Genomic DNA, 57671 nt, shown 5'->3' on the forward strand with positions numbered 1-57671 from the left:
ATGTACCATAATCTCACCTCGAAAAATTTTTTTATTTTTTTAGATATTTTGATTATGGACATAAAAAATAGTCTCTATTCACGCAAATACTTTAAAATACCAACAAAGAAGCAAAACAATATTGTAGGGTAAATTAAGATTACTATAGAGGTATAGATCTAATAGATAATAAAAAAGCATTAATCATGCTTTTTTATGATAAATTTAAAAATAAAATATAAATAGTGTAACTAAAATAATTAATTTATTAATCTTAAGTGAAAAAATTTTCTAGTTTAGAATTAATGTTGCAATTTGTGATATACTTAAAAAGGAGAATTATAATAATAGGGAGTAGTATATGGAAAAGTTTATTTTAGATAGAATTGAAAATGATCTTTATGTTTTAGAAACAGAAGATGGAAAAACTATAGATGTATCTAAAAACCAAATTAAAACAACTGCTAAAGAAGGAGATGTTTTAATTAAAAAAGGTGACGGGTACTACTTTGATAAAGTTAAAACTAAAGAAAGACAAAATGAAATAGAGCAGCTTATGGAAGGGATGTGGAATGATTGATTAGAATTAATGAAGCATATAAAGGTAGATATTTATGGAATTAGGATCTAGAAGTGAGAGAAATAAAAACAAAGTTAAAAAGAAAAATCCGCTTTTAGATTGGGGTATACCGATAGTATGCGCAGTAATACTTGGACTTTTAATTAAAAAGTTTTTAATATTCCCAGTATATATACCTAGTTCGTCTATGGAACCTACTTTAAATGTAGGAGATAGACTTTTAGTTACTAGAGTTTATAATCCAGATAACCTTAAAACAGGTGATATAGTTGTATTTGACTCTGATGAACTTGGAAAAACTCTTATAAAAAGGCTTATAGGACTTCCAGGCGATAAGATAGAGATAAATGCAGGTAAGGTATATGTAAATGGAAAAGAAATAAACCAAGATTACGTAAAATATCCAAAGGAAAGTTATGCAGAATTTGTAGTTCCAGAAGGAAAATATTTCTTCTTAGGAGATAATAGAGCAAACTCATATGACTCAAGGTATTGGAAAAACCCTTATATAGATGCTGATAAAATTCAAGGAAAAGCTCAAGTTAGGATTTATCCTTTTAGCCAGATTGGGTTTTTAAACCAAAACTAAAATAACTATAGGAAGAGGTGGAAAGATGGCTTCAAACAAAAATAACTTAAAAGATAACTTAAACAATAAGTTTAACAATATGAATAATGGTTCTAAAAGAAACAAAACAGGGATTATTTATTTCATAATTGCAGTAGCTATAATTTTTTCTTTTAATTACTTAAGAAATAACGCGATGAATAAAGAAATAGGCTACAACCAATTTTTAGAGATGCTTCAAAACAAAGAGTTTTCAAAAGTAGTAGTAACTCAAGAAAACTTAATTGCAACTCCAAAGGATACTAGTTCAGAAAAAGGGAAAACTTTATATACAGCGAATTTAGGAGACCCTAATTTAATACAAGAATTAAAAAATTCAAAAATTTATTTTACAGGTCAAAATCCTACTAGATCGCCTATATTAGAATCATTACTTATAAATGGTGTAATGCTTCTAGTAATGTTTTTAATTTGGAGATTATTATTCTCAAAAATGGCAGGAAAAATGGGCGGAGGCGTTATGTCTATGGGCAAAAACAACGCTAAAGTTTATATGGAAGATGAAATAGGAGTAACTTTTAAAGACGTTGCAGGTCAAGAAGAAGCAAAAGAATCTTTAGAAGAGGTTATTGATTACTTAAATAACCCTAGAAAATACTCAGAAATAGGAGCAAAATTACCTAAAGGAGCTCTACTTGTAGGACCTCCAGGAACAGGTAAAACTCTTCTTGCAAAAGCTGTTGCAGGAGAAGCTAAAGTACCATTTTTCTCAATTTCAGGTTCAAGCTTCGTTGAGATGTTTGTTGGTGCTGGTGCTAAGAGAGTTAGGGAATTATTTAAAGATGCTCAAGAAAAAGCACCTTGTATTATCTTTATAGATGAGATCGATGCAGTAGGTAAAAGTAGAGATAGCCAGCTTCAAAGTAACGATGAAAGAGAACAAACTCTAAACCAACTTCTAGCTGAGATGGACGGATTTGACTCTAATAAAGCTATAGTTATTTTAGCTGCTACAAATAGACCAGAGATATTAGATAAAGCACTACTTAGACCAGGTAGATTTGATAGAAGAGTTATAGTAGATAGACCTGACCTTCCAGGAAGAGAAGCTATACTTAAAGTTCACTCAAAAGATGTTAAGCTTGCAGAAGATGTAAACTTAGAAGAAATAGCAAAAAGTACACCAGGTGCTGTAGGGGCTGACCTTGCAAACATAATGAATGAAGGTGCACTTAGAGCTGTAAGAGAAGGAAGAAAAGAAGTTTCTCAAGAAGATTTAAGAGAAGCTGTTGAAGATATAATTGCAGGTAAAGAAAAGAAAGATAGAATACTTTCTAAAAAGGAACAAAATGCAGTTGCTTACCACGAGGTAGGGCACGCACTAGTTGCAGCTTTACTTGATGGAACAGACCCAGTTCACAAAATCACTATAGTTCCTAGAACTATGGGAGCTTTAGGATATACTATGCAATTACCAGAAGAGGAAAAATACTTAGTATCTAAAGAAGAGCTTATGAACCAAATTGCAGTTATGCTTGGAGGAAGAAGTGCAGAAGAAGAGGTATTTAAACAAATGTCTACTGGTGCTTCAAACGATATAGAAAGAGCAACACAAACTGCAAGAAGTATAGTAACTATGTATGGTATGACAGATGAGTTTGATATGATGGCTCTAGAGTCAATCCAAAACAGATATTTAGATGGAAGAGCAGTTAGAAACTGTAGTGAAGAAACTTCAACTAGAGTTGATATGGCAGTACTTGAAATAATAAGAACTTGCCACAAAAAAGCTAGAACTATCTTAAAAGATAATAGAGATCTTTTAGATAAAATAACTTCATACCTTCTAGAAAATGAAACTATTTACGGTGAAGAATTTATGGATATAGTATATGAAAAATATCCTGAATTAAAAGAGAAGGATGAAAAAGTTAAAAAAGAAAGAGAAAAAGCTAGAGAAAGAAAGAAAGCTATCTTAGAAGAAAAGAAAAAAGCCGAAGAAGACTTAAAAGCTAGAATAAAAGCTCAAGAGGAAGAAGAAAAGAAAAAGGCTGAAGAAGAAGCTAAGACAATAGCTAGTACAGAAGAAAAAGAACACGCACTTGAAATCGCGAAGAAAAATTTAGAAGAGCTAGATAGAGAGGGCGACGATAAAGGTTCAGATGAAGACGAACCATTTAAACTAATGGACGACGATTCAAATAAAGGATAAGAAGGAGATTAGAGTGAGTAAAGATTTAGATTTCCTAATGGAAGAAAAGCACTTAAACGAAACATTAAACATATTAAACGAAGAGATATTAAACTATCTTGGAAAAAGAAAATACATTACAGACTATATAGTAGATTATAGAAAAAAGGTTATTGAAGAATATCGAGATGATGAGGATAAGGTGCTTGACTACTTTGACCACGAAGCTTACGTAAAAGAGGAAGCTTTTAAAACTATAGATAGAAAACTAAAGGAATATACTGCTCTTAAAGAATCACCTTATTTCGGTAAAGTAACATTTACTGAAGGAGAAGAAAATATTGCAGAGGAGCTTTATATAGGAAGATTTGGCTTAACTAAAGAACAAAGCTTTGAGCCAGTCATAGTTGACTGGCGTGCTCCTATTGCATCTTTATTTTATAAAGGTAGTTTAGGTGAATCTACTTACAAATCACCTGTTGGGGACATAAATGCAACTATACTTGGAAGAAGACAACTTATAGTTAAAAATGGTTCTTTAAAAGGTATATTTGATTCTGCAATAGATGTTAAAGATGAAATACTTCAAATGGTTTTAACATCAAACTCTGGAGAAAAGCTTAAAGATATAGTTATGACTATACAAGAAGAGCAAGATGAAATAATTAGAGCACCAAAAGATAAGGCGGTTGTAGTTAACGGAGTTGCAGGTTCAGGTAAAACAACTATAGCACTTCATAGAGTTTCATATCTTTTATATAATTACAGAAAACAATTTGGAGATAAGATATTAATCCTTGGACCAAACGATGTATTTATGGATTATATAGCACAAGTTCTACCTTCGCTTGGAGAAGACGGAATAGAAAGTATGACTTTTGAAAGTTTTGCAGCTAAAGAAATAGGTTTAAAAGAAGATTTCACAGAGTTTTCTCACTACATAGAAGAAGCTATGAAAGGTAACGAGGAAGCTTTAGATGAATATAAAGAAAAGAATTCAAAAGAATTCTTAGAAAAGTTAGACGCATCTATAGAAGATATGAGTTTAAATTACTTCAAAATTAAGCCTGTTACTTTCTTTAATGAAGAAATTTTATCAAAAGAAGAAATAGAAGAATTATTTAATAAGCATTACGCTTATATGCCTTTATTTAGAAGAAGTGAAAAGATTAAAAGAATCATAATTTCTAAAATAAAAGATAAGAGAGATGAAGCTGTAAGAATGCTAAATAGCTCTATCTTAAAAAAATTAGAATCACTTCCTAAAGACGAAGTTATATTTGAAAAGAATAATTTAGATTTCCATAGAAGATTAAGAATTAGAGAAATAATAAGAGAAGTTATGAATGCTAGAGAAGAACTTAATAGCTGGATAGATACAGAGAATGTTGTAACTATCTACAAAAGAATAACTGATTCAGAAAAGTTAACCTTTATGGATTTAGCTGGAATACTTTATCTAATGATTAAGCTTCAAGGTAAAAAGACTTCAAAAGAATATAAGCATATAGTAATAGATGAAGCTCAAGATTACAGCTACATTCAATTTAAAGTGTTAAGAGAACTTACAGATTGTAATAGTTACACAATAGTTGGAGATAGCAATCAAAGACTTATAGAAACTAGTGACGTTCCAGCTATGCTTAACTTAAACGAAGTATTTAATGATAAATTATTAAGTTTCTCATTAAATAAAAGTTATAGATCAACTCAACAAATTATGGAATACGCAAGTAACTTCCTAAATGAAGATAGAATAATTCCTTTAGTTAGAAACGGTGAAGCTGTCTTAGAAGAAGAAGTTAAAGGAAAAGAAGAACTTGTAGACACTATAGTTAACTTAATAGAAGATTATGAAGAAGACGGACTTACAAGTATCGCTGTAGTAACTAAAAACAAAAAAGATCTTAAAGAAATTTCACACCTTCTAAAAGGAAAAGTAAAAATACTTACTTTTGATAGAAATGATATTTTATATAAAGGTGGAAAAGTTTTAGTTCCTGCATACTATGCAAAAGGTCTTGAGTTTGATGGAGTTATAATAGTAGAAGATGAATTAGAAACTCCAAACCTAGTTAAATATATTATGTGTACTAGAGCACTTCACAGATTATCAGTAATTAAAAAAGAAGATTAATTTAAAATTAACAGGGTTTTGCACAAAATGTTTAGTGCAAAACCCTGTTTTTATTTTATATAAAACTTTTTAAAATTAGTCACCTAAAATTTGTGATGCAGAAATTATATTTTGTTCTAAATAATCTAAAGGTAAATCATTACTATATATTATAGAATCTTCATCTAAATTTATGTCTATAATAAGTCTTTCAATTCTATTTATCTTAATACCTAAAGAGTCTAGCTTTCCAAGGATTTTTCTATTATAAGACTTTTGATCTTCAATCATATAATTTCTCCTTTATATAATTATAGTGTTATAAATTCAATATTTATTTAAAGTGTATAAAGTTTATTAGATTTACTTTATTAGGATAAGATTAAGAGCGGTTTTAGGGTTATAAAATATGCTACAGTTAAATTATATCTGTAGCATATTTTGCATTATTTATAAGATTCGAATTTTGAAACTATTTTACTATAGTAATCATTAACAAGGTTGAAATCCATATTAGAAACATAGAATTTTTCAAGTTCGTCGTGTATAAGTTTTGCTTTAGTTATTAATGATAAACCTTTATTTAAAAGAATATCTAATTCAATTTTATTAAATTCTATTTCATCATTTAATGATTTTAGCATAGTCTTATCGCAGAAATCTTCCATGTTATAAACAGTACCATCTAAGTCAACCTTAGATAACTCATTTCTACTAAAGACACCAACTCCAAGTTCAGGAATAACTATATGCTCTAATTTAGAAGGGATTAATGGATTATGGAAGTATTCAACATTATAACCATAAGTTTGAGATAATCTTCCTAAATTTCTTAAGACAGTATTTTTATAAAGACCAGGTTCACCTTTTATAATATATTTAGTAGGAACGCTCTCAGCTATATTTTTAGTGTAAGATACAATTCCATTTGGAGTAAAAGCTGTAGCAAATAAATGACGTTCTTTTCCTAAAGAAGATATTTTAGCTATAGGTAAAATCATATTTTTAAGAGACTCTGTAAATTTATCTATAGAATTTTCATCTAAAGTAAGTTCGTTTAGATGTATCCAATCCTCATAAAGATGTTTGCAAGCACCAAAGTAAGTATATGCACGTTTAAAACAATCGCCTATTTCTGACGCGTATCCCATAATTTCTTTCTTATTTTTAGATATAGATTCTGAATCTAATCCGTCAGCTAAGTTAACTACATTATCAACAGCACCAGGATTTATAGGGTCAACTATGTGAGGTGCAGTTCCATCTACTATTGCAACGTTTAAGCCTTTAACAAGAACTCCATCTAAAGATTGATCGTCAGATGAACAATGAAATAATTCAACATCATATCCTTCTGTTAAAAAGTGAAAGCCTACCTTTTTCATTAGAGAAGATTTTCCAGTACCAGGTCCACCTTTTAAACAAACTATTCTATTTGCTTCCTCTTGAGATATTAAATTATCAAATAAATTATAGAAACCTTTTGATGTATTTCCACCTAGGAATAAATCACGTTTTTTAGCATTATTCAAAATATCAACTCCTAACATATTTGGGTTTTTGGATAATACATTATATAAGTAGGCCTATATTTTGGTGATAAAAAGAATGTGAAATAATTGTGTATAAGAGTTGTTAATAGTTTACATATGCATAAAAATAAATAAAAAATAAAAAAATATACAAAATACTTGCATAAAAATATAAATATAGTGTATAATTATGCTAAGTTAAAAATGAATCAATAAGTAATAAATAAGACGGGGGTTTTAAAATATGAAAAAAGGATTATTAAAAAAAATAATGGGAATCGCACTTGTTGGAGTTATGGCTTTTAGTTTAGTAGCTTGTGGAAGTAGTGAAAGTACTGGGAGTAAAGAAGATAAGAATATGCTTCAATCTATAAAAGATAAGGGCGAATTAGTAGTTGGGCTAAGTGCTGATTATGCACCTTACGAATTTCATGCGATGATAGACGGAAAAGACACAGTAGTAGGATTTGATGTTGATTTAGCTAAAGAGATAGCTAAAGACTTAGGGGTTAAGCTTACTATAAAAGAGATGGAATTTAATTCACTTTTAGGGGCACTTCCAGCAGGACAAGTTGATATGATAATTTCAGGGATGAATCCAGACCCTGAGAGAGCAAAGAGAGTAGATTTTTCTGATATTTACTACACAGCTCAGCATGCAGTTCTTGCAAATTCTCAAAATGCAGAGAAATTTAAAACTGTAGATGATTTAAAAGATAAAAAAGTTGGGGCACAACTTGGATCAACTCAAGCTGATATAACAAATGAAGTAATAAAAGCAAAAGATCCTAAATTTTTAGCAGATGTAAATAGTTTAATTTTAGAATTAAAGGGTGGAAAAATCGATGCTCTAGTTACAGAAAAACCAGTTGCAGAGATGGCTGTAAAATCTAGCGATAATTTAAAATCAACTAATATAACTTTTAATGACGAAAGCGGCGGAAATGCTGTAGCAGTTAAAAAGAACGAGCCGGAATTAGTAGCAGAAGTTAATAAAACTATCAAGAAGTTAAAAGATAGTGGAAAACTTGATGAATATATAGTAAGTGCTACTGAATTATCATCAAAACAAATAAAGAAATAAATAGTTTTAATATATAAATTTAAAGATAATTTAAAAGGATAGGGTGTTTTATAACTTTATAAAGCATCCTATGTATTTAAATTGAAAGGGGCTAGGACGTATGGGCTATAAATTTGACTTCTCCTTTTTACCTCAATTCTTTGGGGTATTTGTAGATGGAGCAAAAATGACATTAATAATTTCTCTTATATCAGTCTTTGTAGGAACACTACTTGGTGCTTTATTATACTTTTTAAGAGAATCTAACTTTGGAATTGGAAAATTCAAACCATTAAAAATAATCGCAACTGTTTATATTGAAATAATTAGAGGAACACCTATAATTCTCCAAATATACTTAGCATATACAGGGACAGCATTATTTTTTGGTATAGATATAGGGGTAGTTGAGGCTGCAGTTATTGCAATTTCTTTAAATTCAGCAGCGTATGTAGCTGAAATTATAAGATCTGGTGTAGAAGCTGTTGATAAAGGGCAGATGGAAGCTGCAAGAAGTTTAGGGATGAACAGAGGACAAGCTATGAGACTTGTTATCTTACCACAAGCTGTAAAAAATATTTTACCTGCTGTAGGTAATGAGTTTGTAGCAGTTATAAAAGAATCATCTATAGCTTCAGTAATCGGAGTTGGGGAGCTTATGTTTAAATCAAAGATAGTAACAGGGGCTACATACCTTCAACTTGAACCACTAATAGTTATAGCAGGATTTTATTTTGTAATGACTTTCTCTTTAGGAAGACTTATGGGGTATCTTGAAAGGAGGATGAAAGCTAGTGATATGCGTTAAGAATTTAGAAAAATCATTTGGAAAACATAAAGTATTAAAAGGTATTGATGAAAACATAGAAAAAGGTGAAGTTGTAGTTGTTATAGGACCTTCAGGGTCAGGTAAATCAACATTTTTAAGATGCTTAAACCTTTTAGAAACACCAACTAGTGGGGATATAATTTTTGAGGGACAAAATATCGTAGATAAAAGCGTAAATATAAATAAGATAAGAGAAAAGATGGGAATGGTATTTCAGCAGTTTAATCTTTTTCCACATAAAACAGTATTAGAAAATTTAACGATGGCTCAAATAAAGGTTAAAGGGAACGGGAAAGAAGAATCTATAAAAAAGGCAGAAGAATTATTAGATAGAGTTGGACTTTTAGAAAAGAAAAATGCATATCCAAATTCTTTATCAGGAGGGCAAAAGCAAAGAATAGCTATAGCAAGAGCTCTTGCTATGGACCCAGATGTTATGCTTTTTGATGAACCAACATCTGCACTTGACCCAGAGATGGTTGGGGAAGTATTAAATGTTATGAAATCTTTAGCAAAAGAAGGAATGACTATGATAATAGTTACTCACGAGATGGGCTTTGCAAAAGAAGTTGGAGATAGGATTTTATTTATGGATGAAGGTGTAATAGTTGAGGAAGGGACTCCAGAGGAAGTCTTCGATAATCCTAAAAATGAAAGAACAGAAAGCTTTTTATCTAAAGTTTTATAGAAAATAAAAAGATTGTGAAATTTAAATTTCACAATCTTTTTTGATTTATAGTAAACTATAAAATTAAAGTTATAATAGATTATTTAAGTTAACATTAAAATAAGGTTCTCAAATCAAAAAAGAAAGGCAATTAGATAGCGTGGCAAAGCCACTTTATTTGATGTAGATACTATGCCAACGCCACTTTTCTTTGGTATTCAGTAAAGTGCAAAATTAAAGTTATAATGAATTTTACCAGTTTGCAATTATATTAAGTATCCAAACTATTGCTACAAAGAACATTAAAACTACGCTTACTATAGTTATAGGTAAGTTTTTAGAGCCTTTAGATTCAAGAAGTATATTAATTTCATTTTGTGATAATGAATGATACTTAGCCTTAGTTTTATCTATAGTTTTAATAACATTTTTAATATATAAATTGTTAGAAACAGCACCTAAAGATATACATAGGACTGGATAAATTAAAAAAGTATATTCTTTTAAAAATATGATAGATAAAATAATTGTAGCTATAAATAAAAGTGCATAAACATATAACTTTCTATAGATAAGCCAAAAACAGCTAAAGATACAAGATGAATTATTCCAATATAAAAAGTTATTATCTTTTTCATACAAAGCCCACTTATCTATATAATACTTATCTAGGTTAAGGTAACTTTTAATATTACATTCATCTATAGTGTAGCTATCATCTAATTTTTCAAAATTAGAACTATTAAAATCTAGTTTGTTAGATTCCTCAAATTCGTTTGAATTAAAGAAAGATTTTCTTTTTTCAGAGTTATTACAATATGGATTATTGCAAAATCCATTTGAATTAAGTTCACTTCCACATTCAGAACAATACATAAAACCCTCCTTAAAGATAAAATTTAATCCTCACATTATAATTATAGCAAAAAATGGCAATTCAGCGTAAAGAAAAAAGCCCTAAATTTAGAGCTTTTTTTTAAATGTATTCGTGGTCTATAGTAATTATGCAATTATATAATGGATGAATTTTTTTAACTTCATTTTTGATAGTTGTTTTTAATTCTGATTCTGTCATTACATGTTTTAAAAACTTGGAATTAACTACTATATCAAATATAAGATTCTTTTCATCTCCTTCACCTACTAATCTAAAATCGTGCATTGATTTTATTAGAGGGTTATAATCTACTATCTTTTGAACCTCTTTATAAGCTTCTTTAATTTCATCTGTTGAAAGGCAGATAGGATCCATATGAATTACTAAGTAAATATTTAAAGCTTTAGATATATCACGTTCTGCTTTATCAATTATATTATGAATTTCCATAACATCTATATTACTAGGTATTTCGGCGTGTACAGAAGCCATACATCTACCAGGACCGTAGTTATGAACTACTAAATCATGAAGACCAGTTATATGATCATATGATAAAAGCATTTCTTTAATATCTTTAACTAATTCAGGGTCTGGTGCTTCTCCAAGTAAAGGGTCTATAGTTTCTTTAACTAAAGTTATACCAGAATAAACTATAAATAGTGCAACTAAAATACCTATATAACCATCTATAGGGAATGTAGTAAATTTTGATGCAAGGAATGATATAGCAACACATGAAGAGGTAAATACATCACCTAAAGCATCAGTTGCAGCAGCTTTTAAAGCTGATGAGTTAATTGTAGTTCCTATAAATTTATTAAAACCAGATAACCAAAACTTTAAGAAGATTGAAATTAAAAGTAATATAAATGGTACTATTTGAAATTCTATTACTTCTGGGTTTAAAATCCTCTCAAAAGAAGCTTTAATAAATTGTAATCCTACGATTATAACCATAAAAGATACTACTAAGGCTGATAAGTATTCTATACGTCCGTGACCAAAAGGATGCTTTTCGTCTGCTGGCATATTTGATAATTTAAAGCCTATTATAGTTACTATTGAAGATGCTGCATCGCTTAAGTTATTAAAAGCATCTGCCATTACAGCTATACTTGAAATTAAAACTCCAACAGAAAGCTTTATGGCAAATAAAATTAAATTTATAATAATTCCTATAACTCCGCCAAGCTGACCGTAAGCATTTCTTACGGTTCTATCTTTTATGTTTTCACTATTTTTTACGAATTTATTTACTAAAAAATTTGAAATCATTTATCGAACTCTCCTAATTTTATTTATTATTTCTATTGTATATTAAGGGTAAATATTAATCAAATTAAATGGAAAAATATAACTTATATGGAACTCTGTATGATATAATAAAAATAGCTTACATTTTTAGTTTATATGAGAGGAGAAATTGAGTATTATGAGGATAAATAACATAGAAGTTAATCATAATTTCATAGATATTAATTATACTAAGGGATTTGATATAAAGATAAATTATATTGTTTTACATAGTATATTAGAAGAAGAATTTTACTCAATAGATGATTATGTAAATTATGTATCAAAAAATGATAAAGCTAAAGAGTCAGTTCATTATGTTGTTTCAGATAAAGAAATAATAAATTTACTTAGTGATAATAAAAGAGCCTTACATGTTAAAGGAAGTAGAGTGCGGGAAATTTCTAATTCAACTTCGATAGGGATAAGCTTTATACTTAGAGATTATATGAATCCTTCTGATGTTTTTGATAATATAGTGAAACTAGTTAGAGCTTTAATTAATAAGTATAAAATAGATTTAAAGAATGTTGTTAGGCATAGTGATATTTCAGATTGCACTTGCCCTTTAGAATTAAAAGAAGACTTTATATGGCATAAGTTTAAGCTTAAAATTTCAGGGATTAATAATTTAGATAATCCTGTAGGTAAAGCTAAAATAAATAGTGTTATCTCTAAGATAAAAGTTAAAGAAAGTGGTATAAATGATTCAAATATAGTAGGTTATATAAATAGAGACGAAGAGGTTTATATTTATGAAGAAGGGGAATGCCATTATAAAACTATAGTAGAAAATGGAAGGAAGATGGTATTTGGATTTGTTTCTAAGGATTTTTTAGAATATAAAAATCTATCTTTAGAAGAGCTTTTGGAAGAGGAATTAGAAATTCGAAAGCTTTCTGAATTAGAGGAGCAATTTAACGAAGCTATTGAATTTACAGAATGTAAAGAAAAGTCTATAAAAGCTAAAGAAATAGAAGAAAATATAGTTAATAAAGAAGGTGTAATACACGGCGCTAATATTAACATACAAGTTAGAAAGGGTCCAGATTTAAATGAATTTGTTTTAGCTTACCTTTTAAATGGAACTAAGATTAAAGTAATTGAAGATAGGGATAGTTGGTGCAAGATAGAATATGATGCTATGTTTGATAAAAGATGTGGTTTTATAGAAAAGGAATATATTAAATTTGATTAACTGGCTTTTTTAGTAACTTTTCACTATTTATTAATTTTAATTATTACCTTTAAATGTGGTAAAATATAAGAAAAACATTAGAGAAAATCCTAGGAGGGATAAATTATGGAAAAGAAATTAGCAAATGAACTAGTTGATTTTATATATGCGAGTCCAACTCAATATCACGCAGCTAGTACAGTTAAAGAGATGTTAGATAAAGAAGGATTCGTTGAGTTATTTGAAAAAGATTCATGGAACCTAAAATCAGGTGAAAAATATTACTTAAAGAAAAATGATTCAGCAGTTATAGCTTTTGAAGTTGGAACTGGAAGCGTTATAGAAGATGGGTTTAGACTTATCGGAGCTCACACTGATGCGCCAGGTTTTAGAATTAAACCAAACGCAGAGATGAAAGTTGAAGACAAATATGTAAGATTAAATACTGAGGTTTATGGAGGACCAATTTTAAGCACTTGGTTTGATAGACCTTTAGGTATTGCAGGTAGAGTTTCATTAAGAGGAGAATCACCACTTAAGCCAGAAATAAAATTAGTAAATATAAATAAACCTGTATTAATAATTCCAAATATAGCTATCCATATGAATAGAAGTGTAAATGAAGGTTATGCTTTTAATAAGCAAAAGGATACTTTACCTTTAGTTGGATTTGTTAATGAAGAATTAGAAAAGAAAGGTTATTTAATGAGCCTTTTAGTAGAAGAATTAGGGGTAAATTCAGAAGATATATTAGACTTTGATTTATTCTTATATGAATATAATAAAGGTTGCGTAATGGGAATCAATGAAGAATTAATTTCTACTGGAAGATTAGATGATCAATGGATGGTGTTTGCAGGAATTAAAGCTCTTTTAGATAGTGAAAAGATTAAAGCTACTAAAGTTATGGTTTGCATAGATAATGAGGAAATAGGAAGTTTAACTGCACAAGGAGCTAACTCAAATCTTTTAAGAAGATTTTTAGAAAGAGTTGTAATAGCACTTGGTGGAAATACTGAAGATTTCTTTAGAGCTTTAGCTAACTCAGTTATGATTTCAGCAGATTTAGCTCACGCAGTTCACCCGAACTTACCTGAAAAACATGATCCTACAAACAGACCAAAACTTGGTATGGGACCTGTAATTAAAATTGCAGCTTCAGGAAGTTATTCAACTGATAGTGTTGCTTCAGCAATATTTATGGAAGTTTGCAAAAGAGCAGAAGTTCCAGTTCAAAAGTTTGTTAATAGATCAGACGTTAAAGGGGGAACTACTATAGGACCAATGTCAGCAGCGGATTTAGGAATTCCAGTTGTTGATATGGGAGCTCCTCTTTTAGGAATGCACTCAGTAAGAGAGTTAGCTTCAGTAAAAGATAACTTCTATACAGTTAAGGCATTTACTGAATTCTATAACATTAAATAAGTAAACTTAAGGCGTATTAAAAATTTAATACGCCTTTTTTTATTTGAAAAAAGTACAAAGGTGAAATTATTATTTTTAGTAGTAATATTCTAATTATGTGGTAATAAATGGGAATAGTAACCTAAGTAATAAAGAAAAAAATAAAAATTAAAAAAACTATAACATTGTTACGAGATATTATTGGTACAAGGGATTTTCGCTATATAGGGTTAAATTTTTGATGTTTTGGACAAGTAAAAATTATTAAGACATGCTCTAGAAAATAAATGAAGATAGACAAGTAGATTAATTAAGTACAAGATATTAAAATAGAGTTATATCAGGGCTAATTTATAACAAAAATTAAATAACTTTTACACAAAAAATAGAGCTTATTAAATTAGATAAAATAGTATGTTTTTCATAGGATCCTTCGTAAATATAAACAAACCAATTTAAATAAACTTGCAAATATTTTGTTGCAACGCTTCTAAATTTTCTAAGCCATCTTCTTAAATTCAATATAAAATTAGAACAATTACTAAGCAAAATTTCACTTTCTTCTTTGGAGATTTCGACTTCTTTCTTTTTATGAAGAGAATAGTTTAATCTTTTTGATACAAGGTAAGAGAATCTATCTTTTCCTGGTAAAAAGTAAGTATTAAATATAGGATTAAACTCATTTAATAAATTAGCTATAGATTCTTTTGTAGGGCTCATAGAATCAAAGGATATCTTAGCTAGAGAGTAATTATTTTTGTTAATAGTTGTAGCTACAAAGATATTTTTTCTTCTAGAAATAGTGCAAACAGGAGGTACCTTTTGCCCCTTAAAGTTTTCTAAAAATTTAGTATGTCTCATAGCTGTAACTATATGAGTTCTTCTAGAATCAGTATAAGTTTCTATATGCTTAAGTATTTTATGTCTCCATCTAAAAGAAGTCTCTATACAAATATTTAGTCTATCTGAGCAATCTCTTATAGTAGCACCAGATAGCATAAGGCGAGTGTATTTATCCCAAAGTTCTACACTCTTTCTAGTGTTATGCCAGATGAGTCCAGTTCCTTCATTAAAAGTCTTAAGACAATCCTTACATTGATACCTTTGGACGCATCTATATTTACCGTATTTAATAAAGTGTTTTGAATTGCAATGGGGACAAGTAGATGTATGTACCATAATTTCACCTCGAAAAATTCTGTAATTTTTAGTTATTTTGATTATGGACATAAAAAAGTGCCTTTATTCAGGTAAATAGATTAAAATACCAACAAAGAAGCAAAACAATGTTGTAGTGGAGTAGAATATATTATAATTTTTATATGAAGGTGCATAAAGTATCTATTTATTCAAATAACTTCTAAATGTTATAATATATAGGGGCTGTAAAAGAGTAGTAAAAATTATTCATTACAGGAGGAGACGTTTATGAGAAGAGAATTTATTGAGGTATTAAATAAGGAATTAGTTCCAGCAGAAGGGTGTACAGAACCAATAGCAGTAGCATTAGCTGTAGCAAAAAGTCTTGAAATACTTGAAGGAAAGCTAGAATCTATAGAAATTTCATTAAGCACAAATGTTATAAAAAATGCACTAGGGGTTGGAATACCAGGTACAGGTAAAGTAGGAATCAATATAGCTGTTGCACTTGGAGCAATAATAAGAGATAGTAAAAGGGAGTTAGAAATTTTATCAGGGTTTAGCAGCGATGATTTAGAAAATGCAAATGAGATATTAAATAAGTCAATTATAAAAATTAAACAAAAAAATACCGAAGAAAAGCTATATATAGAAGTTTGTTCTAAGACTAATAAAGAAATGTCTAAAGTTATAGTTATAGGGGATCATACAAACTTTGTTCTAATTGAGAAAAATGGAGAAATACTACTTAAAAAAGAAGAAAAAATAGGTAAAGAATCTAAAGAAGAGGTTGAGCTTTCTTTAGAAGACATATATAATTTTTCAAGGGAAGTTCCTTTTGAAGATATAAAATTTCTACTTAAAAGTGTAGAAATGAACAGAAAAGTATCTGATGAAGGACTAAATGGCAAGTATGGGTTACAAGTCGGAAGTAAGATGATACAAAAAGAAAAGCATAATCTTTTTACAAATAATATAGCTGAAAGAATTATAGCAGTTACAGCCGCTGCATCAGATGCAAGAATGGATGGATGTACAATGCCTATAATGACAACAGCAGGCTCAGGAAACCAAGGAATAGTTTGTTCAATGCCGGTAGCAGAAGTTTGTGAAATTTTAGGAAAATCTGATGAAGAAAAAGCAAGAGCATTAGCTATATCAAATCTTGTAACTATACATATAAAAAAATATATGGGAAGATTATCACCTCTTTGTGGAGCTGGAATTGCAGGGTCAACTGGAGCTTCATGCGGGATAACATATCTTTTAGGTGGAGATTTAAAAAATATACGATTTGCAGTTAATAATATGATTTCAGATGTTGCTGGAATGATTTGTGACGGTGCAAAGAGTACGTGTGCTTTAAAGATTGCAACAGGCGTTAATGCTGCGCTACAATGTGCAAATCTAGCTATGAATGGAATTACACCTAGTTCAAAAGACGGTATAATAAATGATGATGTTGAAAAAACAATAAAAAGTATAGAAAAGTTAGTTAAAGATGGACTAACAAATGCAGATAATACTATATTAGATATTATGTTATCTAAGTAGAGTTTTAGGAGGAATTTTTAAGTTTGAAGAGTTTAGATTGGGTAAAAAGTAAATTGCAGAATAAATATATATTTATTCTGACAATATTTATTTTATCGAGGATATTTATATGGTTAGTTGGGGCTGTATATAATGTTTTTGATGGAAGTGATCAAAGTATTTGGGATTTATTATTTAGATGGGATTCACCTTGGTATAAGGGAATAATAGTAGATGGATATATGGATTCTCCTCAAGGTATGACAGGTAACAATGCTGCAAACTGGGCGTTTTTCCCGCTGTATCCTATGATAGTTAAAGTGTTTTATATGATGACTAATATTAGAGTAGAAATATTAGGGTCAGTAATTTCTAGCATAATAATACTTATTGCAAGTTTTGTTATTTATGATTATTGTGTAGAGATTAAAAATGAGAAATGTGCAAAAATAGCAATGATACTACTTTTTGTAGGGCCATACTCATTTTATACAGCAACTTTATATACAGAGTCATTATATATTTTATTTACTATATTATTTTTCTATTTTTTAAAAAAAGACAAATGGATTTTAGCAGGTATTTGTGGAGGGCTTGTTTCAGCTACTAGAGTTACTGGTGCAATACTAGTTTTCCCTATGATGATAATGTTCTTAAGACCTGTATTTGAAAGAAAAGAAAAATTCTTAGATGCAGTAAAGAGATTTTTCTTAGATGGAAAGTATCTATTATCATTTTTACTTGTTCCATCAGGAATATTTGCATATATGGTTTATCTATATAACAAAGTAGGAGATCCATTTGCATTTAAAAATATTCAAATAGCTTGGGGAAGAGAAAATAGCAACCCTATAGATGTTTTAATCGGGGGATTTGTTACTTACGATGGAAAGATAAATTCTCCATTTTGGATTTATTTAGGGGTCTGGGCTATATTTGGAATAGTTATATCTTTATATATGTTTAAAAAGAAAAAGTTTGAAGAAGGAATATTTTCACTTATAACAATAATAATTCCGATGTTATCAAGTCTTCAATCAATACCTAGATATGTTATGGGGAATGTTTTAGTTATAATATTCTCAAGTTTATTTATAGAAGAACATTTTAAAAAATCGAGATGGATAGTTTTAGGATTGCTTATAATATACAACGCCGTATTATTGTGGCTTTGGTTTAATGGAAATCCTATTATGCCTTAAGGAGGAATACTATGAAAAAGAAAAATGTAATCTGTTATAGTATATCTATATTATTAATAGTTTCCTATTTTGCTATATTAGGATTAAACTTTAAAATTAAAGCGCCAATAGAGTACAAGCTATATTATATTAAAAAAGAAATTGCAGGCTGGCCTGGATATGGCGGAATGGAAATAGACTTTAATACTAAAAAATACTTTAATGAAGATGCTTTTAACGGTAAGGATATTTATCAAGCTGTAAATAAAGGAATGATGAAAGACGAGTTAGGTAAAAAAATCCACGACGTTGGTGAAGTTTACTTTACAGTTCCTAAAGATTATACAGGAAGTAAAATTAAAGTTAGAGTTAATATGAAAGGTTTAGAAGACGATAATACAGTTTCTGTAACTTTAAACGATCAAGAGTTAACTACTGTTAAAACTGGAAGAGAATATAAAGATTATGATTTTGTAATAGATGAATCAATGTTAAATAGTGATAAAAACATTATAAGGTTCACACCTACAAAACACACTAATTTAAAATCAATAGAATTTTTAAAAGATTAAATAAAAAGCAGACAAGCCGTAGCGGTTTGTCTGCTTTTTTATATATTGAATTATAGAAAAATTAAAAGCTTTATTGGAGTTAAAGGGCTTAAATAAATTTTTAAAAGCAGATTCAGTTTGGTGAAAGTTTAAATATCGTTTAATTGAGTTTCTTGAGTTCTAAATGATTAAATTTTTTAAAATACGCTTTCAATTAAAACTATAATTCTATAGTAATATCTTGATTATGGACAAAAATTTCTATTTATATACAAGCTTTAGAAAATTAATTCATAAATTTTCTTCTTTTGTGAAAACTAAAAAAAAGAAGACTTTCAAAAGGAGTAGATAATTGTGAAGAAAACAGAAGTATACAAAAGTAGAAATTATGTTTTAAAAGACTTAAAAGAAAGTTTCTATAAGATAAATAGGAATTATAGATATATTAAAAAACTATCAGTTGACGGAGAAGAGATAATAGGTTCAGGGGAATGGCTTTTAGATAATATATATCTTATAGAAAAAGAATATAAGGCAATCAAATTTAATATGCCAATAGAATATTTTGAAAGCTTACCTAAAAAAAATAATTCAAACTCTAAAACTCCTAGGGTGTTATGTTTTGCAAACGAATTTATAAATAAAGAAAATTTAAAAATAAGCAAAGAAGAAGTTATAAAATATCTTTTAAGTTGTGAGAAAAATCTAAATATGGGAGAGATTTGGGCATTTCCTATAATGCTTAGGATCGGAGTTATTAAAAGGCTCGCTAAAATTACAGAAAATCTTAGATTGATTCAAGAAAATAAGTTTAACGGAAAAAGACTTGCCTACAAACTTATAAAAAACAAAGAAGATAAAGAAAAAATAATAGAAATTCTAAAAAATAAAGAAGGTAAAAAAGAGATATTTTATAGTGAGTTTTATAAAGCATTAAAAGATAACTCTTACGGAGATAAAGAGATTATTGATGTTTTAAAGAGTACTTTAAAAAGAAATGATAACGATATGGAACTTCTAAAAGCTAAGTTTTTAGATGGCAATTTAGAAGAAGAAATCGGACACTCAATAATGTCTTTAAGAGAAATAGAGAGTATAGATTGGACTTATGTGTTTGAAAAAACGTCAGTAATAGAAAAGATTTTATTAAAAGACCCTGATGACACTTATGGTTTAATGGATTTTAAATCTAAAGAATACTACAGGCACAAAATAGAAGATTTAGCAAAAGAATTTAGTATAACTGAAAAAGCAGTAGCAGAAAAATCCTTATTTTTAGCAAAGAGAGCTAAAGAAGAAGGGAAAAGATTATATAAATCTCATGTAGGTTATTACATAGTAGATGAGGGAATAGGAGAATTATCAGAAAGTATATCTAAAGCGTCAGTAAAAAAAGATACTATGAGCCCTAAAAAGTTTTGGGCTTTAAATATTGTAGGGACTTTATTTATAGTTTTTCTTACGCTTTTAATAAGTAACTTATTTAAAGTTAATTACACAAAGCTTCAATATTTAATAGCAGGTCTTATAATTTTAATTCCGGCTAGTGAAATAGTAGTTGCACTTATTAATTACGTAACTTCTAAAAAGGTTAAAGTTAGGCATATACCGAAAATTGATTTAAAAAATATATCTATAAAAGATAGAACAGTAGTAATAGTTCCAACTATGATTAACACTAAAAAGAAAATAGATTCTTTAATAAGTAAATTAGAAGTAGCTTACCTTGGAAACAAGGAAGATAACTTATATTTTGCAATACTTGCAGATTTCTCAGATAGCAAAGAGGCTACCTTAGAAAAAGACGGTAAGTTAAACGAATATGCCCTTTTAAAAACTAAAAAATTAAATCAAAAATACAAAAAAGATAAAGATATCTTCTTCTTTTTAAATCGAAAGAGAAAGTTTAATAAAAGTGAAGGAGTTTTTATGGGTTGGGAAAGAAAAAGAGGTAAGATAATGGAATTTATCACTCTTCTTAGAGAACCAGAAACTCTAACTTCATTTAATGTAATTAGCACTTCTTTAGAAGAGGTTAGAAAATCTAAATACATAATAACTTTAGATACTGATACATTTATAAAAAGAGATACTTGTAAAAAACTTATAGGAAGTATGAAACACACTTTAAACAAAGCATTTTTAAAAGATAAAAAAGTAGTAAGAGGCTATGGAATCTTGCAACCTAAAGTTAGTATATCTCTTGAAAGTATGAATAAAAGCAGATTCTCTAAAATCTTTGGAGGAGAAGGTGGGGTAGACGGTTACTCTACAGCTTACTCAGACACTTATCAAGACCTATTTAAAGAAGGTTCTTTTACAGGTAAGGGAATTATTGATATCGACGTTTTTTATAAAGTTTTAGATATGAAAATAGAAGAAAATAAAGTTTTAAGTCACGATCTTTTAGAAGGCTGCTTTGTTAGGTGTGGTTTAGTTTCTGATGCAGAACTCATAGACGATTATCCTAGCACGTACCTTAGCAGTTCTAAAAGGTTAGAAAGATGGGTAAGGGGAGATTGGCAGCTTATAGGTTGGTTATTTAAAAGTGATTTATCAGCACTTTCAAAGTGGAAAATTTTCGATAACCTAAGAAGGAGTCTTTTAGCACCTTCTATATTAATCGGATTATTTATTACAGTATTTTACTTAAGAGGTGGGAAGGCAGTTACCATACTTTTGTTTTTAGCGCTTATAACACCGCTTCTATTTTCAATTACTGATTTTGTTGTAACTCCTAAAAACAAATTAAACGGAACATTCAAGAAAACAGAAGAAATACTTTTAATAATAAGTTTTATTCCTTACCAAAGCTTAATTATGTTTTTAGCTATAGTAAGAGCTATTTATAGAATGGCAATTAGCAAGAAACATTTACTTATGTGGCAAACAGCAGAAGATATAGAAAATAACATAAAAAATACTTTAAAAGGCTACTATTTAAAAATGTGGATTTCACCTCTTTTAGGTGTAATATTTTTCGCCTTAGGTCTAACAACTTCACCTCTACTTTCTATTTTGATTGGAGCTATATCTATTTTGTGGATAGTAGCACCTTATATAGCTTTTAAAATAAGTAAACCAATTGAAAAAGAAGAGATAGAAATCTCTAAAGAGGAAGAAAGCTATTTAAGAAATATTTCAAGGAGAACTTGGGCTTACTACGAAGACTTCGTAAATAGTGAAAACAACTACTTAGCACCAGATAACTATCAAGAGGAGCCTTTTAAAGGAGTAGCTTATAGAACTTCCCCTACAAATATCGGAATGGGACTTATAAGTAATATAGTGTCGTATGATTTAGGCTATATAACTATAGGAGAAGTTATAGATAGGTTAGAACTTATCTTAAGCAATATGAAAACTTTAGAAAAATATAAAGGACATTATTACAACTGGTATGATACTAGGACAAAAGAACCCTTAACTCCTAGATATATTTCAACTGTAGATAGTGGAAATCTTTTAGGGTATATGTGGATAATAAAAGACTTTTTAGAAAAATCTTTAGATTACAAACTTATAAGAAAAAATGAACTAACTAGCATTAAAGATATCTACAAAATATTAAAAATAGAAGAAAAAGACTTTTTAGATAGCTCTAAAGGATATAACATAAAATCCTATATAAACACTTTAAAAGAAGAATTAAATAGCTTAGAATTATTAGATTTTGAAGAAGACAAAGAAAAGGAATACTGGCTTAAAAAATGCAAAGCTGAAATAAAGAAAAAGATAGGATATTTCGAATTTTGCTATGATGGAGTAAAGAAATTATTTAAAAGTGAGTGGGATAAAAACCCTCCTTCAATTAACGAAATTGAAAAACATATGGCAGTACTTTATAACTCTTCAGGAGAAGAATATAAAGATACTATTATGCTTATGTCAGAAAAGATTATAACTTTTAAAAATAGAATTTTAAATTTAATAAACGAATTAAAAGAAGATATGGATAATATGAAATTTGATTTCCTATATAAAAAAGAGAGAGGTTTGTTTTCTATAGGATATAACTTAGAAGAAGACTCTTTAGGGAATTCATATTATGACCTTTTAGCATCAGAATCGAGAATAGCTTCATTTTTAACTATAGCTAGAAGTGAAATAGATGAAAAACATTGGTTTAAACTAGGTAGGGCTATGACTAATTCTTACGGAATAAAGAGTTTAGTTTCTTGGAGTGGAACTATGTTTGAATACTTTATGCCAGCTCTTATTATGAAAAATTTCGAAGGAACACTTTTAGATATAACATACAAATCAGTTATAAAGGCTCAAAGAAGATTTGCAAAAGATAAAAGGATTCCTTTTGGAATATCAGAGTCAGCATACTTTGGATTTGATGTAGGAGAAAACTACCAATACAAAGCTTTTGGAATTCCGGGTATAGGTCTTAAAAGAGGGCTTGAAAACGAACTAGTAATTTCCCCTTATTCAAGCATTATGACATTATCTTATGACTTCAAAAACTCTTATTCTAACTTAAAACTTTTAGAAGAAATAGGAGCTCTTAAAAGATATGGATTTATTGAAGCTATAGATTATACGCCAAACAGAGTTAATAAATACTTAAACGAAGATATTGTACACAAAGAAATAGATAAAAAGGAAAGAGGAATAAGAAAAGGTGGAAGAAAGGTTAATTGTTATATGGTTCACCATTTAGGGATGTCTTTTTTAGCTTTAGATAATATTTTAAATAAAAATATTATGCAAAAGAGGTTCCATAGTATTCCTGAAGTTAAAGCGACTGAAACTATCTTAAAAGAAAAAGTTCCAAAAGTAATAACTTTTGAAAGAGAAGAAGAATTTATTCCAAAAAGAGATGTACTTATAAGGGAAGAATTCGAACATAGAATATTTAAAGGGGCTAAGAGGGAAAATCCAGAAGTTAATATTTTATCGAATGGCATATTTAGTACTATGGTAACTTTAACTGGTAGTGGGTATTCTAAGAAAAATGATGACTTGTTATACAGGTGGATAGGAGATAGCACAACTGACGATAGCGGATCTTTTATCTACATCAAAAACTTAAACTCTAACGAGTTTTGGAGTGCAACTTACGAGCCTTGTAAGAAGGAAAACGATGATTATCTAGTAGATTTTTCTATAGATAGTTCTAAGTTTTTAAAAAGCGAAGGTTCTATAAAAAGTGAATTAGAAATAGTTGTTTCTCCTGAAGATAATCTAGAAATAAGAAAATTAAAAATAAAAAATACAAGTGAGAAATCTAGAGAGGTTGAACTTACAAGTTATATGGAAGTAACTCTTACAAGTTTAGCATCTGATACGGCTCACCCTAGTTTTTCAAATCTATTTATAGAAACAGAATATGATGACTCAAATAAAATTCTAATAGGTAAAAGAAGAGCTAGAGTTAAAAATGGAAAGGTACCATATATTTTCCACAAACTAATATCAGAAGAAGAGACTGATATTAGTTACGAAACTTCAAGGCTAAACTTTATAGGAAGAAATAGAAGTTTAAAAGAACCAGAAGCCTTAGATAATGATAACAGTTTAAAAAACACTGTTGGTATAGTTTTAGATCCTATATTGAGTTTAAGAAGCAGGGTTTCACTTAAAGGAAATGAAGAAAAAACAATTTATTTTATTACTGGTATCGCACTTTCTAAAGAAGAAGTTTTAGAGTTAAGTTCTAAATACTCTTTAGACCTAAAACTAGAGAGTACTTTTAACATTTACAACAAATCTATGCAATTAGAACTAAAAGCCTTAGCTATAACTTCAAAGATGGCAAACATCTATCAAAGATTAGCATCATATATTCTTTTCTTAAATGATGGAAGAAGAGATAGAGAAAAATTTATAGAAAATATAAGTAAGCACCAACAAGACCTTTGGGCATTTGGTATTTCAGGAGATTTAAATATTATAATGCTAGAAGTAGATTCAGAAGAGGATCTTGATGACGTTAGAGTTTTAGTTAAAATGCATTATTACTTCAAACTAAAAGGGCTTAAAGTAGACTTAATAATTTATAATAACGAAGAAGCAAGCTATGAAGAGCCTATGCAAAAGGCGATTCTTCAAGCTATTCACCTTCTTAGAACTGACGACGTATTAAATAAACAAGGAGGAATATATCTTCACAACAAATCTACTATGGGAGAAGATATTAGAGACTTCTTAGTTGGAATTTCATCTCTTTACATCAAAAGTAAAAAAGGAAGCGTTTTAAACCAATTAGAAGATAGAATAATAGAAGGAGAAACTTTAAGAAGGCACAAAGAACTTGGAGAAATAAAACCTTTAAAAAATAGATTAAACGAAGAATCTATAAAAGAGGCTAAAGATTTTAATTCAGTAAGATTAAATAACAACTTACAATTTGAGTTTGGAGAAGAAATAGATTTTAAAGAAGAGGACTTAGACTTTTTTAACGGCTACGGAGGCTTTAGTAAAAAAGATGGAAGCTACGTTATAAAGCTAAAGGACTTTAAAAATACTCCAGCACCTTGGATAAATGTTATTTCAAATAAGGAATTTGGTTTTCATATTTCAGAAGTAGGTTCAGCTCACACTTGGTGTAAAAACAGCAGAGAAAATAAGATTACTCCTTGGAACAACGACCCTGTAAAAGACAAACTTTTTGAAGCATTATATATAAGAAACGACGACGATTTTAAGTTTTCTTCAATAACTCCAGAACCAGTTAGAGATGGTGGAGAATACATTATAAATCACGGCTTTGGTTACTCTTCATTTAAACATAGGATGGGTGAGATAGATGGAGAGTTAATAACCTTTGTTCCAACTAAAGAAAAGCTTAAAATTAATAAAATAAAACTTAAAAATAACTCATCTAAAACTAAAAAGTTATCAATCCTTTATTATTTAGAATTAGTACTTGGTGTAACGCCTAGAGACACAGCTCGTTTTATAACTACCTACAACAAAAAAGATTATGTTTACGGGCAAAACAAATACTCTAAATACTTTGGGGAAGATAAGGCTTACCTTACAGCTACGGGCGGAGAGTCTATTACTTTTAGTTGTGATAGGAGAGAATTTATTGGAGTTTCAAATGATATATATTCTCCTAGTGCCTTAAATAAAAACATATTAGAAGGGACTTCTGGAAGTATATATGATCCTTGTTTAAGTTTGAATTTAAAAGTAACACTAGAACCTTTTGAGACTAAAGAATTAGTAATTCTTTTAGGAGAAGAAGAAAGTGAAGATTTAATAGAAGAAAAGATAGAAAAATATAAAATTATAGAAAATTCCTACAATGAATTAGAGAAAGTAAAAGAATATTGGAGTAATTTCCTAGGAAATATTAGAGTAAAAACTAGAGATAAGTCGATGGATTACCTTTTAAACGGGTGGCTACTTTACCAAAACTATAGCTGCAGGTATTTAGCTAGAACTGCATTTTATCAATCAGGAGGAGCTTATGGTTTTAGAGATCAGCTTCAAGATTCACTTTCTTTAGGACTTATAGACTCAAGGATTACTAAAGAGCAAATCCTTAAAAATGCTAGTAGGCAATACTTAGAAGGAGATGTTCAGCACTGGTGGCACCCTGTTATAAATAGTGGTATAAGAACTAGATTTTCTGATGATTTACTTTGGATGCCTTATGCAGTAGTTGAATATATAAATATGACAGGAGATTACAGTATATTAGAAGAAAAGGCACCTTATTTAGAAGATGCTCCTTTAAATGAAGGTGAGGATGAAAGATATACTATAGTTAATCAATCAAACAAAGAAGGAACTATCTACGAACACTGCATTAAGGCTATAGAAAGAGGTCTTCGATTTGGAGAGCATAGCATTCCTTTAATGGGAAGTGGTGACTGGAACGACGGTATGAGTACTGTTGGAAACAAAGGAAAAGGAGAAAGCGTTTGGCTAGGATGGTTTTTATACAAAATCCTTAAGGGATTTATACCTCTATGTGAAAGAAAAGATGATTTAGAAAGATCAGAAAAATACTTAAAGGATTCAGATTTTGTACTTAAAAACCTTGAAAAGAATGCCTGGGATGGAGGCTGGTATAGAAGGGCTTACTTTGACGACGGAACTCCTTTAGGTTCTAGAGAAAACGGGGAATGCAAAATAGATTCTCTAGCTCAAAGCTGGTCTATCATATCAGAAGGCGGAAAAAGGGAGAGAACTATTGAAGCTATGGAAGCTGTAGATAGAAACTTAGTTGATAAAGACTTAGGTCTTATAAAACTTCTTTCACCTCCTTTTGAAAAGTCAAAAGAAGAACCAGGTTATATTAAAGGATATGTTGCTGGAGTTCGTGAAAACGGAGGTCAATACACTCACGCTGCAACTTGGGTTATACTAGCTTTAACAAAACTAGGTATGGGCGATAAAGCTATGGAATATTATCATATGATAAACCCTATAAACCATACTGAAACAGAGCTTGAGTGCAGAAGATACAAACTAGAACCATATGTTATGGCAGCAGATGTTTATATTAGGGAACCTCACGGCGGAAGAGGCGGTTGGAGTTGGTATACTGGAACTGCTGGTTGGATGTATAAAGTAGGACTTCAAAACATCTTAGGTTTTGATAAAGTTAAAGACGAAGGCTACTCTATAAATCCTTCTATTCCTAAAGATTGGGATGGATTCGAGATATTTATAAAAAATGAAAAAGAGGATTATTCTATAGAAGTAAGAAGAGGAAGTGCTAAAAAAATTATAATTAATGAAGAAGAAATAGAAGGAGAACTTATTCCAAGAAACCTAGGAAAAGTTAATATAAAAGTAGAATTTTAATTTAAAAGCAAGCCAAAAGAGACTAACTTTAATATAAATTAAAGAGTCTTAAAGGGCTTGCTTTTTTATTTATAAATATATTCGTTCTTATTTTAGATAAAACTTGATAATAATTTAGAAACAAATAAAGAATAAAAAGGTGATAGAATATAAAGATAACAATAAAGAGGAGACTAAAGATGAGTAAAACCTTAAATAAAAAGTTAGAGAAATACTTAACAGTCCTTTTGATTATGGGATTGTTTTTATTATTTGGGAGCAAAAATCTAATAGTTGCATTTGGGACTATTATAATAGCTGTACCATTTTATAAGGAAGATTATACTTCAAAGCCATTAGCATTTATAAATAAGATGGTATTTATCCAAGTAGCACTAGGAATAGCAGCGTATGTTTCAAATTTAAATATATACTTAAATATAATAATATCATTTGTAGTTGTGTTTTCTCTATGTTATGGATTTAGTTACGATTTTAAGCCTGCAAAAAGTTCAGGATTTGTTATGATGTATCTATTCTTATTATATTCTAATGTACCTCTTGAAGATATGCCAAAAAGACTTTTAGCGCTGGCTTTCTCAGGGCTAGTTATAATAGCTCAATATTATTATTTTACAAATCATGATTTTGAAAAGAAGATCAATTTAGAGATAAAAAAGATAGCAGAAGCTATAAAAAAAGAACTTGAAAGTATATTAGAAGGCGAAGGAGAGGACAATTCTAACATAAATATACTTATAAAAAATGCTGAGGTAGAAGTTCATGATAGATTAGAAAATTCAAAAAAAGATACTGAAAAATCTATAGAAAAGTCTATTATTCTATTTACTTTATCTAATTTAAAGCGAAATATAAAAGATGTAAAAAAAACAGATCAAAACGAATTTATAATAAGAGAAATAATATTATTTGTAGACCAGATAATATTATATTCAACTGGAGAACTTACTTTATTAAATATAAAAAATGATATTTTAAAATATAATATATTAACTAAAGACACAAAGGAAACTAAAGGGATAGATAAGTATAGATTTTATAATATATTACTTACAGTTAAAGAATTTATAAAAGCTATAGATAATAAAGAAAACTATATAAATTTGTATAATGATGATAGGGTAAAAAGATTAAAGATAAATAGAAAAAAAGTAGCAAATAAATCAATAAGATATAACTTAGCACTAAAGACTTCAATATTACTATCAATTTCAATTCTTTTAGTTGACTATTATGGGGTTTACGTAGGTAAGTGGTTACCTTTTACTATTTCAGTTTTAGTTTTACCTTTTGTTGAAGAGATAAATAAAAAGATAAAAGATAGAGTCTTTGGAACTGTTATAGGTGTAATTTCTTTTGAAATTTTATATCTAATAGGAAGAGAAAATAAGATTGTACTTTGGATAGCTTTTGCTGTAGGATTATTCTTTACATTTACTACTAAAGAATATAAAAAGCGTGCTATTTTTATAACTATTATGTCATTAAGTATGGTAGTTCTTTTAGTTCCTAGTGGTCAAAGTGATAATGTGGGAATTTATAGGTTAGTATTAAACTTTTTAGCTATAATAATAGTAGCTTTAGTTACTAATAATATTTTTCCATTTAGTGTTAAAGATGATACTATTAAAGCTATAGACAAACTTATGGAGAATAACAAAGAAGTATTAAAGGCGGTACTTAATAACTCAAAAGAAGTTAAAAATATTGATGATTTAACGCTTATGAGTAACCACTATTATAGAAGGTTAAGTTATAACAATCTACTTATTAAAAGTGAAAGCTTAAACATTCTTTTAAGTTATGAAACTGAATTCTTATCTGACGTTAAAGTTATATATAAAAATAATAAGCAAATGAAAGCATTTGATATCTATTATAAAAATGTCTCTATAATAGAGAAGAACTTTAAAGGTGAAGATATATTAGAAAAAATAAGGGAATTATTTTATAAAGAGGATAATGATAAAGAAAGATTAATAATAATTAGTATATTTAGATTATACAGAGATTTTAACTGTATAAATGAAACTGCACTAAAGATAAAAGAAGAATTAAAATAATAAAAGCCTCTTAGCGTTTTTTAATGCTAAGAGGCTTTTAAAATCTAATTAAAATTATATATTTTTTTAGTTAATAAATTTCCGTAACCTAAATCATTAAATAACTTTACGTAGTAAGTTAAATCAAAATTACTAGTTAAAACAACCGATTTATTATTCTTTAGATAAATGGTTATAATATTTTCTTTGTAGTTGAGATTGAAGTAATCTATATCAGATTTTTTAATTATCTTAAATCCTTTAATTATATATTTATCATTTATAAACACATTTAAATGCTTATAAAGTAAAAATAAAAATGAATAAGCAAATCCTACAGTATAAAACACATCAGATAATGAATTAATAATAAAAGAAATAAATATAAAAATAAAGGCAGTAGCACTTTGAAGAAAGTAGTAATAAGTCTTATTTAATTTTGGTTTTTTATTTGCGTACACATAATATGTAGTATTGTCTTTAATAAAATTATAGTAATTTACTATGTCTTTATATAAGATAAAGGCAAAAAATAAAATAAGTAGCACATAAATTATAAAAAATAAATTAAATTTCATGAAAAATCCCCCTATATTTTGAAAAAGATAGTTACTTTGTTAATTTTCTTACAAAGTCAAATGGATTAAAGTATTTTTAAAATAAACTTCTATACTAATAATTACAAAAAATCTTTAAGTAAAATCAGCGAAAAATAAGAAGTAACACAAGAAGTAAAATTTAGTATTATTAAATCCCTTTAGGAAAATAAAAGTAGTTATAATTGTAAAAAATAAATAAAGCACCATTAAAATTAAAAATTTTAAAATTATAAATAGATTAAACGTATCTCTTTATATTGAATAGAAAATTAATTGTTCATATTATAGCAATAAAATATGTATATAATGTAAATAAAAGGAGGGTGCAATTGTTAATTTAATAACGTTAGGAAAGTTATTAAAAATGTGATAATATGATTAAGGAAAATGTTTACACAAAGGGGATATTCGATGAATTTTAGAAGTATTTTAGAAGATAATCCGATAATAGCTGCAGTTAAAGATGCAAATGAATTAAAGTTAGCTTTAGAGTCAAACTCGGCTGTGATATTTGTTTTATTTGGAGATTTACTAAATATTAGAGGTATAAGCAAATCAATTAAAGAAAATGGGAAAATAGGAATCGTCCATATTGACTTAATCGATGGTTTAAGTCATAAAGATGCAGCAATAAGATTTATAAAAGAGGAAACTGAATTTGAAGGAATTATTAGCACTAGAAGCCAATCTATAAGAAGTGCTAAAAATCAAGGACTTATAGCTATACAAAGAACTTTTATTATAGACACAATCTCACTTGATAACGCAACTAAGATAGTTAATAGTGATGTTGATGCAGTTGAGATTTTACCTGGTATTATTCCAAAGGTAATAGAAAAACTTGATAGTATTTCTAGAACTCCAATTATAGCTGGAGGTCTTGTAGAAGAAAAAGAAGAAGTTATGCTTGCTTTAAGTTCAGGTGCAACTTCAGTATCTTCAACTAAGCCTGAGATTTGGGATATGTAATTTGTTAATTAATCGATAGCGACAAAAGATTAAAACAAATTTATGTTAGGGGAGTTTTTTTATGAATAAGTATATAATCGCATTAGACCAAGGAACTACAAGCTCGAGAGCTATAATTTTTGATAAGGACCAAAACATATTAGGAATAAGTCAAAAAGAGATAACTCAGTTTTATCCAAAAGAAGGATGGGTTGAACATAACCCTATGGAGATTTGGGCTAGTCAATATGGTGTTTTGCAAGAAGCTTTAGCAAAAGCAAATATAACTCAAGAAGAAATCGCAGCTATTGGTATCACAAACCAAAGGGAAACTACTATCGTTTGGGATAAAAATACTGGAGAACCTATATATAATGCTATAGTTTGGCAGTGCAGAAGAACTGCTAAAATTTGTGATGAATTAAGAGAAAAAGGTCTTGAAACTTACATAAAGAAAAGTACAGGGTTAGTTTTAGATGCTTACTTTTCAGGAACTAAGATTAAATGGATTTTAGATAATGTAGAAGGTGCAAGAGAAAAAGCAGAAAAAGGAGAGTTGCTTTTTGGAACTGTAGATACTTGGTTAACTTGGAAACTTACAAACGGTAAGGTCCACGTTACTGATGTAACTAATGCATCAAGAACTATGATTTTTAATATTGATAAGTTAGATTGGGATGAAAAACTTTTAAAAGAACTTGATATTCCAAGGTCTATGCTTCCAGAAGTTAAAAATTCTTCTGAAGTATATGGTTATACTAACCTTGGAGGAAAAGGTGGCGTTAGAGTTCCGATAGCAGGTATTGCAGGGGATCAACAAGCGGCACTATTTGGGCAAGCTTGTTTTACTAAAGGTTCTGCTAAAAACACTTATGGAACTGGGTGTTTCTTACTTATGAATACTGGAAATGAGAGAGTAGAGAGTAAAAATGGGCTTTTAACTACTATAGCTATTGGAATGAATAACGAAGTTCAATACGCTTTAGAAGGTTCTGTTTTTGTAGGTGGAGCTGTTATTCAGTGGATAAGAGATGAGCTTATGTTAGTTAGTGATTCTAGTGATACAGAATACTTTGCAAGAAAAGTTTCTGATAATGGTGGAGTTTATGTTGTACCTGCTTTTGTAGGACTTGGAGCTCCTTATTGGGATATGTATGCAAGGGGTGCTATCTTTGGATTAACTAGAGGTGCAAATAGAAATCACATAATAAGAGCAGCACTTGAATCTATAGCTTACCAATCAAAAGATGTTTTAACTTCTATGGAAGAGGATGCTGGATATAAAATTGAGCATTTAAAAGTTGATGGTGGAGCAAGTAAAAACGAATTTTTAATGCAATTCCAAGCAGATATGATAGATTCAGAAGTTACTAGACCTATAATAACAGAAACTACAGCACTAGGTGCGGCTTACTTAGCAGGTCTTGCAGTAGGATATTGGGATAGTAAAGATGATATATCAAAATCTTGGTATGTAAGTGAAACTTATAAACCAGTTATGGAAAAAGAAGAAAGAGAAAAGCTTTATAAAGGCTGGAAGAAAGCGGTTAAGAGAACTGCTCAGTGGGAAGAAGAATAAATTTTTAAGAAAATGTTTTCATTTAGTTATAGACAAGGGTTAATAATTAGTTTATAATAAAGACATAAATAAATATTAGTGTTTAAGAGAGTTAGAGTCAAGCACGTAAATTAGAGGAATCGGTTCCTCTAGTTTCTGCTTGGCTTTTTTTATTAACAAAAGCTTATGTCGCTATCGCTTAGTTAATTAATTCATGGAAATTAGGAGGAATTGTTATGGTAGATGTTGCAATTATAGGAGCAGGTGTTATAGGAGCATCTGTATTTAGGGAATTAACAAAATACAACTTAAAAGTTTTAGTTTTAGATAAGGAAAACGACGTTTCGATGGGAACTAGCAAAGCGAATTCAGCTATTGTTCACGCTGGGTATGACCCAAAGATAGGAACTCTTATGGCAAAGTACAACGTAAAAGGAAATGAAATGTTTGAAGAACTTTGCAAAGAGTTAGATGTTCCATTTAAAAGAAATGGATCATTAGTATTAGCTTATGACGAGGAAGATTTAAAAACTGTTAAAGACCTTTGTGAAAACGGTACAAAGATAGGCGTAAAAGGTTTAAGAGTTTTAAGTAAAGAAGAGGTTTTAGAAAAAGAACCAAATATTAATAAAGAAATTGCTGGAGCTTTATATGCACCAACTGGTGGAATAGTTGGACCATTTGAATATACTATAGCACTTATGGAAAACGGTAGAGATAATGGTGGAGAAGTTAGATTAAATAGCGAAGTTATAGGAATTAAAAAAGTAGATAATATATTTGAAATAAATTTAAAAGATGGTGAAACTGTAAAAGCTAAATATGTTGTTAACGCAGCTGGAGTTTATGCAGATAAAATTCACAACATGATTTGCAAAGAAGATTTTAAAATTATCCCAAGAAAAGGTGAGTACTTCGTAATGGATAAATCACAAGGGGATGTAGTAAGTCACACAATCTTCCAATGTCCATCAAAACTTGGAAAAGGTATTCTAGTTACTCCTACAGTTCACGGGAATCTTTTAGTTGGACCTAACGCAGTAGATATAGAAGACAAAGAAGAGTTAAAAACAGAAGGAGATCACTTAGATTATATAAGAGAAACTTCTATGAGAACTACAGATAAGATTAATTTTAGAGAATCTATAAGAAACTTTGCAGGTCTTCGTGCAACTCCAAGTACAGGAGATTTTATAGTAAGAGAAGATGAAGAAGTTAAAGGTTTTGTAGATGTAGCTGGAATTAAATCACCAGGGCTTTCATCAGCACCTGCAATAGCTTTAGATGTAGTTGAAATCTTAAAAAATTCAGGACTTAAAGAAGAAAAGAAAGAAAATTTCAATAAGGAAAGAAAAGAAATTAGATTTATAGAGTTAAGTCCTAGTGAAAAAGCAGAAATAATTAAAAAAGATAAAAGATACGGAAATATAATCTGTAGATGCGAAAGCATAACAGAAGGTGAAATAGTAGATTCTATAAAAAGATGTTTTGATGGAATGACTTTAGATGGAATTAAGAGAAGATGCAGACCAGGAATGGGAAGATGCCAAGGTGGTTTCTGTGGACCTAGAGTTCAAGAAATTATCGCAAGAGAATTAAACATGAACTTAGAAGATGTAAGACAAGAGAAAAACGGTTCATATATCTTATTAGGAAAGACAAAGTAGGAGGGATTTAGTATGTACGATTTAATAGTAGTAGGTGGAGGTCCAGCTGGACTTGCAGCAGCAAATGAAGCTTATGAAAACGGAGTTAGAAATATTCTTATTTTAGAAAGAGATAAAGAACTTGGAGGAATACTAAATCAATGTATCCACAACGGATTTGGACTACATACATTTAAAGAAGAACTTACAGGTCCTGAATACGCTCAAAGATTTATAAATATGTTAAAAGACACTGATGTTTCAGTTAAACTTGGAACTATGGTTTTAGATATAGAGGATTCTAATGAAACTAAAAAAGTCCACGCTATAAATCCAGAAGAAGGATATATGGTTCTAGAAGGAAAAGCTGTAGTTCTAACTATGGGTTGTAGAGAAAGAACTAGAGGGGCTATAAATATACCAGGGGATAGACCAGCTGGAGTATTTACAGCAGGAGCAGCTCAAAGATATATAAATATGGAAGGCTTTATGCCAGGGAAAAACGTATTAATATTAGGTTCAGGGGATATCGGGCTTATAATGGCTAGAAGAATGTCACTTGAAGGAGCAAAAGTTCACGGAGTTGTAGAACTTATGCCTTACTCAAACGGATTAAATAGAAATATAGTTCAATGTTTAAATGATTACGATATTCCATTATACCTATCACACACAGTAGTAGATATAATAGGAAAAGAAAGATTAGAAAAAGTAATAATCGCAGAAGTTGGACCTGACAGAAAACCTATAAAAGGGACTGAAAAAGAGTTCGACGTAGATACACTACTTCTTTCAGTAGGATTAATCCCAGAAAACGAACTTTCAAAGGGAGCTGGAATAGAAGGAGATAGAAGAACTAACGGACTTGTAGTTTCAGAAAGTATGGAAACTTCAATCCCTGGAATATTCGCAGCTGGAAACGTAGTTCACGTTCACGATTTAGTAGATTTCGTAACTCAAGAATCAAAACACGCAGGAGTTTCAGCAGCTAAATATATAAAAGGTGAATTAGTTAGAGGAGATGTTGTTGAGATTAAAAATGGTCAAAACATAAACTACACAGTACCTCAAAAATTCACAGCAGAAAATATAGATGGAAATATGACTGTTTTCATGAGAGTTAATAATATTTACCACGATAAAGAAATCGTAGTTAGAAATGGAGATAAAGTAATAGCTTCATTTAAAAGAAAACACTTAGCACCAGCTGAGATGGAAAAAATAAATTTACCTAAAAAACTTCTAGAAGGAGTAAAGGGAGAAATCGTAATATCTTTAGAATAATGAAGCAAAAAGAAATTTAACTATAAAAATAATGGTGGTGGAATAAATGATAAGAGAATTAATTTGTATAAGTTGCCCAATGGGGTGTCATTTAAAAGTAGATGTAGAAAATAAAACAGTAGAAGGAAACACTTGCAAAAGAGGAGAGATCTACGGATTAAACGAAGTTACAAACCCAGTTAGAGTTATAACTTCAACAGTTAAAGTTAATAATGGTGAACTTCCAGTAATACCAGTTAAAACTACAGGCCCAATCGGGAAAGGACTAAATATGGAATGTATGGAAGTACTTTCAAAAGTTAATATAGAAGCTCCTGTAAAAATGGGAGATATAATAATAAGTGATGTTCTAGGAACAGGCGTTGACGTTGTTGCTTCTAGGGATATTAAAGCTATCTAAATTAAAGGAAATTTCCTTAAATTATTATATAATCAATCAAGTACCTAAAAGAGTTGATAAGATTTTTCTTATCAACTTTTTTGATTTTATAATTATATATTTTATATTAGTTTATAGGTAATAGATAATAGAAAGAATCTAATAAGTAATAGATAATATGAAGAATTAAATACGTAACATATAGTAGAAAGAATCTAATGTGAAATAGATGACAAAATCCTTATAGATAAATTAGTAAAGTTAAAGATAAATTAGTAAAACTAAAAATAGAGAAATTAGGAAACCTAAAGATAGATATTGAGGCTTATAAAATAGTCTTTTAAATAGTCTTTTAAATAGTCTTTCATTTAGTATTTATATAGCCGTTTGATTAGCCTTTTATAGTATTATAAATTAAAAATTTATAAAAATAGTAAAAAACAGCATAACCAACAATTAAGCAAAACATTTCTATAGGGCAATATAAAAAACAAGTTAACTAACAGCTAAAAAGCTTGTCTTTAAGGCATATAATCATAAATTTAGCTTGTGTTAAAGAAATATTTGAGTAGAAAATTGATAGCATATATAAAAAATTAACCTACCAACAATTAAGCAAAACATTACTATAGGGTGAAAAAATTTATATCATAATAACATAAGAAGAGCTTGTTTTTAATTATATAAAAAAATAAAAATTAAGTTAGACTAAAAATAGTTTATAGTACAAAATTAACTAGTCTAAGTGAGGTATTAATTATACCAACACTAGACTATAACATTCCTATAGTAAAAGAAATAATTCTATATACTAAGCCTAATAGAGCTTGTATCTAAAGTATATATAATATCCTATTAAAGGTGGATTAAGTGTGGAAAATTAACATCATATATGAAGATTTAAAACAACCAACACTGCAGTATAACATTTCTATAGTAAAAGAAATAATTCTATATACTAAGGCTTATAGAGCTAGTACCCAAAGTATATATAATCCTATAAACTGATCTACGATTATATGTTGATTAAGTGTGGAAAATTAACAGTGTATATAAAAATTTAAAACTACCAACACCGTAGTATAACATTCCTATAGGAAAAGAGAAAAAATAAAAATACATATAGGTAGTAAAGGGGAATGCTTGTTTTAAAGCTTAAAAATCAAAAAAACCCCTAAAGAGGAGTTTTTTAAAATCTATATTAATCTTATATTTCTTTTAATTGAAGAAAAGAGTTCCAGTCCTATTTCATCTAAGGATTTATTCTTGCTCCACAAAAACCAAAGGGAAGGGCTTATAACCTCTTTGTCTTCTTCAAAGGGGATTATCTTTATATTATCTAATTTATCGTAAAAATCGTTAACTATAGCAAAAGACGGACCAAAAGATATAGCTATATTCTCATTTACACTATTCATTATTGAAATGAAATTATTAGTTTTAAATAAAATTCTAATATCAGAATCTATTTTATCTTCTGCATGACTTATAAAATTTAATAAGAATTTATCATCATATATAGCTATCCTTTCATCTTTAAGATCCTTATAAGTTATTACTTCCTTTTTTGAAAGGTTAGATTTATTGTTTACGGAACAATAAAATTTGCCTTCAGTAATATTTTTATAATTATAGTTTATATTATGATTTTTTATATTATCAGTAAAAGCAATTAATGCAAAATCACACTTTTCTTCTTTTAATTTTAGTAAGATATCATCTGTATTTCCTTCTGAAATACTAAGTTCAACAAAGGGGAACTCTCTTTCTAAATCCTGTATAGCCTTAATTAAAGGATAATTAATTCCAGGGATTGAACCTATTCTAAGCTTAAGCTTTGGGAAATTATTTTTATTTTCTGCATAGTTATAAATCTCACGCTTTTTGTCTAAAATAAATCTAGCTTTATTTATAATATATTGACCTTGGGTTGTAGGGAAAGTCCCGTTTCTTGATCTTTTAAAAAGCTCTATCCCAAGTTCGTTTTCTAAAGATTTTACGCCTTGGCTTACAGCAGAAGTTGTAAGGCTTAATTTATTTGCAGTTTTTGAAAAACTTTTCTCTTCAGATAGGGTTGTAATTATATTTAATTGTTCAAAATTCAACTTTAACACCTTCTTTAAGTTTTACTTAACTTTAAGTTTAATTAATTTAATTTTACTTAAACAGGTACCAGTTGTAAACTAAAAATATAATAAGAAACGAAAAAAGGAGATTGTGATTATGTGTACGAGTTTAACATTAACTACTAAAGATAATAAACATTTATTAGCTAGAACTATGGATTTTCCTATGGAGTTTGGGCAAAGCGTTCACTTTATACCAAGAAAGTATAAGTGGGTAAACGCTATAGATAATTCTGAAAATATAACAAAACTTGCGTTAGTTGGAATGGCTGCAATAATTGACAAACACCCAGTATTTGCAGATGGTGTAAATGAAAAAGGATTAGCTTGTGCGACTCTTTATTTACCTGGTTTTGCAAAATATGATTTAGAGAGTGGAGAAAAATTTGGCTTAGCTTCATACGATTTTGTACTTTGGATGCTTAGTAAATACTCTAATATAGAAGAAATAAAAGAAGATATTAAAAATATAACTTTTGTTGAAAAAGAATTATCTTTATTAAAGATTGCGCCGCCTTTCCACTGGATAGTTACTGATAAGAGCGGAAAAAGTATAGTTGTAGAAAAAACAGAAGAGGGGCTTGAGGTACACGATAATCCTGTAGGAGTTATGACAAATAGCCCAAACTTTAAGTGGCACTTAGAAAATCTTCGCCAATATATAGGAGTTCATCCTATGCAAAACAGCAAGATAAAACTAGGCGAATTAGAACTTTCAGCGTTCGGTCAAGGTTCTGGAACTTTAGGACTTCCTGGAGATTACACTCCACCTTCACGTTTTGTTAGAGCTGCATACTCTAGGCAAAATATATTAGATATAGAGGGGGAATTTAAAGGGATTTCAGGGGCTGTTCACGCCTTAAACTCTTGTAATATTCCAAAGGGAATAGTTATGACTACTGATAGGGGAACTGATTTTACTATTTATACTTCAGCAATGTGCACAGAAAGTGGAAAATATTATTATTCAACTTACGAAAACAGAAGATTAACTTGTATAGATTTATTTAAAGAAGATTTAGATTCAAAAGAAATTAAATCATATCATTACAAAAGGGAAGAAGATATAGAATTTTATAATTAAAAACAGGCTTGCCTTTTGCAAGCCTGTTTTTAATTAAAGCACTTATCTATTCCGTTAGCTATAGATTCTGCAATTTCGTTATGATTTTTGGGATCACTTATAAACAAATCCTCTTTAGGATTAGAAATAAATCCAAGTTCAAGTAATACAACAGGAACTTTAGACCAGTTAAAACCAGTTAAATCACTGCGAGTTACTAATCCACGGTTGTAGATTCCAGTTTTTTCAGTATAAGTATCAATAATTTTCTTTCCGTATTTAGAACTTTTTTTAGATATATCTGAATTTACATATCCTCTGATTTCAGGAACTAGCATCGATGCACCGTACGCTTTAGGAGTATCAACAGCATCACAGTGTAGTCTTATTAAAAGGTCAGCATTTGAATTATTACCGATATCAGTTCTTTCAATATTACTCATTTGATCTGAAACAGAGTCCTTAGTTAATATAACGTTGTATCCAAGGGCTTCAAGTTTATCTTTTAATTTTAAACCTACAGAAACAGTAGTCTCGTATTCTGGAGTTTTAGTTTTAACTCCGACAGAACCTGAAGTATCCTTTAGTTTCATTTCTTTTGAATCAGGAGAAATCGGTTCTTTAGAGTTTGATGACTTGTTTGAATGTCCTGGGTCTATAACTATAGTTTGCTTTTTAACTTTTTCTTCTTTAATCTTTTCTTTTTCTGTATTATTTAAATCTTCGTTTTTATTTGAAGCTTCCTTTTTGTTTGAATCTTCTTTTTTAATAGGCGGTTTTTCATTATCTTTGTTACCTTCAGAAGTAGATTCTGTTTTAGGATTTTCAGGCACGCTTGCAGTAGTAGTATTTTCCTTATTACCTGTAGGTTGTTTTGAGTTAGAACAACCTACAAATATAAAGATAGGTAAGAGTAATAATAATATTATTTTCTTCATACTATTTATTCTCTAACTTTTTAATTAAATCTACATTTGCTTTTTCGTATTCATTTAAATCACTATCATTTCCTTTAAAAGAAGGGTTTGGTTGATACCAACTCTTTGAATTGAAATAAGATTTAAATGGTTCTTGATTAAATACGTAACCGTGTCTTGCGTAAATTTCATTTCTTATAAGTGCAAGTGAGTCTTTGTTGTAGCCTGATAATTCTTCAGGTGTTATATAATCTGTATCACTGTTGTAGATTATATAGTCACCAGAATATTTATAAATATCCTTAGGGTCTTTTGATGGATTATTATTTTTAAATGAATACTTAGAATCTAATTTATCAGAACCTAAGTTAGCACCTTCAAGACCTTTTTGTATTTCGTCAAATTTAGGATAAGATTTTATTTTGTAACCATATTTTGATGCAAGTGTTAATGATTTTAATGCTGAATCATAGTTTTTTGAATCACAATCTTTATCAGCATTATTTAAGCAGATTTTAATTATAAGATTTGATTTATCTTTATCTTGTAAGTTAGATAAAGAATTTATTTCAGTTTCAAAATAAGCATCATCTTTTAAAAGGTTATAAATATCATCAATCACAGTATTGTTATAGTTATATTTTAAAGCTTTATTATAATCATATAGTTTCTCAGAAGTTGAATGTTCCTCTGCTGCTGAATTTAAGTAATGATTATAAAGTAAGTCATCTTTTGAGAAAAATAAGAAAGTACCAAGACCTATAATTAAAAGAATTATAGGAACAGCTATAAATAAAGCTTTTTTCTTAGATTTCTTTTTAGGTTCTTCTGAAATCTCAGAAGGGGTTTCAAAAACTTCTTCTATTTCTTCAGTTTGGATAATCTCTTTTTTAAAATTGTCTTCATTGATTTCAGTTTTTGAGACTTCTTCAAAAACTGTATTAGTTTCTTCTATATTTTCTAGCTTTTCAATATTATCATTTGTTTCAATTGAAGTATCTTTAGTATTTTTAGTTTCATTTTTATCTTTTTCTTTTTCAATTAGCTTTGTACCACATTTATTACAAAACTTAGCGTTATCAGAAAGTTTAGCGCCACATTTATTACAAAATTTCATTATATAAATCTCCCCCTAGTTTAAACATCTTCTATTTTTGTTAAAAGAAACTCACCATTTGCATCAACTTTAAAAGTATATTTGTTTTTAAAACTCTCTACTTTTGTAGGGTTTACACCTCTTGTGATTCCGTAAACCTCATTACAAATTATAGTTCCTTCATTCTTTTCTTTATCGTATGTATAGTTTAAAAAATCTATAGAATCGAATCTTTCACGGATGTTTTCATTATAAATTTGAGGAACTACTTTTTCTTGTTCTGAGTATATTTGACTTCCGTACTCTAAATAGCCTGAAATAGTTTGGAATGAGTTGTTATTAACAGAGTATGCAAAGTCTTGTGAATAACCTTTAACGAAAGAGAATAATCTTTGTTTAAAATCATCTTCCATAAGCTTTACGTTTTTAAAATCTAAGTAAGCAGAATTGTCAATAATAAAAGTAGGTTCTGTAACTAACTTTTTAGTACCTTCTTTTACAACACCAACTATCTCGCTATCGCTAGATACAGGGCCAAAGTCTGAGCAATCCTTTACTTTTTTACCCGTGTTTACGTTATTTATATAAACCTCAGCGTCAGGTCTATCGCTAGTTATTTTTATAGTTTTTAGATTTTCAAAAAGAGTAAGTTCTACTTTATTTTCTTTAAATAGATTAATGGTTTTATCTTCAGTTGTATTTAAATATTTAGTATTAGTATTTGCTGTTAATTTATAAGTTCCAGGCATCAAAGGCCCTATCTCAGAAGTTTTATCAAAATCTGAATATGTTTTATTATTTATCATAACTTGTATCTTTGGAAAGCTTGTTTTTATATCAACATAAGATGGTTTTACTACAACTCTATATTTAGAGAAGAATAAATATTCATTTGAAACCTTCTCTAAAGATAGAGGAGCATTTGAATCTAGATTATTTAAATTATTATTTACTGAATCTAATGCTGATGGATTATTTTTAAAATAATCTAAAAGTATAGTACAGTTTTCTTTATTTATTTGTAATCTAGAATCCTTAGAATATAAGACTTTCTCAAGTTCTTCAGCATTATTAGTAGTTATAGCGGAGTTGAATGTTTTAAAAACTTCATCTTTGCTCATAACTTGAGATTTAGCAAAAAAGAATCCACCTATTAATAGTAAAGCAATTAAGATGGCTATAGGAATCAGTTTTTTGTTTTTATTATTTGTTTTAGTAGTATTTGTCTTTTGTAATGAACACTTACAATTTTCTATAAGTTGTCCACACTTGTTACAGTATTTCACTTTTAAAATCCCCCTTAATTTGTAAAAATATATATTACATTAGTTAATTTATCATTTTTTAGGGAGTTTGACAAATTTATTTAATTATTTTATAATTTTTTGGAAAATCAAATAATAGGGGGAAATTAAAATGTTTTGCAGAAATTGTGGAAAAGAAATTCCAGATGATTCAGTTTTCTGTCCAGAATGTGGAGGAAAATGTTCAGACGAGAAGAAGGGATCTAAAATGCCTAAGGTAGATACACATAAAATTTTAGGGTATTTCTTAGGTGCATTAAAAAAACCAGTAACTACTATAAAAGAAAAAGGGGAAGAGCTAAGTTTATCTATCCATATTGGAATTATCGCAGTAATTACTTTATTAATACCACTAATTCATTTAGGTGTATTAAAAACTTTTCTTGGCAAAATTATGAATCTTTACGCTGGCATATCACAGATATATAGTTCACATAGTGTAAATTTAAAGGATAGATTAGAAACTCAAAAAGGTTTAAATGAGTTTGTTGATACTTACGTTCCTTTTGGGAAAATTTATACATTAGATATATTAAGTTTTGTAATTTTCTTTGGATTAATGCTTTTATTAATATACCTAGTATATAAATTTGTGTTTAAAGCTAATATAGAAACTAAAAAGTTTTTAGGAATAATATCAGTTGCACTTATTTTAAGATTAGCGTTTACAATAGTAAGTACAGTATTTTTATTAATAAGTATAGTACCGGCTATAGTGATTAATGTGATTGGAAGCGTTGTAATTCTAGCTGTTGTTATTCTAGGAATGAGAGAATTAGCACATGAAGAGGACAAGTTAATTTATGTTGTTGCTGTATCATACGGAATAGGAATGATAGCTTCATATTATTTCACTGTAAATTATATTATATCAACTATACAAAGTTACTTTATTTCATTAGCACCATCACTATTTTAATAAAGAGGAAAAGAGGCTTGCAAAACGCAGGCCTCTTTTTAGGTTATACAAATGAGTTTTAATTTAGCATTTGTCTTTTTCAGACATGCTTTGAATGTAGTCAAACTCTGCTGTAACTATATTGTTAGAAACAATAGGGTCAGTAGCAGGGTTTGGTAGAGGAGTTATATCTCCGTTTGGAGCTTCACTGATTAAATCTCTTTCATCAGGAGCATAACCAGCTCTGTCCTTAGGTAAATAACAATTTGATTTATTTTTACTCATAAAACATCACTCCTTAATAATAGTATGGTTGTATTTCAACAAATTATAACAGGGTTATTTTAGGAATTTATATTAAATCCAATGTAATTGAAAAGATTGTCGTAAACTGGTATAATTAAAATGTTTTTATAAATTAAAGAAGGTACATGGAGGAGAGATCATATGCCAAAAAGAATAGCCATCTTAGGTGGTCCAAGATGTGGTAAAACTACATTAATACAACAACTTTATGTTGATTTAAAAATAAGAGACTTAAATGTAGGTGTTGCTACAGAATATAGCACAGACTATTTAAGAGATAAAGGTATGATAGAAACTATTGCAGAGCAATACGGTATATACTTAGGACAACTTCAATTAGAAGAGTCACTAAACTGTTTTGATTATGCAATAACTGATTACGCAACATTTGTTCCTTATATATACGGAAGATTTATGTTAGGCGATAAAAAAAGAACTCAAAAAGAAATTGAGATTTTAAAAGATTTATACATATTAGCATTAAGAGACTTACCAAAGTACGACCACATTTTCTTTGTTCCAAGAGAGTTTGGATATACTAGAGATGGAGTTAGATGGCAAGATGAAGAATTAGCAGAAGCTATAGATAGAGCTATATTATCATTCTTAGAAGCTGAAAATGTTAACTTTGATATAATAACTGGTTCAACAAAAGAAAGATCAGAAAAGATTTTAAAGATTGTTGGATTAGATAAATTTGAAGTAAAGGCTGCAATGCCTGAAAAATAGAATTTTTAAGGTTTGGGATGTTTAGCTTTTAGTCAAAACATCCCAAAATTTATATATTTAAGAGTATAATAGATTTATATAGAAGGATAATAAATAATAAGAGCATAAGAGGCTAGAATTTTGGAGGAATAAATATGAGAAAGATTAAGGTTTTATCAGTATTTGGTACAAGACCTGAGGGGATAAAAATGTGTCCTTTAGTTAAAGCTTTAGAAAAGGATGAAAGATTTCAGTCAATAGTATGTGTTACAGCGCAACATAGAGAGATGTTAGATGCAGTTTTAGATATTTTTAAAGTTAAGCAGAATTTTGATTTAGATATAATGGCGCACGGACAGACTATAATAGATATCTCAACTAAAGTTTTAAGAGGAGTGGACGAAACTATAAAGGAATGTAAACCGGATATAGTATTAGTTCACGGAGACACTTCAACAACCTTAAACGGAGCACTTGCAGCATTTTACAACAAAGTTCCAGTAGGGCACGTTGAAGCAGGACTTAGAACATACGATATATATTCACCATTCCCAGAAGAAGCTAATAGAAAATTAACAGGAGCAATAACAGAAATGCACTTTGCACCAACTAATACTAATAAAGCTAATCTTCTTAGAGAGGGAGTAGATGAAGAAAAGATAATAATAACTGGTAACACAGTTATAGATGCTCTTTTAAGTGTTATAGATGAAGATTTAAAATTCGAACAAGAAGAATTAAACGATATAAACTACAAGAATAAAAAAGTAATTCTTTTAACAACACATAGAAGAGAAAACTGGGGAGAGCCTATGGAAAACATCTTTAAAGCTATGATAAGATTAGTTAAAGATAACGAAGATGTTGAAGTAATTTTCCCAATGCACAAAAATCCTTCAATAAGAGAATTAGCTCATAGATATTTCGATGAATATAAAGGAAGAGTTCATTTAATAGAGCCTTTAGAGTACGTAGAATTTGCAAACCTTATGGAAAGAGTATACCTAATAATGACAGATTCAGGTGGGATTCAAGAAGAAGCACCAACACTTGGGAAACCAGTAATGGTACTTAGAACTGAAACAGAAAGACCAGAAGCTGTAGAAGCAGGAACTATAAAGCTTGCAGGTGTAGAAGAAGATAACATCTACAACTTAGCAAAAGAGCTTATAGAAAATAAGGAAGAGTACGAAAAGATGGCTCACTCAGCAAACCCTTACGGAGATGGTAAAGCTTGTGAGAGAATATTAGATAGTATATTCAAGAAATTTAATTAGAAGTGATAAAGTGGTATTTTTATACCACTTTTTTTATTTTTCAGAGACATTTAATAGGGGGAATACACTTTAGAAAGAAGGGGTTTTTATAAAAACTTTAACTACTAGATTAAAAGAAGGTAAGCTAATAGAAGATACTTTAAGAAAATGTTTAAAAAGAGAAGATATAAATATTGATAGTTTTATAAGAGTAGGCGGAATGACTAATAAGAATTATAAAGTGAAAACTTTAAATGATAGTTTTGTTCTTAGATTTCCAGGAGAAGGAACGGAAAAAATAATAGATAGAAAAAATGAAGTTGCAAATGTTAAAGCAATTTCAAATAACGAAATAGATGTAAAAACTCTATATATTAATGAAGAAACGGGAATAAAGATAACTAAATATATCGAAAATGACGAAACTTTAAATAATAATACAGCAAAAGAAGATAAAAACTTAAAACTAGTTTCAGAGCTTTTATTAAAATTACATAATTCAAAAATAGAGATGGGTAATGAGTTTAATCCATTTTATGAGATTAAAAAATACGAAGATATAATAATTAAAAATAGATATGAATTTTATAAAGGGTATGATTCAATTAGAAATAAGGTATTTAAGCTTAAAAAAGATTTAGATACAAATCTTGTACCTTCACATAACGACACTCTACCTGATAATTTTATTAAAGATAAAAGTGGAAAATTATATTTAATAGACTGGGAATATAGCGGTATGAATAATAGATTTTGGGATCTAGCTGCATATTCTTTAGAATCTGAACTATTAGACTTAGAAGAAGATAGATTTTTAAAATACTATCTAAATAGAGAAATAGAAGAAAAAGATAGACTAAATTTACTTATAAATAAAATCCTTCAGGATATTTTGTGGTCACTTTGGACAATCATTAAAGAAAACGAAGGAGTAGATTACGGTCCTTACGGAATAGATAGATACAATAGAGGAATAAGAAATTTAGAAAAGTATACTAAAGGGCTAATTTATGAATAAAAAATATTCTAAGATAAATAAAGGCATAAGAAATGGGTTATTTTCAGCTATAACTTGGGGCGCAGATACTGCATTAGTTGGAATAGTTATAACATCGATTTCTAATATAAGTTTTTATAAAGCTATATTTTTAGCCCCATTTATAACAGCGTTTTTGCACGATTTATTTTCTGTTATTTGGGTAACGATTTACTTATTTTTAAGAAGAGAGTTAAAAAACTCTATAACTAAATTAAAACTAAAAAACACAAAAGAGATTATTTTAGGAGGGTTACTTGGAGGTCCTGTCGGAATGACTTGTTATCTTTTATCAATAAATTATATAGGTCCCTCTTATACAGCATGCATTACTGCACTTTATCCAGCTTTCGGAGCACTTTTAGCTAAAGTGATTTTAAAAGAAAGGCTTAATAAAAAGGTTTGGATAGGGATTTTACTAAGTCTTATAGGGATAGTATTTTTAAGTGATTTTATAAGGTTTAAAGATATGGATATATTAGGATATATTTTTGCTACTGTTTGTCTTGTAGCTTGGGGGAGCGAGGCTGTTTTATGTTCCTTAGGAACTAGAGGAGAAGGCTTAGATACAGATACAGCTTTGTTTGTAAGGCAATTAACCTCAGCTATAGTTTATGGGTTTTTGATAATTCCTATAATAGGAGGACTTGATTTAACTATTACTTCTCTTTTAAAACCAGAAGTTTTAATTATTATATTTATATCACTTCTTGGAACTTCATCGTATTTGTTTTATTATAGTTCAATAAAAAAGATAGGTCCAAGCAAGGCTATGGGTATAAATATAACTTACTTTTTGTGGGCAGTTATAATTGATGCTGTAATATTAAATTCAAATATTTCAGTAAAAGTAATAATAAGTGGCTGTATGATTTTATTAGGTTCATATCTTATAGCTAAGGATTGATTAGGAGATTAATTATGAAAGCGATTATTTTAGCGGCAGGGATGGGCACGAGGCTTAGACCCTTAACTATAAATACACCTAAGTCTTTAATAAAGGTTAAAGATAAACCTTTAATTGAAAGGCAGATAGAATACCTTAAAGAAAAGGGAGTAGAAGAAATTATAGTAGTAACGGGGTATTTAAAGGAAAGCTTTGAATATCTTAAAGAAAAATATAACGTAGAACTTTTTTATAATGATAAGTATGATATCTATAATAATATTTATACTATGAATTTAGTTAAAGATTATTTAGGGGATTCTTACGTTATAGATGCAGATATATATCTAGATAGAAATATCTTTAAAAATGATATTAAAGATTCTACATATTTTTCAGTCTGCAAAGAAAAATTTAATAATGAATGGAAAATAGTATTTGATGAGAATAATAATATAGAAAAAATAGATATAGTAGAAGAGGGATTCGGCTATATTTTATCTGGAGTATCTTATTGGAGTAAAAGAGATGCAAGTATTATAAAAGAAGAACTAGAAAGAATTATGAAAACTTCTGATTTTTCGAAGTTTTACTGGGATGATATAGTTAGGCTTAATATAGGAAAACTTAATGTTAAAATAGAGAAATTAAAAGAAGATGATATTTTTGAAATAGATTCTTTAGAGGATTTAGATGAAATAAAGAATAAGGTAAAAATTACAAAATAAAAAACAGTTAATTAAATCAGTTTTTTTTCGATAAATATTTATAAGAAATCATAATAAATATTAATATTATAAATTATAGCGAAAAAATGTTATTTTATGTTAAAAGATGGTTAAATATGATATAATATTATAGTTATAATCGAAAAATTAAAGAAGTGGTGGAGGGGAAATGAAAAAATTAAAAAGAATAAGTCAAATAATAGTTGCTATTTTTGTATTAAACTTATTTTCGTTTAATACAAGCGCGCAAGCAGCAGAGCAAACTCCTATAGTGGGACAAGCTACTGCAAGTGTAGCTCAAATGCAAAAATGGGCTAAAAGTAAAGGTGCAACGGATACATTTATAAGTTTAGCACCTAAATATATGGAATTAGCTAGCAAGCACGGGGGAATCAATCCAGTTGTTGCGTACGCACAATCAGCGGTTGAAACGGGCTATGGAAAATTTGGTGGAATCATTGATGAAAGTTATCATAATCCTTGCGGATTAAAAACTTCAAAAGGTGGAGATAATGATGACCCTAATGCACACCAAAGATTTGCAAATTGGGATCAAGGAATAAGCGCACATTTAGATCATTTAGCATTATATGCTGGTGCAAATGGTTATCCAAGAAGCAATACATATGATCCAAGACATTTTGCTAGTATAAAAGGTAAAGCTGTATATGTTGAACAATTATCAGGAGCTTGGGCAACTGATGCACAGTATGCAGGGAAAATACTTAATCTTAAATCAGAAATAGAGAAGGAAAAAAATAGCATAGGCTGGATTGAAACACCTTCAAATAATTCAAAAGTTAACGGTAAAATACAAATAAATGGATGGGCGTTAGATAGTAGAGGAATATCTAAGGTTAAACTATTTGTTGATAATAAATATATAAAAGATATTAACTATGGAATAAATAGAGCTGATGTAGCTGCTAGTCACCCAGGATATTTAGATAATGAAAAATCAGGGTTTGAAGGTGAAATTGATGCAGATGATTATTTAGCAGGAAAACATAGTATAAAGCTTGAGGTTGTAGCTAAAGACGGAATTTCATTTGATTTATATACTAATTTTGAAGTAGTAAAAAAATCGCCAAAAATGTGGTTGGAAAGTCCTAGATATTGGGATAAATGCAAAGGTGAAACTAAGGTTTCAGGATGGGCATTAAATGATTCAGGAGTAAAACAAGTTGATTTGTATGTGAACAATAAATTCTATTCAAATCTAAAATATGGGTACTTAAGAGAAGATGTAAATAAATCATATCCTGGATATAAAAATGGTGAAAAATCAGGATTTGAAGGTATGATTGATTTTAGTAAATTACCAGTAAATACAAATATAATAAAGGTTGTTGCTATTGGAAATGATGGAAGTAAGACGGAACAAACGATAGAAATAACAAATAATAAAAAATCGCCTAAAATGTGGTTGGAAAGTCCTGTTTATTGGGAAAAAACTAAAAATGAAATATCAATAAATGGATGGGCATTAAATGAGTCTGGTGTAAAAAATATAAAAGTATATATAAATGATAAATATATCAAAGATTTAAAATATGGATTAAAAAGAGAAGATGTAAATATAGCATATCCTGGATATAGTAATGGGATAGAATCAGGCTTTAATGGTAAAATAGACTTAAGCGGTTACAGTAATGGCAATTATAAATTAAAAGTTATTGCTGAAGGAAATGATGGTTCAAATACAGAGCAAGAAATAGTTGTTACGAAACAAAAGGATGTATCAAGACTTTGGGTAGAAAATCCTAGTCAAGGTGCAGATATACAAGATAATTTGAAAATATCAGGTTGGGCATTAGATAGTTCTGGAATTAATAATATTAAGGCATATATTGATGGTAACTATGTTACAAATATTAATTACGGATACAAAAGATATGATGTAAATCAAGCATACCCAGGCTATACTAATGGAATAGAATCAGGTTTTGAAAAGGTGATTTCTGTTGATGGGTTCAAACCAGGAAATCATAAATTAAAAATAGTTGCTATTAGTAAAGATGGGGCGGAGTTTAGTCAAGAATTAACTATAAACGTTAAGAAAAAGTCACCAAATATGTGGATAGAAGCTCCGAGCCAATTTGATAAAGTGAAAAATAGCATTAAAGTATCAGGCTGGGCAATAAATGATTCAGGAACTAAAAATGCAAAAATATATATTGATAATAAATATATAAAAACTATCGATGTAAACCAAAAAAGATATGATGTAAATAATATTTATAGTAATTATAAGGGGTCTCTAGAATCAGGATTTGAAACTATAATGAACTTGGATAATATTGGAACAGGAGAGCATTCATTAATAGTTGAAGCGATAGGTAATGATGGATCAAGTCAAAAACAAGAAAGAAAATTTGTGATAAATAGATTTGCTTCAAAAATGTGGGTTGAAACTCCAGCAAACAATGAAATAGTAAAAGATGAAACTTTTATTCAAGGATGGGCATTGAATGATTCAGGAATTAATAAAGTTGAAGTATATTGCGGAGGTTCATACTTAGGAGCTTTAAATAGTGGGTTAGCTAGGTATGATGTTAGTGTTGCATATCCAGGTTATAAAAATAGCGAAAATTCTGGATTTAGTGGTAAAATAAACACTAAAGAATTGAAGTCTGGTGAAAATAGATTAGAGGTAAAAGCAACAGGAATAGATGGCAGCATTCAGAGACAATTTGTATATGTTAGAAAAAATGGAAATGGTAAAATAGTAATAGATCCAGGGCATAGATTATTTGGAGCTGACACAGGAGCTGTATCAGAACATAACGGTATAGTTTATAATGAAGGGGAGTTAGACCTTCAGTTAGCTATGAAAGTCAAAAATGAGTTAGAAAACAAAGGGTATGATGTTATTATGACTCAGACGTTAAATAATATGATAGCAGCAAATACAATTTTAGAAAGTTTACAGAAAAGAGTAGAAATAGCTGAAAATAATAAAGCAGATCTTTTTGTAAGCATTCACCACAATAGTTATGATAATGCAAATGCATATGGAACAGAAGTTTGGTATAGCAATCCTAAGAAAAATCCACAAGTTGGGGCAACTAAAGCAGGACAAGAGTTAGCAGGAAAAGTTGCAACTAGTATTGCAAAAGAAGGTGGATTCTATAATAGGGGAAGTAAGCAAAGAGAATTATATGTAACTTACAACACTACAATGCCGGCTATTTTGGTAGAAGCTGGATTTTTAACAAATCCTAATGATGCTAAAAAAGCTGCAAGTAGTACAAATCAACAAAAAGTTGCAAGAGGTATGTCAAATACAATAAATACTTTTATGCAAAACAGATAAAGTAAAATCTTCGAGGAAAAAACCTCGGAGATTTTATTTTTGAAGAAAAAATGAAATACTTTAACTATTATGTTATAATCTAAAATGATGATTTTTAGAGTAAATTAAAGTTAATATAAATTTAAGGAGGAAAAACCTTGGCTGATTTTATAAAAGAAATAGAAAAAAGAAGAACCTTTGCGATAATCTCTCACCCTGATGCTGGTAAAACTACATTAACTGAGAAATTCCTACTTTATGGAGGAGCTATAAGACTTGCAGGTTCAGTAAAAGCAAGAAAGGCTTCAAGTCATGCAGTTTCAGACTGGATGGAGATTGAAAAACAAAGAGGTATCTCAGTTACTTCTTCAGTTATGCAGTTTAACTATAGCGGTCACTGCATAAATATATTAGATACTCCAGGGCACCAAGACTTCTCAGAAGATACATATAGAACACTTATGGCTGCGGATTCAGCAGTAATGGTAGTAGATGCTGCTAAAGGGGTTGAGGCTCAAACTAAAAAATTATTCCACGTTTGTGCACTTCGTGAAATGCCTATATTTACTTTTGTAAATAAGATGGATAGAGAAGCTAAAGATCCCTTTGGACTTTTAGAAGATATAGAAAACGAACTTGGAATTAAGACTTACCCTATGAACTGGCCGATAGGTTCAGGTAAAGAATTTAAAGGTGTTTACGAAAGAGACAATAAAAGAATCATAGCTTTTAGTGGCGGAAAACACGGATCAGAAGAAGTTGAAGCTATAGAAGGTTCTGTAGATGATCCTAAATTCAAAGAAATTTTAGGAGAAGCTCTTCACGAAAAGCTTATGGAAGATATAGAACTTTTAGATATAGCAGGGGATGAGTTTGATGTTGAAAAGGTAAGAAACGGAGAATTAACTCCAGTATTCTTTGGATCAGCACTTACAAACTTCGGGGTTGAACCTTTCTTAGAGCATTTCTTAGAGATGACAACTTCACCTTTATCAAGACATTCAAGCATAGGAAATGTAGATCCTTTTGATGATAGTTTTTCAGCTTTCGTATTTAAGATACAAGCAAATATGAATAAAGCTCATAGAGATAGAATAGCATTTATGAGAATTTGTTCTGGAAAATTCGAAAAAGGAAAAGATTATTTCCACATGCAAGGAAACAAAAAAATAAAATTAGCACAGCCTCAACAATTTATGGCTCAAGATAGAGAAATAGTTGAAGAAGCTTATGCAGGAGATATAATCGGAGTTTTCGATCCAGGTATATTTGCTATAGGAGACACTATCTGTACTCCAAGTAAGAAGTTTAAGTTCGATGGAATACCAGCCTTTGCTCCAGAGCATTATGCAAGAGTTAGACCTATTGATACTATGAAGAGAAAGCAATTCGTAAAAGGTGTTACTCAAATAGCACAAGAAGGTGCAATTCAGGTATTTAAAGAACTTCATATAGGAATGGAAGAAATAATAGTTGGTGTTGTAGGTGTACTTCAATTTGAAGTTTTAGAATACAGACTTAAGAGTGAATACAACGTAGACATCAAAATGGAAAGACTTCCTTATAGATTCGTAAGATGGATAGAAAATGATAACGACATAGATATAGAAAAACTAAACCTTACTTCAGACACTAAAAAGGTTAAAGACTTTAAAGATAGAAACCTTCTTATATTCCAAAACACTTGGGGAATAAGCTGGGCTTTAGATCACAATAACGGTATAGTTTTATCAGACGTTGGTAAATCAGAAGAATAAAAATAGAGAAAAGTTATCTTTTCTCTATTTTTTTTAATTAATCTATAAACAAATGTAATTATATATATTAGATTATCATAAGGTGTCGAATAGTTAACAAATTAGCCAATTTATGATAAAATTAAATAGATTGTATTCTAAAAATAAAAGTTTTAATTAATAAGAATATTAGATTATATGTGGAATGGGGGAATATGATGGAAATAAGTAGCACTGATACAACAAAGGAGCGTATTGGATATAATTTCATCAAAAGACTAGTAGATATATTGATATCGTTGATAGGGGTAATCTTTTTAATACCTTTATGGGTAGTTGTAACATTACTTATAAAGTATGAAAGTAAGGGTCCTATAATTTTTTCGCAAAAAAGAGTTGGAAAAAATATGAAAGAATTCAAGATGTATAAATTCAGATCTATGGTAGTAAATGCTGAAGAACTTAAGGAAAAGTTAGCTGAACAAAATGAAATGTCTGGACCTATGTTTAAGATGAAAGAAGATCCTAGAGTTACTAAAATTGGTAAATTCATAAGAAAGACAAGCATAGATGAATTACCGCAGTTATTTAATGTTTTAAAAGGCGAAATGAGTTTAGTTGGTCCGAGACCATCTTTACCTAAAGAGGTTAAAGAATTCGAACCTTGGATGTTAAAAAGGTTTGAAGTAAAGCCTGGACTTACTTGCTATTGGCAAGTATCAGGAAGAAATAATATTGATTTCGAAGAGTGGATGAAGCTAGATAATAAATATGTAGATGATAGAAGCACAATGTTAGACTTGAAACTTATATTCAAGACTTTTTTTGTGCTATTTGGTGACGATAATGCATGTTAATAAGAGAGTTTATATAGTAAAGGAAGAAAAATATGAAAAATATATTTATAATAGGATCAAAAGGAATTCCATCTAATTATGGAGGATTCGAAACTTTTGTAGAGAAGCTAACAGAAGGTAAGGTAAGCGAAGAAATAAAGTATCATGTTTCTTGTTTAGCAAAAGATAATGAGCAATTCTATCATAATAATGCACGTTGTTTTAATGTTAATGTACCAAATATAGGTCCGGCAAAAGCAGTATATTATGATATTATGGCACTCAAAAAGGTGCTTATGTATATAGAAGAGAATAATATAAATAATGCAATTATTTATATTCTAGCTTGTAGAATAGGACCTTTTTTAGGAAAATACAAAAAAAAGGCAAGGAAGTTAGGGGCAAAAATATTCGTAAATCCAGATGGGCATGAATGGAAAAGAGCTAAATGGAATGCCTTTATAAGACAGTATTGGAAATTATCAGAGAAGTTGATGGTAAAGCATGCTAATTTATTGATATGTGATTCAAAAAATATTGAAAAATACATAAAAGATGATTATGAAAAGTATAATCCTAATACTACTTTTATTGCTTATGGGGCAGAAACATCAAAATCTATGCTTAACGATGATTCGGAAGAGTTAGTTAATTGGTATAGTGACAAAGGGTTAAAAAAGAAAGAATATTATTTAGTTGTAGGAAGGTTTGTTCCTGAAAATAATTATGAGACAATGATTAGAGAATTTATGAAATCAGATACAAAGAAAGATTTTGCAATTATAACTAATTTTGAGAAAAATAAATTTTATGAAGAATTAAAAGAAAGAACGGGCTTTGAAAATGATTCTAGAATCAAATTTGTAGGTACTGTTTATAATCAAGAATTATTAAAAAAAATAAGAGAAAATGCATATGGTTATTTTCATGGACATGAGGTAGGTGGAACTAATCCTTCATTGTTAGAAGCATTGGCTACTACAGATTTGAATATATTACTTAATGTTGGATTTAATAAAGAAGTTGCAGAGGATGGGGCTATTTATTTTGATAAGAAAAAGAATAATTTAGCTGAACTTATTAATAAAGCTGACAAGTTAAGTGAAGATGAAATTTGTGTATTTTCAAAAAAAGCAAAAAGTAGAATTGATTCGGAGTATACGTGGGAATTGATTATTAAACGTTATGAAAATATTTTCTTAAATTATAAAGACTAAAAAAGAGGAAAAAAAGATGAAGTATATATTGAGTGTTATAATTCCGGTTTATAACATAGAAAATTATTTAGAAAAATGCATAGACAGTGTTTTAAAACAAAGATTTAAAAATTACGAAATTATTTTGGTTAATGATGGTTCTACAGATAATAGTTTAAAAATTTGTAAAAGATACAAACAAAGATATAATAATATAACATTAATCGATAAAAAAAATGGCGGATTAAGTGATGCAAGAAATGCAGGACTAAAAATTGCGAATGGGGAATTTGTTGTATTTATCGATAGTGATGATTATATAGATGAATTTATGTTTGAAAAAATGATTAATGTTGCACAAAAAGATAATTTAGATTTGGTTATATGTGACTGCGAAAGAGTATATGAAAGTAAGGAAATAGATAAAATTTGTAAATGTGATTTAGATAGTTCAAAATTATATAACAATGAGGAATTGTTATATAATTATCTTTTGCAAAATATAAGACCTAATGCTTGGGATAAGCTATATAGAAAATCATTATTTATAGAAAATAATATTGAGTTTCCTAAAGGATTATATCATGAGGATTTGTTAACAACATTTAGAATTATTAAAGAAGTTAAGAGAGCTAAATATATTGATGAACCATTTTATAAATACTTGTGTAGAGAGGGATCCATTACTACTAATTTAAAATTAAAAAATCTTGAAGATATGAGTATAATAATTAAAAGAATTAATGAATTATTCAATGAAATGAATTTACAAAAAGAATATGTAGATGCTTTTAATATTTTAAATTACAATGTTTGTAGTTACATAAAGAATAATATTAATGATGAAAAAAAAGAAAATATTATTGCAGATATAAAAAGTAAATTTATAAAAAATAAAATGGTATTAAATAAATTAATATCAAATAAAGAAAGAATCAAATTTATATTAAATATTTTGGGGATAAGTAAGGTAATGTAATAAAAAAAAGGAGAAAAAAATGCAATTTAATAGAATTATTCAAGATATAATGCATTATGTGAAAAAAGATAAAATTAATTTTATTATATGGAACTGTATTTTATTATTAATGATAGGCTTATTAAAGTTTAATTTTGTAAGCTGCATATTCGGATTCTTAACAATAGGTATATTAATTCCTATTTCATTAAGAAATAATAAAGTGCTAATTTTAACGCAGTTATTGTTAAGTATGAGTATATTGTTTTTTACATTGTATTGTGGAGTAAATATAATATTTAAATACTTACCAGATTTAATTTCTTTAATAATACTAATAAAAGTATTATTAAAAATACTTAAAAGAGAAGTAAAGATTACAGATAAATATATCGTTATATTTATAATATTATTAATTATAAATATAATAGCTTTTATTATTAATGACCAAAGTTTAATTGTATTTATTGTTGGATTAAGAAATTATTATATATTTTATATAGCGTTTTTAGGGTATTTATACCTTGATATAACAAAGAAAGATGTAAAATTAATTATAAAAAGTATAATAATATTTAGTTTTATACAGATACCTATAACAGTAGTTCAATATTTTTATTTTAGAACAGCAGATGTAGATTTATTTCAAGATTATGTAGCAGGTACCTTTGGGGAACGAATGAATGGAGATTTGGGATTTTTAATTCTTATAGTAGTATCCTTTTATATCGCAAGTTATTTAGTAGGTAAGATAAAAGCGAAAAGTTTATTGCCTTTGGTTTTATTTGGGATTCCCGTGATCTTAGGAGAAATCAAAATAGTAATTCTTGTTTTACCAATAATCATAGTAATTTTATTTTTAAGTAGAATTAGTAAAAAAGGTATAAAGGTATTATGTATAGCTATTGGTACAATTGCCATAGTTTTCTTTGGATTGATTTTAAAATATCCTGAATTTAGGAATTTATTTAATGTGAAATATATTCAATATTATGCATATGATCTTAGTTATGGAGATTATCAAACTAATAGATTTTCTGCACCCGTATATGTTCAAAACAATTTATTAGATACTATGCCTAAAGAATTATTTGGAATTGGAGTTGGAAATGGAAGTGACAACGGACCGGAAATTTTAAATAGTGAATTTTTTAATGAAAATTCTAAATTAGGCACAAATTTATTTTTCAGTTCAATATTTCTTCTGGAAAATGGGTGGATAGGATTAACAATATTTTTAATATTAATGAGTTATATAATTTATAAAATTTTTGTATTAAAAAAGAAGGTTAAATCAAAAGAAGACGAGATTTTTGTTATTGCATCACGTGGTGTCGTTATAGTTTTATTAGTAAGTTTTTTATATAGTTTAAGTATATTTAATTTAACATTTGGATATCTATTATTTTTTATT

General features: G+C 28.8%; 43 protein-coding genes (1 of these 43 running past the window's edge). 32 read left to right on the forward strand and 11 right to left on the reverse strand.

Annotation, left to right across the window (positions count from 1 at the left end; all coding sequences use genetic code 11):
• The first annotated feature begins 340 nt into the window (after positions 1 to 340).
• The 4 genes from INR60_RS07985 (at position 341) to INR60_RS08000 (ending at position 5455) form a co-directional block, all read left to right on the forward strand.
• Positions 341 to 559, forward strand: coding sequence for a DUF3006 domain-containing protein (locus INR60_RS07985; RefSeq protein ID WP_194190989.1), 219 nt, complete (start codon positions 341 to 343; stop codon positions 557 to 559).
• A 34-nt stretch (positions 560 to 593) separates the two neighbouring features.
• Positions 594 to 1148, forward strand: a complete 555-nt coding sequence (gene lepB / locus INR60_RS07990; protein ID WP_194190990.1) for a signal peptidase I — start codon at positions 594 to 596, stop codon at positions 1146 to 1148.
• A gap of 79 nt (positions 1149 to 1227) precedes the next feature.
• Positions 1228 to 3339, forward strand: a complete 2112-nt coding sequence (gene ftsH, locus INR60_RS07995; protein ID WP_194191385.1) for an ATP-dependent zinc metalloprotease FtsH — start codon at positions 1228 to 1230, stop codon at positions 3337 to 3339.
• Between the two features lie 13 nt (positions 3340 to 3352).
• Entirely contained in the window at positions 3353 to 5455 is a 2103-nt protein-coding gene (locus tag INR60_RS08000; protein WP_194190991.1) for a UvrD-helicase domain-containing protein, read from the forward strand.
• 75 nt (positions 5456 to 5530) lie between these two features.
• Here INR60_RS08000 and INR60_RS08005 read toward each other — a convergent pair whose 3' ends face one another.
• Together INR60_RS08005 and INR60_RS08010 are read right to left on the reverse strand one after the other, a co-directional pair.
• Positions 5531 to 5725 carry a hypothetical protein gene (locus INR60_RS08005; protein WP_194190992.1) on the reverse strand — a complete coding sequence of 65 codons (195 nt, stop codon included), beginning with the start codon at positions 5723 to 5725 and terminating at the stop codon, positions 5531 to 5533.
• Between the two features lie 155 nt (positions 5726 to 5880).
• The gene (locus INR60_RS08010; RefSeq protein WP_194190993.1) at positions 5881 to 6966 is read right to left on the reverse strand and encodes a P-loop domain-containing protein; all 1086 of its coding nucleotides are present in this window, start codon (positions 6964 to 6966) and stop codon (positions 5881 to 5883) included.
• A gap of 244 nt (positions 6967 to 7210) precedes the next feature.
• Here INR60_RS08010 and INR60_RS08015 point away from each other — a divergent pair, with 244 nt between their 5' ends.
• From INR60_RS08015 to INR60_RS08025, 3 genes are all read left to right on the forward strand, one after another.
• Positions 7211 to 8050, forward strand: coding sequence for a transporter substrate-binding domain-containing protein (locus INR60_RS08015; protein ID WP_194190994.1), 840 nt, complete (start codon positions 7211 to 7213; stop codon positions 8048 to 8050).
• Positions 8051 to 8150: 100 nt separating this feature from the next.
• Positions 8151 to 8837 (forward strand): amino acid ABC transporter permease, encoded by a 687-nt coding sequence (locus tag INR60_RS08020; RefSeq protein ID WP_194190995.1) that lies wholly within the window; start codon positions 8151 to 8153, stop codon positions 8835 to 8837.
• On the forward strand, positions 8824 to 9546 hold the full coding sequence (locus tag INR60_RS08025; protein ID WP_194190996.1) for an ATP-binding cassette domain-containing protein: 723 nt from the start codon (positions 8824 to 8826) through the stop codon (positions 9544 to 9546). Before INR60_RS08020 ends, INR60_RS08025 begins: the two co-directional genes overlap by 14 nt.
• A 231-nt stretch (positions 9547 to 9777) precedes the next feature.
• On the opposite strand, the gene INR60_RS08030 is transcribed toward INR60_RS08025, so the two are convergent.
• On the reverse strand, positions 9778 to 10401 hold the full coding sequence (locus INR60_RS08030) for a DUF2628 domain-containing protein (protein ID WP_194190997.1): 624 nt from the start codon (positions 10399 to 10401) through the stop codon (positions 9778 to 9780).
• Between the two features lie 100 nt (positions 10402 to 10501).
• Complete coding sequence (locus INR60_RS08035) at positions 10502 to 11680, reverse strand: cation diffusion facilitator family transporter (protein ID WP_194190998.1); 1179 nt, start codon at positions 11678 to 11680, stop codon at positions 10502 to 10504.
• A gap of 157 nt (positions 11681 to 11837) precedes the next feature.
• On the opposite strand from INR60_RS08035, the gene INR60_RS08040 reads away from it, so the two are divergent.
• Together INR60_RS08040 and INR60_RS08045 are read left to right on the forward strand one after the other, a co-directional pair.
• Positions 11838 to 12896: an N-acetylmuramoyl-L-alanine amidase gene (locus INR60_RS08040; protein WP_194190999.1), complete on the forward strand. Its 1059-nt coding sequence runs from the start codon at positions 11838 to 11840 to the stop codon at positions 12894 to 12896.
• Between the two features lie 105 nt (positions 12897 to 13001).
• Positions 13002 to 14300: a M18 family aminopeptidase gene (locus INR60_RS08045; RefSeq protein ID WP_194191000.1), complete on the forward strand. Its 1299-nt coding sequence runs from the start codon at positions 13002 to 13004 to the stop codon at positions 14298 to 14300.
• Positions 14301 to 14642: 342 nt separating this feature from the next.
• Here INR60_RS08045 and INR60_RS08050 read toward each other — a convergent pair whose 3' ends face one another.
• Positions 14643 to 15458 carry an IS1/IS1595 family N-terminal zinc-binding domain-containing protein gene (locus INR60_RS08050; RefSeq protein WP_194191001.1) on the reverse strand — a complete coding sequence of 272 codons (816 nt, stop codon included), beginning with the start codon at positions 15456 to 15458 and terminating at the stop codon, positions 14643 to 14645.
• A gap of 249 nt (positions 15459 to 15707) precedes the next feature.
• Here INR60_RS08050 and INR60_RS08055 point away from each other — a divergent pair, with 249 nt between their 5' ends.
• From INR60_RS08055 to INR60_RS08075, 5 genes are all read left to right on the forward strand, one after another.
• Positions 15708 to 16973 carry an L-cysteine desulfidase family protein gene (locus INR60_RS08055; RefSeq protein ID WP_194191002.1) on the forward strand — a complete coding sequence of 422 codons (1266 nt, stop codon included), beginning with the start codon at positions 15708 to 15710 and terminating at the stop codon, positions 16971 to 16973.
• A 23-nt stretch (positions 16974 to 16996) separates the two neighbouring features.
• Positions 16997 to 18154 (forward strand): mannosyltransferase family protein, encoded by a 1158-nt coding sequence (locus INR60_RS08060; RefSeq protein ID WP_194191003.1) that lies wholly within the window; start codon positions 16997 to 16999, stop codon positions 18152 to 18154.
• Positions 18155 to 18165: 11 nt separating this feature from the next.
• The gene (locus INR60_RS08065; RefSeq protein ID WP_194191004.1) at positions 18166 to 18705 is read left to right on the forward strand and encodes a hypothetical protein; all 540 of its coding nucleotides are present in this window, start codon (positions 18166 to 18168) and stop codon (positions 18703 to 18705) included.
• A 333-nt stretch (positions 18706 to 19038) separates the two neighbouring features.
• A complete protein-coding gene (locus tag INR60_RS17620) occupies positions 19039 to 27456 on the forward strand; it encodes a GH36-type glycosyl hydrolase domain-containing protein (protein WP_194191005.1) in 8418 nt (2805 codons plus the stop codon).
• Between the two features lie 179 nt (positions 27457 to 27635).
• Positions 27636 to 29519: an FUSC family protein gene (locus INR60_RS08075; RefSeq protein WP_194191006.1), complete on the forward strand. Its 1884-nt coding sequence runs from the start codon at positions 27636 to 27638 to the stop codon at positions 29517 to 29519.
• A gap of 44 nt (positions 29520 to 29563) precedes the next feature.
• On the opposite strand, the gene INR60_RS08080 is transcribed toward INR60_RS08075, so the two are convergent.
• A complete protein-coding gene (locus INR60_RS08080; RefSeq protein ID WP_194191007.1) occupies positions 29564 to 30076 on the reverse strand; it encodes a hypothetical protein in 513 nt (170 codons plus the stop codon).
• A 432-nt stretch (positions 30077 to 30508) separates the two neighbouring features.
• On the opposite strand from INR60_RS08080, the gene INR60_RS08085 reads away from it, so the two are divergent.
• The 5 genes from INR60_RS08085 (at position 30509) to INR60_RS08105 (ending at position 35933) form a co-directional block, all read left to right on the forward strand.
• Positions 30509 to 31066 carry a glycerol-3-phosphate responsive antiterminator gene (locus INR60_RS08085; RefSeq protein WP_194191008.1) on the forward strand — a complete coding sequence of 186 codons (558 nt, stop codon included), beginning with the start codon at positions 30509 to 30511 and terminating at the stop codon, positions 31064 to 31066.
• Between the two features lie 61 nt (positions 31067 to 31127).
• Positions 31128 to 32624 (forward strand): glycerol kinase GlpK, encoded by a 1497-nt coding sequence (gene glpK / locus INR60_RS08090; protein WP_194191009.1) that lies wholly within the window; start codon positions 31128 to 31130, stop codon positions 32622 to 32624.
• A gap of 215 nt (positions 32625 to 32839) precedes the next feature.
• Positions 32840 to 34270, forward strand: a complete 1431-nt coding sequence (locus INR60_RS08095) for an NAD(P)/FAD-dependent oxidoreductase (protein ID WP_194191010.1) — start codon at positions 32840 to 32842, stop codon at positions 34268 to 34270.
• Between the two features lie 12 nt (positions 34271 to 34282).
• Positions 34283 to 35533, forward strand: a complete 1251-nt coding sequence (locus tag INR60_RS08100) for an NAD(P)/FAD-dependent oxidoreductase (protein ID WP_194191011.1) — start codon at positions 34283 to 34285, stop codon at positions 35531 to 35533.
• Positions 35534 to 35579: 46 nt separating this feature from the next.
• Complete coding sequence (locus INR60_RS08105; protein ID WP_194191012.1) at positions 35580 to 35933, forward strand: DUF1667 domain-containing protein; 354 nt, start codon at positions 35580 to 35582, stop codon at positions 35931 to 35933.
• A 1175-nt stretch (positions 35934 to 37108) separates the two neighbouring features.
• On the opposite strand, the gene INR60_RS08110 is transcribed toward INR60_RS08105, so the two are convergent.
• Positions 37109 to 38017 carry a LysR family transcriptional regulator gene (locus INR60_RS08110; RefSeq protein ID WP_194191013.1) on the reverse strand — a complete coding sequence of 303 codons (909 nt, stop codon included), beginning with the start codon at positions 38015 to 38017 and terminating at the stop codon, positions 37109 to 37111.
• Positions 38018 to 38135: 118 nt separating this feature from the next.
• On the opposite strand from INR60_RS08110, the gene INR60_RS08115 reads away from it, so the two are divergent.
• Positions 38136 to 39122, forward strand: a complete 987-nt coding sequence (locus tag INR60_RS08115) for a choloylglycine hydrolase family protein (protein ID WP_194191014.1) — start codon at positions 38136 to 38138, stop codon at positions 39120 to 39122.
• A 29-nt stretch (positions 39123 to 39151) separates the two neighbouring features.
• On the opposite strand, the gene INR60_RS08120 is transcribed toward INR60_RS08115, so the two are convergent.
• From INR60_RS08120 to INR60_RS08130, 3 genes are read right to left on the reverse strand one after another with little or no spacing between them, the layout of a single operon-like run.
• On the reverse strand, positions 39152 to 40039 hold the full coding sequence (locus INR60_RS08120) for an N-acetylmuramoyl-L-alanine amidase family protein (protein ID WP_194191015.1): 888 nt from the start codon (positions 40037 to 40039) through the stop codon (positions 39152 to 39154).
• A 1-nt stretch (position 40040) separates the two neighbouring features.
• Positions 40041 to 41135, reverse strand: coding sequence for a YARHG domain-containing protein (locus INR60_RS08125; RefSeq protein WP_194191386.1), 1095 nt, complete (start codon positions 41133 to 41135; stop codon positions 40041 to 40043).
• Positions 41136 to 41155: 20 nt separating this feature from the next.
• Entirely contained in the window at positions 41156 to 42400 is a 1245-nt protein-coding gene (locus INR60_RS08130; protein WP_194191016.1) for a TcaA NTF2-like domain-containing protein, read from the reverse strand.
• 130 nt (positions 42401 to 42530) lie between these two features.
• On the opposite strand from INR60_RS08130, the gene INR60_RS08135 reads away from it, so the two are divergent.
• On the forward strand, positions 42531 to 43337 hold the full coding sequence (locus INR60_RS08135; protein WP_194191017.1) for a zinc ribbon domain-containing protein: 807 nt from the start codon (positions 42531 to 42533) through the stop codon (positions 43335 to 43337).
• 63 nt (positions 43338 to 43400) lie between these two features.
• Here INR60_RS08135 and INR60_RS08140 read toward each other — a convergent pair whose 3' ends face one another.
• Positions 43401 to 43601, reverse strand: a complete 201-nt coding sequence (locus INR60_RS08140) for a hypothetical protein (RefSeq protein ID WP_194191018.1) — start codon at positions 43599 to 43601, stop codon at positions 43401 to 43403.
• A 162-nt stretch (positions 43602 to 43763) separates the two neighbouring features.
• Here INR60_RS08140 and INR60_RS08145 point away from each other — a divergent pair, with 162 nt between their 5' ends.
• From INR60_RS08145 to INR60_RS08195, 11 genes are all read left to right on the forward strand, one after another.
• Entirely contained in the window at positions 43764 to 44351 is a 588-nt protein-coding gene (locus INR60_RS08145) for an ATP/GTP-binding protein (protein ID WP_194191019.1), read from the forward strand.
• A gap of 134 nt (positions 44352 to 44485) precedes the next feature.
• Positions 44486 to 45607: a non-hydrolyzing UDP-N-acetylglucosamine 2-epimerase gene (wecB, locus tag INR60_RS08150; protein ID WP_194191020.1), complete on the forward strand. Its 1122-nt coding sequence runs from the start codon at positions 44486 to 44488 to the stop codon at positions 45605 to 45607.
• Positions 45608 to 45806: 199 nt separating this feature from the next.
• On the forward strand, positions 45807 to 46604 hold the full coding sequence (locus tag INR60_RS08155; protein ID WP_194191021.1) for a choline kinase family protein: 798 nt from the start codon (positions 45807 to 45809) through the stop codon (positions 46602 to 46604).
• On the forward strand, positions 46597 to 47529 hold the full coding sequence (locus INR60_RS08160; protein WP_194191022.1) for a DMT family transporter: 933 nt from the start codon (positions 46597 to 46599) through the stop codon (positions 47527 to 47529). Before INR60_RS08155 ends, INR60_RS08160 begins: the two co-directional genes overlap by 8 nt.
• A gap of 14 nt (positions 47530 to 47543) precedes the next feature.
• Positions 47544 to 48236 carry a sugar phosphate nucleotidyltransferase gene (locus INR60_RS08165; RefSeq protein ID WP_194191023.1) on the forward strand — a complete coding sequence of 231 codons (693 nt, stop codon included), beginning with the start codon at positions 47544 to 47546 and terminating at the stop codon, positions 48234 to 48236.
• A 169-nt stretch (positions 48237 to 48405) separates the two neighbouring features.
• Positions 48406 to 51552 (forward strand): N-acetylmuramoyl-L-alanine amidase, encoded by a 3147-nt coding sequence (locus tag INR60_RS08170; RefSeq protein ID WP_194191024.1) that lies wholly within the window; start codon positions 48406 to 48408, stop codon positions 51550 to 51552.
• A gap of 137 nt (positions 51553 to 51689) precedes the next feature.
• On the forward strand, positions 51690 to 53288 hold the full coding sequence (locus INR60_RS08175) for a peptide chain release factor 3 (RefSeq protein WP_194191025.1): 1599 nt from the start codon (positions 51690 to 51692) through the stop codon (positions 53286 to 53288).
• A 197-nt stretch (positions 53289 to 53485) separates the two neighbouring features.
• Positions 53486 to 54124 carry a sugar transferase gene (locus INR60_RS08180; protein ID WP_238480422.1) on the forward strand — a complete coding sequence of 213 codons (639 nt, stop codon included), beginning with the start codon at positions 53486 to 53488 and terminating at the stop codon, positions 54122 to 54124.
• Between the two features lie 32 nt (positions 54125 to 54156).
• Positions 54157 to 55320 carry a beta 1-4 rhamnosyltransferase Cps2T gene (cps2T, locus tag INR60_RS08185; RefSeq protein WP_194191027.1) on the forward strand — a complete coding sequence of 388 codons (1164 nt, stop codon included), beginning with the start codon at positions 54157 to 54159 and terminating at the stop codon, positions 55318 to 55320.
• Between the two features lie 16 nt (positions 55321 to 55336).
• Positions 55337 to 56278, forward strand: a complete 942-nt coding sequence (locus tag INR60_RS08190) for a glycosyltransferase (protein WP_194191028.1) — start codon at positions 55337 to 55339, stop codon at positions 56276 to 56278.
• A 232-nt stretch (positions 56279 to 56510) separates the two neighbouring features.
• Positions 56511 to 57671, forward strand: the 5' portion of a protein-coding gene (locus tag INR60_RS08195) for a hypothetical protein (RefSeq protein ID WP_194191029.1). Its footprint extends 48 nt past the window's final position; 1161 of the gene's 1209 nt are visible here — the first part of the coding sequence; it begins with the start codon at positions 56511 to 56513; the stop codon falls past the right edge of the window.

This window comes from Clostridium chrysemydis (genome assembly GCF_015234215.1).
Lineage (GTDB): Bacteria > Bacillota > Clostridia > Clostridiales > Clostridiaceae > Clostridium > Clostridium chrysemydis.

Bases quoted from the DNA above. Each gene is read 5' to 3' on its own strand.
- INR60_RS07985 (WP_194190989.1), top strand. From the start codon at position 341: ATGGAAAAGTTTATTTTAGATAGAATTGAAAATGATCTTTATGTTTTA.
- lepB (WP_194190990.1), top strand. From the start codon at position 594: ATGGAATTAGGATCTAGAAGTGAGAGAAATAAAAACAAAGTTAAAAAG.
- ftsH (WP_194191385.1), top strand. From the start codon at position 1,228: ATGAATAATGGTTCTAAAAGAAACAAAACAGGGATTATTTATTTCATA.
- INR60_RS08005 (WP_194190992.1), bottom strand. From the start codon at position 5,725: ATGATTGAAGATCAAAAGTCTTATAATAGAAAAATCCTTGGAAAGCTA.
- INR60_RS08015 (WP_194190994.1), top strand. From the start codon at position 7,211: ATGAAAAAAGGATTATTAAAAAAAATAATGGGAATCGCACTTGTTGGA.
- INR60_RS08020 (WP_194190995.1), top strand. From the start codon at position 8,151: ATGGGCTATAAATTTGACTTCTCCTTTTTACCTCAATTCTTTGGGGTA.
- INR60_RS08030 (WP_194190997.1), bottom strand. From the start codon at position 10,401: ATGTATTGTTCTGAATGTGGAAGTGAACTTAATTCAAATGGATTTTGC.
- INR60_RS08035 (WP_194190998.1), bottom strand. From the start codon at position 11,680: ATGATTTCAAATTTTTTAGTAAATAAATTCGTAAAAAATAGTGAAAAC.
- INR60_RS08040 (WP_194190999.1), top strand. From the start codon at position 11,838: ATGAGGATAAATAACATAGAAGTTAATCATAATTTCATAGATATTAAT.
- INR60_RS08045 (WP_194191000.1), top strand. From the start codon at position 13,002: ATGGAAAAGAAATTAGCAAATGAACTAGTTGATTTTATATATGCGAGT.
- INR60_RS08050 (WP_194191001.1), bottom strand. From the start codon at position 15,458: ATGGTACATACATCTACTTGTCCCCATTGCAATTCAAAACACTTTATT.
- INR60_RS08055 (WP_194191002.1), top strand. From the start codon at position 15,708: ATGAGAAGAGAATTTATTGAGGTATTAAATAAGGAATTAGTTCCAGCA.
- INR60_RS08065 (WP_194191004.1), top strand. From the start codon at position 18,166: ATGAAAAAGAAAAATGTAATCTGTTATAGTATATCTATATTATTAATA.
- INR60_RS08075 (WP_194191006.1), top strand. From the start codon at position 27,636: ATGAGTAAAACCTTAAATAAAAAGTTAGAGAAATACTTAACAGTCCTT.
- INR60_RS08080 (WP_194191007.1), bottom strand. From the start codon at position 30,076: ATGAAATTTAATTTATTTTTTATAATTTATGTGCTACTTATTTTATTT.
- INR60_RS08085 (WP_194191008.1), top strand. From the start codon at position 30,509: ATGAATTTTAGAAGTATTTTAGAAGATAATCCGATAATAGCTGCAGTT.
- glpK (WP_194191009.1), top strand. From the start codon at position 31,128: ATGAATAAGTATATAATCGCATTAGACCAAGGAACTACAAGCTCGAGA.
- INR60_RS08095 (WP_194191010.1), top strand. From the start codon at position 32,840: ATGGTAGATGTTGCAATTATAGGAGCAGGTGTTATAGGAGCATCTGTA.
- INR60_RS08100 (WP_194191011.1), top strand. From the start codon at position 34,283: ATGTACGATTTAATAGTAGTAGGTGGAGGTCCAGCTGGACTTGCAGCA.
- INR60_RS08105 (WP_194191012.1), top strand. From the start codon at position 35,580: ATGATAAGAGAATTAATTTGTATAAGTTGCCCAATGGGGTGTCATTTA.
- INR60_RS08115 (WP_194191014.1), top strand. From the start codon at position 38,136: ATGTGTACGAGTTTAACATTAACTACTAAAGATAATAAACATTTATTA.
- INR60_RS08120 (WP_194191015.1), bottom strand. From the start codon at position 40,039: ATGAAGAAAATAATATTATTATTACTCTTACCTATCTTTATATTTGTA.
- INR60_RS08125 (WP_194191386.1), bottom strand. From the start codon at position 41,135: ATGAAATTTTGTAATAAATGTGGCGCTAAACTTTCTGATAACGCTAAG.
- INR60_RS08135 (WP_194191017.1), top strand. From the start codon at position 42,531: ATGTTTTGCAGAAATTGTGGAAAAGAAATTCCAGATGATTCAGTTTTC.
- INR60_RS08140 (WP_194191018.1), bottom strand. From the start codon at position 43,601: ATGAGTAAAAATAAATCAAATTGTTATTTACCTAAGGACAGAGCTGGT.
- INR60_RS08145 (WP_194191019.1), top strand. From the start codon at position 43,764: ATGCCAAAAAGAATAGCCATCTTAGGTGGTCCAAGATGTGGTAAAACT.
- wecB (WP_194191020.1), top strand. From the start codon at position 44,486: ATGAGAAAGATTAAGGTTTTATCAGTATTTGGTACAAGACCTGAGGGG.
- INR60_RS08155 (WP_194191021.1), top strand. From the start codon at position 45,807: ATGACTAATAAGAATTATAAAGTGAAAACTTTAAATGATAGTTTTGTT.
- INR60_RS08160 (WP_194191022.1), top strand. From the start codon at position 46,597: ATGAATAAAAAATATTCTAAGATAAATAAAGGCATAAGAAATGGGTTA.
- INR60_RS08165 (WP_194191023.1), top strand. From the start codon at position 47,544: ATGAAAGCGATTATTTTAGCGGCAGGGATGGGCACGAGGCTTAGACCC.
- INR60_RS08170 (WP_194191024.1), top strand. From the start codon at position 48,406: ATGAAAAAATTAAAAAGAATAAGTCAAATAATAGTTGCTATTTTTGTA.
- INR60_RS08180 (WP_238480422.1), top strand. From the start codon at position 53,486: ATGGAAATAAGTAGCACTGATACAACAAAGGAGCGTATTGGATATAAT.
- cps2T (WP_194191027.1), top strand. From the start codon at position 54,157: ATGAAAAATATATTTATAATAGGATCAAAAGGAATTCCATCTAATTAT.
- INR60_RS08190 (WP_194191028.1), top strand. From the start codon at position 55,337: ATGAAGTATATATTGAGTGTTATAATTCCGGTTTATAACATAGAAAAT.